This is a genomic window from Modestobacter sp. VKM Ac-2982, assembly GCF_026967935.1.
Taxonomy (GTDB): Bacteria; Actinomycetota; Actinomycetes; order Mycobacteriales; family Geodermatophilaceae; genus Modestobacter.
In genome coordinates this window covers 454,799-510,899 of record NZ_JAPVBL010000004.1, presented here as the reverse complement: position 1 = coordinate 510,899, position 56,101 = coordinate 454,799, and the positions used below count along the sequence as shown (strand labels likewise).

The 56,101-nt window shown below is 74.5% G+C and carries 58 protein-coding genes and 1 pseudogene (2 of these 59 cut by a window edge); 36 read left to right on the top strand and 23 right to left on the bottom strand.

The features are described 5' to 3' along the window. On the top strand, positions 1–282 hold the 3' portion of the coding sequence (locus O2W20_RS16990; protein ID WP_269173901.1) for a DivIVA domain-containing protein. The gene continues 120 nt to the left of window position 1, outside the view; 282 of the gene's 402 nt are visible here — the last part of the coding sequence; its start codon lies off the left edge, out of view; its stop codon occupies positions 280–282. Next, the gene (locus O2W20_RS16985) at positions 275–739 is read left to right on the top strand and encodes an SRPBCC family protein (RefSeq protein ID WP_269173900.1); all 465 of its coding nucleotides are present in this window, start codon (positions 275–277) and stop codon (positions 737–739) included. Before O2W20_RS16990 ends, O2W20_RS16985 begins: the two co-directional genes overlap by 8 nt. A 114-nt stretch (positions 740–853) precedes the next feature. On the opposite strand, the gene O2W20_RS16980 is transcribed toward O2W20_RS16985, so the two are convergent. Together O2W20_RS16980 and O2W20_RS16975 are read right to left on the bottom strand one after the other, a co-directional pair. Continuing rightward, positions 854–1,600 carry a cytochrome c oxidase assembly protein gene (locus O2W20_RS16980; protein WP_269173899.1) on the bottom strand — a complete coding sequence of 249 codons (747 nt, stop codon included), beginning with the start codon at positions 1,598–1,600 and terminating at the stop codon, positions 854–856. Next, positions 1,597–2,058 (bottom strand): DUF2243 domain-containing protein, encoded by a 462-nt coding sequence (locus O2W20_RS16975; RefSeq protein ID WP_269173898.1) that lies wholly within the window; start codon positions 2,056–2,058, stop codon positions 1,597–1,599. The genes O2W20_RS16980 and O2W20_RS16975 overlap by 4 nt, the downstream gene beginning before the upstream one ends. 159 nt (positions 2,059–2,217) lie before the next feature. Here O2W20_RS16975 and O2W20_RS16970 point away from each other — a divergent pair, with 159 nt between their 5' ends. From O2W20_RS16970 to O2W20_RS16925, 10 genes are all read left to right on the top strand, one after another. Further along, positions 2,218–2,919, top strand: coding sequence for an ABC transporter ATP-binding protein (locus O2W20_RS16970; protein ID WP_269173897.1), 702 nt, complete (start codon positions 2,218–2,220; stop codon positions 2,917–2,919). Beyond that, entirely contained in the window at positions 2,916–4,253 is a 1,338-nt protein-coding gene (locus tag O2W20_RS16965) for a hypothetical protein (protein ID WP_269173896.1), read from the top strand. Before O2W20_RS16970 ends, O2W20_RS16965 begins: the two co-directional genes overlap by 4 nt. Positions 4,254–4,348: 95 nt before the next feature. Then, entirely contained in the window at positions 4,349–5,257 is a 909-nt protein-coding gene (locus O2W20_RS16960; RefSeq protein WP_269173895.1) for a DMT family transporter, read from the top strand. Further along, a complete protein-coding gene (locus O2W20_RS16955; protein WP_269173894.1) occupies positions 5,254–5,847 on the top strand; it encodes a DNA-3-methyladenine glycosylase I in 594 nt (197 codons plus the stop codon). The genes O2W20_RS16960 and O2W20_RS16955 overlap by 4 nt, the downstream gene beginning before the upstream one ends. Positions 5,848–5,963: 116 nt before the next feature. After that, positions 5,964–6,131 carry a DUF3117 domain-containing protein gene (locus tag O2W20_RS16950; protein WP_064972432.1) on the top strand — a complete coding sequence of 56 codons (168 nt, stop codon included), beginning with the start codon at positions 5,964–5,966 and terminating at the stop codon, positions 6,129–6,131. 149 nt (positions 6,132–6,280) lie between these two features. Continuing rightward, positions 6,281–7,753, top strand: a complete 1,473-nt coding sequence (locus tag O2W20_RS16945) for a leucyl aminopeptidase family protein (protein WP_269173893.1) — start codon at positions 6,281–6,283, stop codon at positions 7,751–7,753. A gap of 85 nt (positions 7,754–7,838) precedes the next feature. Continuing rightward, complete coding sequence (locus tag O2W20_RS16940; protein ID WP_269173977.1) at positions 7,839–8,006, top strand: antitoxin; 168 nt, start codon at positions 7,839–7,841, stop codon at positions 8,004–8,006. Between the two features lie 72 nt (positions 8,007–8,078). Continuing rightward, the gene (locus O2W20_RS16935; protein WP_269173892.1) at positions 8,079–9,527 is read left to right on the top strand and encodes a hypothetical protein; all 1,449 of its coding nucleotides are present in this window, start codon (positions 8,079–8,081) and stop codon (positions 9,525–9,527) included. A gap of 190 nt (positions 9,528–9,717) precedes the next feature. Next, entirely contained in the window at positions 9,718–10,644 is a 927-nt protein-coding gene (locus O2W20_RS16930) for an ABC transporter ATP-binding protein (RefSeq protein WP_269173891.1), read from the top strand. Next, entirely contained in the window at positions 10,641–11,519 is an 879-nt protein-coding gene (locus O2W20_RS16925) for an ABC transporter permease (protein ID WP_269173890.1), read from the top strand. The genes O2W20_RS16930 and O2W20_RS16925 overlap by 4 nt, the downstream gene beginning before the upstream one ends. 66 nt (positions 11,520–11,585) lie before the next feature. Here the strand turns inward: O2W20_RS16925 and O2W20_RS16920 are convergent, their stop codons facing one another. After that, entirely contained in the window at positions 11,586–12,188 is a 603-nt protein-coding gene (locus tag O2W20_RS16920) for a TetR/AcrR family transcriptional regulator (RefSeq protein WP_269173889.1), read from the bottom strand. A gap of 2 nt (positions 12,189–12,190) precedes the next feature. Beyond that, positions 12,191–14,332: a beta-glucosidase family protein gene (locus O2W20_RS16915; RefSeq protein ID WP_269173888.1), complete on the bottom strand. Its 2,142-nt coding sequence runs from the start codon at positions 14,330–14,332 to the stop codon at positions 12,191–12,193. Positions 14,333–14,471: 139 nt separating this feature from the next. Between O2W20_RS16915 and O2W20_RS16910 the strand changes: the two genes are divergently transcribed. After that, a complete protein-coding gene (locus O2W20_RS16910) occupies positions 14,472–15,224 on the top strand; it encodes a CPBP family intramembrane glutamic endopeptidase (RefSeq protein ID WP_269173887.1) in 753 nt (250 codons plus the stop codon). A gap of 7 nt (positions 15,225–15,231) precedes the next feature. Here the strand turns inward: O2W20_RS16910 and O2W20_RS16905 are convergent, their stop codons facing one another. From O2W20_RS16905 to O2W20_RS16875, 7 genes are all read right to left on the bottom strand, one after another. Beyond that, a complete protein-coding gene (locus O2W20_RS16905; protein ID WP_269173886.1) occupies positions 15,232–16,725 on the bottom strand; it encodes a phytoene desaturase family protein in 1,494 nt (497 codons plus the stop codon). A 77-nt stretch (positions 16,726–16,802) separates the two neighbouring features. Then, positions 16,803–17,687 (bottom strand): polysaccharide deacetylase family protein, encoded by an 885-nt coding sequence (locus O2W20_RS16900; RefSeq protein ID WP_269173885.1) that lies wholly within the window; start codon positions 17,685–17,687, stop codon positions 16,803–16,805. 174 nt (positions 17,688–17,861) lie between these two features. Further along, positions 17,862–19,388 carry a DUF2252 domain-containing protein gene (locus O2W20_RS16895; RefSeq protein ID WP_269171016.1) on the bottom strand — a complete coding sequence of 509 codons (1,527 nt, stop codon included), beginning with the start codon at positions 19,386–19,388 and terminating at the stop codon, positions 17,862–17,864. Between the two features lie 55 nt (positions 19,389–19,443). Next, positions 19,444–20,463 (bottom strand): ABC transporter permease subunit, encoded by a 1,020-nt coding sequence (locus O2W20_RS16890; protein WP_269171017.1) that lies wholly within the window; start codon positions 20,461–20,463, stop codon positions 19,444–19,446. Beyond that, a complete protein-coding gene (locus O2W20_RS16885) occupies positions 20,460–21,374 on the bottom strand; it encodes an ABC transporter ATP-binding protein (RefSeq protein WP_269171018.1) in 915 nt (304 codons plus the stop codon). Before O2W20_RS16885 ends, O2W20_RS16890 begins: the two co-directional genes overlap by 4 nt. A gap of 107 nt (positions 21,375–21,481) precedes the next feature. Beyond that, on the bottom strand, positions 21,482–22,477 hold the full coding sequence (locus O2W20_RS16880; RefSeq protein WP_269171019.1) for an MsnO8 family LLM class oxidoreductase: 996 nt from the start codon (positions 22,475–22,477) through the stop codon (positions 21,482–21,484). Then, positions 22,477–23,589 (bottom strand): spore photoproduct lyase family protein, encoded by a 1,113-nt coding sequence (locus O2W20_RS16875; RefSeq protein WP_269171020.1) that lies wholly within the window; start codon positions 23,587–23,589, stop codon positions 22,477–22,479. The genes O2W20_RS16880 and O2W20_RS16875 overlap by 1 nt, the downstream gene beginning before the upstream one ends. A gap of 100 nt (positions 23,590–23,689) precedes the next feature. Here O2W20_RS16875 and O2W20_RS16870 point away from each other — a divergent pair, with 100 nt between their 5' ends. Next, on the top strand, positions 23,690–24,109 hold the full coding sequence (locus O2W20_RS16870) for a DUF350 domain-containing protein (RefSeq protein ID WP_269171021.1): 420 nt from the start codon (positions 23,690–23,692) through the stop codon (positions 24,107–24,109). A 41-nt stretch (positions 24,110–24,150) separates the two neighbouring features. Here the strand turns inward: O2W20_RS16870 and O2W20_RS16865 are convergent. Further along, positions 24,151–24,999, bottom strand: a pseudogene (locus O2W20_RS16865) (EamA family transporter); the annotation flags it as partial. A gap of 71 nt (positions 25,000–25,070) precedes the next feature. Between O2W20_RS16865 and O2W20_RS16860 the strand changes: the two are divergent. Both O2W20_RS16860 and O2W20_RS16855 read left to right on the top strand, forming a co-directional pair. After that, the gene (locus tag O2W20_RS16860) at positions 25,071–25,985 is read left to right on the top strand and encodes a LysR family transcriptional regulator (RefSeq protein WP_269171022.1); all 915 of its coding nucleotides are present in this window, start codon (positions 25,071–25,073) and stop codon (positions 25,983–25,985) included. Positions 25,986–26,158: 173 nt separating this feature from the next. Further along, positions 26,159–27,103, top strand: a complete 945-nt coding sequence (locus O2W20_RS16855; protein ID WP_269171023.1) for a GGDEF domain-containing protein — start codon at positions 26,159–26,161, stop codon at positions 27,101–27,103. Positions 27,104–27,113: 10 nt separating this feature from the next. Here O2W20_RS16855 and glgA read toward each other — a convergent pair whose 3' ends face one another. Beyond that, the gene (glgA, locus tag O2W20_RS16850) at positions 27,114–28,286 is read right to left on the bottom strand and encodes a glycogen synthase (protein ID WP_269171024.1); all 1,173 of its coding nucleotides are present in this window, start codon (positions 28,284–28,286) and stop codon (positions 27,114–27,116) included. Positions 28,287–28,357: 71 nt separating this feature from the next. On the opposite strand from glgA, the gene glgC reads away from it, so the two are divergent. Together glgC and O2W20_RS16840 are read left to right on the top strand one after the other, a co-directional pair. Next, positions 28,358–29,578 carry a glucose-1-phosphate adenylyltransferase gene (gene glgC / locus O2W20_RS16845; protein ID WP_269171025.1) on the top strand — a complete coding sequence of 407 codons (1,221 nt, stop codon included), beginning with the start codon at positions 28,358–28,360 and terminating at the stop codon, positions 29,576–29,578. A gap of 22 nt (positions 29,579–29,600) precedes the next feature. Beyond that, positions 29,601–30,116 carry a 2'-5' RNA ligase family protein gene (locus O2W20_RS16840; protein WP_269171026.1) on the top strand — a complete coding sequence of 172 codons (516 nt, stop codon included), beginning with the start codon at positions 29,601–29,603 and terminating at the stop codon, positions 30,114–30,116. On the opposite strand, the gene O2W20_RS16835 is transcribed toward O2W20_RS16840, so the two are convergent. Beyond that, a complete protein-coding gene (locus O2W20_RS16835) occupies positions 30,113–30,790 on the bottom strand; it encodes an O-methyltransferase (RefSeq protein WP_269171027.1) in 678 nt (225 codons plus the stop codon). The genes O2W20_RS16840 and O2W20_RS16835 overlap by 4 nt on opposite strands. 232 nt (positions 30,791–31,022) lie before the next feature. Between O2W20_RS16835 and sigE the strand changes: the two genes are divergently transcribed. The 4 genes from sigE to O2W20_RS16815 all read left to right on the top strand — a co-directional run bounded on the left by sigE (position 31,023) and on the right by O2W20_RS16815 (position 34,304). Next, positions 31,023–31,628 (top strand): RNA polymerase sigma factor SigE, encoded by a 606-nt coding sequence (gene sigE, locus O2W20_RS16830; protein WP_269171028.1) that lies wholly within the window; start codon positions 31,023–31,025, stop codon positions 31,626–31,628. Then, on the top strand, positions 31,625–32,203 hold the full coding sequence (locus O2W20_RS16825; RefSeq protein ID WP_269171029.1) for an anti-sigma factor family protein: 579 nt from the start codon (positions 31,625–31,627) through the stop codon (positions 32,201–32,203). The genes sigE and O2W20_RS16825 overlap by 4 nt, the downstream gene beginning before the upstream one ends. 245 nt (positions 32,204–32,448) lie before the next feature. After that, positions 32,449–33,810: a S1C family serine protease gene (locus O2W20_RS16820; protein WP_269171030.1), complete on the top strand. Its 1,362-nt coding sequence runs from the start codon at positions 32,449–32,451 to the stop codon at positions 33,808–33,810. A 98-nt stretch (positions 33,811–33,908) separates the two neighbouring features. Continuing rightward, positions 33,909–34,304, top strand: a complete 396-nt coding sequence (locus tag O2W20_RS16815; protein WP_269171031.1) for a twin-arginine translocase TatA/TatE family subunit — start codon at positions 33,909–33,911, stop codon at positions 34,302–34,304. A 117-nt stretch (positions 34,305–34,421) separates the two neighbouring features. Here the strand turns inward: O2W20_RS16815 and O2W20_RS16810 are convergent, their stop codons facing one another. Beyond that, positions 34,422–35,582 (bottom strand): Mrp/NBP35 family ATP-binding protein, encoded by a 1,161-nt coding sequence (locus O2W20_RS16810; protein ID WP_269171032.1) that lies wholly within the window; start codon positions 35,580–35,582, stop codon positions 34,422–34,424. Positions 35,583–35,875: 293 nt separating this feature from the next. Here O2W20_RS16810 and O2W20_RS16805 point away from each other — a divergent pair, with 293 nt between their 5' ends. Genes O2W20_RS16805 through O2W20_RS16795 form a run of 3 tightly spaced genes read left to right on the top strand, consistent with a single transcriptional unit; the run spans position 35,876 to position 38,462 of the window. Next, complete coding sequence (locus O2W20_RS16805) at positions 35,876–37,405, top strand: esterase (protein ID WP_269171033.1); 1,530 nt, start codon at positions 35,876–35,878, stop codon at positions 37,403–37,405. A gap of 50 nt (positions 37,406–37,455) precedes the next feature. Then, positions 37,456–38,148, top strand: a complete 693-nt coding sequence (locus O2W20_RS16800; RefSeq protein WP_269171034.1) for an AzlC family ABC transporter permease — start codon at positions 37,456–37,458, stop codon at positions 38,146–38,148. After that, positions 38,145–38,462, top strand: a complete 318-nt coding sequence (locus O2W20_RS16795) for an AzlD domain-containing protein (RefSeq protein ID WP_269171035.1) — start codon at positions 38,145–38,147, stop codon at positions 38,460–38,462. Before O2W20_RS16800 ends, O2W20_RS16795 begins: the two co-directional genes overlap by 4 nt. 48 nt (positions 38,463–38,510) lie before the next feature. On the opposite strand, the gene O2W20_RS16790 is transcribed toward O2W20_RS16795, so the two are convergent. Together O2W20_RS16790 and O2W20_RS16785 are read right to left on the bottom strand one after the other, a co-directional pair. After that, positions 38,511–40,088 (bottom strand): MDR family MFS transporter, encoded by a 1,578-nt coding sequence (locus tag O2W20_RS16790; protein ID WP_269171037.1) that lies wholly within the window; start codon positions 40,086–40,088, stop codon positions 38,511–38,513. 41 nt (positions 40,089–40,129) lie between these two features. Beyond that, positions 40,130–40,732 carry an acyl-CoA-like ligand-binding transcription factor gene (locus tag O2W20_RS16785; protein WP_269171038.1) on the bottom strand — a complete coding sequence of 201 codons (603 nt, stop codon included), beginning with the start codon at positions 40,730–40,732 and terminating at the stop codon, positions 40,130–40,132. A gap of 47 nt (positions 40,733–40,779) precedes the next feature. Here O2W20_RS16785 and O2W20_RS16780 point away from each other — a divergent pair, with 47 nt between their 5' ends. Next, entirely contained in the window at positions 40,780–41,457 is a 678-nt protein-coding gene (locus O2W20_RS16780) for a DUF6518 family protein (RefSeq protein ID WP_269171914.1), read from the top strand. 4 nt (positions 41,458–41,461) lie between these two features. Next, positions 41,462–41,959: an AAA family ATPase gene (locus tag O2W20_RS16775; RefSeq protein ID WP_269171040.1), complete on the top strand. Its 498-nt coding sequence runs from the start codon at positions 41,462–41,464 to the stop codon at positions 41,957–41,959. A gap of 5 nt (positions 41,960–41,964) precedes the next feature. On the opposite strand, the gene O2W20_RS16770 is transcribed toward O2W20_RS16775, so the two are convergent. Both O2W20_RS16770 and O2W20_RS16765 read right to left on the bottom strand, forming a co-directional pair. Further along, entirely contained in the window at positions 41,965–42,510 is a 546-nt protein-coding gene (locus O2W20_RS16770) for a DUF1003 domain-containing protein (protein ID WP_269171041.1), read from the bottom strand. Continuing rightward, positions 42,503–43,741 carry a magnesium transporter MgtE N-terminal domain-containing protein gene (locus O2W20_RS16765; RefSeq protein WP_269171042.1) on the bottom strand — a complete coding sequence of 413 codons (1,239 nt, stop codon included), beginning with the start codon at positions 43,739–43,741 and terminating at the stop codon, positions 42,503–42,505. Before O2W20_RS16765 ends, O2W20_RS16770 begins: the two co-directional genes overlap by 8 nt. 94 nt (positions 43,742–43,835) lie before the next feature. On the opposite strand from O2W20_RS16765, the gene O2W20_RS16760 reads away from it, so the two are divergent. The 3 genes from O2W20_RS16760 to O2W20_RS16750 all read left to right on the top strand — a co-directional run bounded on the left by O2W20_RS16760 (position 43,836) and on the right by O2W20_RS16750 (position 46,713). Beyond that, on the top strand, positions 43,836–44,717 hold the full coding sequence (locus tag O2W20_RS16760; protein ID WP_269171044.1) for a PhzF family phenazine biosynthesis protein: 882 nt from the start codon (positions 43,836–43,838) through the stop codon (positions 44,715–44,717). After that, the gene (locus O2W20_RS16755; RefSeq protein ID WP_269171045.1) at positions 44,714–45,682 is read left to right on the top strand and encodes a DMT family transporter; all 969 of its coding nucleotides are present in this window, start codon (positions 44,714–44,716) and stop codon (positions 45,680–45,682) included. The genes O2W20_RS16760 and O2W20_RS16755 overlap by 4 nt, the downstream gene beginning before the upstream one ends. 80 nt (positions 45,683–45,762) lie before the next feature. Beyond that, complete coding sequence (locus O2W20_RS16750; RefSeq protein WP_269171046.1) at positions 45,763–46,713, top strand: HpcH/HpaI aldolase/citrate lyase family protein; 951 nt, start codon at positions 45,763–45,765, stop codon at positions 46,711–46,713. A 57-nt stretch (positions 46,714–46,770) separates the two neighbouring features. Here the strand turns inward: O2W20_RS16750 and O2W20_RS16745 are convergent, their stop codons facing one another. Then, positions 46,771–47,214, bottom strand: coding sequence for a DUF4190 domain-containing protein (locus O2W20_RS16745; RefSeq protein WP_269171047.1), 444 nt, complete (start codon positions 47,212–47,214; stop codon positions 46,771–46,773). A 16-nt stretch (positions 47,215–47,230) separates the two neighbouring features. After that, positions 47,231–47,929: a hypothetical protein gene (locus O2W20_RS16740; RefSeq protein ID WP_269171048.1), complete on the bottom strand. Its 699-nt coding sequence runs from the start codon at positions 47,927–47,929 to the stop codon at positions 47,231–47,233. Between the two features lie 110 nt (positions 47,930–48,039). On the opposite strand from O2W20_RS16740, the gene O2W20_RS16735 reads away from it, so the two are divergent. The 3 genes from O2W20_RS16735 (at position 48,040) to O2W20_RS16725 (ending at position 50,561) form a co-directional block, all read left to right on the top strand. After that, positions 48,040–49,236 carry an acyl-CoA dehydrogenase family protein gene (locus O2W20_RS16735; protein ID WP_269171050.1) on the top strand — a complete coding sequence of 399 codons (1,197 nt, stop codon included), beginning with the start codon at positions 48,040–48,042 and terminating at the stop codon, positions 49,234–49,236. Positions 49,237–49,315: 79 nt separating this feature from the next. Further along, the gene (locus O2W20_RS16730) at positions 49,316–50,254 is read left to right on the top strand and encodes a quinone oxidoreductase family protein (protein ID WP_269171051.1); all 939 of its coding nucleotides are present in this window, start codon (positions 49,316–49,318) and stop codon (positions 50,252–50,254) included. Between the two features lie 73 nt (positions 50,255–50,327). Further along, entirely contained in the window at positions 50,328–50,561 is a 234-nt protein-coding gene (locus O2W20_RS16725; protein ID WP_269171052.1) for a hypothetical protein, read from the top strand. On the opposite strand, the gene O2W20_RS16720 is transcribed toward O2W20_RS16725, so the two are convergent. Continuing rightward, positions 50,550–51,224 (bottom strand): DNA alkylation repair protein, encoded by a 675-nt coding sequence (locus O2W20_RS16720; protein WP_269171053.1) that lies wholly within the window; start codon positions 51,222–51,224, stop codon positions 50,550–50,552. The two genes, O2W20_RS16725 and O2W20_RS16720, sit on opposite strands and share 12 nt — an antisense overlap. Before the next feature lie 97 nt (positions 51,225–51,321). Here O2W20_RS16720 and O2W20_RS16715 point away from each other — a divergent pair, with 97 nt between their 5' ends. Further along, the gene (locus O2W20_RS16715; protein ID WP_269171054.1) at positions 51,322–52,860 is read left to right on the top strand and encodes an acetolactate synthase large subunit; all 1,539 of its coding nucleotides are present in this window, start codon (positions 51,322–51,324) and stop codon (positions 52,858–52,860) included. Here O2W20_RS16715 and O2W20_RS16710 read toward each other — a convergent pair whose 3' ends face one another. Further along, the gene (locus tag O2W20_RS16710; RefSeq protein WP_269185514.1) at positions 52,861–54,300 is read right to left on the bottom strand and encodes a sodium/glutamate symporter; all 1,440 of its coding nucleotides are present in this window, start codon (positions 54,298–54,300) and stop codon (positions 52,861–52,863) included. It abuts the gene before it with no gap. A gap of 542 nt (positions 54,301–54,842) precedes the next feature. On the opposite strand from O2W20_RS16710, the gene O2W20_RS16705 reads away from it, so the two are divergent. Together O2W20_RS16705 and O2W20_RS16700 are read left to right on the top strand one after the other, a co-directional pair. Then, positions 54,843–55,577 (top strand): CpaF family protein, encoded by a 735-nt coding sequence (locus O2W20_RS16705; RefSeq protein ID WP_269171056.1) that lies wholly within the window; start codon positions 54,843–54,845, stop codon positions 55,575–55,577. Further along, on the top strand, positions 55,578–56,101 hold the 5' portion of the coding sequence (locus O2W20_RS16700) for a recombinase family protein (protein WP_269171057.1). Its footprint extends 853 nt past the window's final position; only the first 524 of its 1,377 coding nucleotides appear in the window; its start codon is at positions 55,578–55,580; the stop codon falls past the right edge of the window.

Sequence of the window (56,101 nt, the reverse complement as noted above, 5' to 3'; positions counted from 1 at the left end):
GTGCAGCTGCCCGAGGGCCGGGCGGTGGTGGCCGACGACGTCCGGGCACTGCGGATCTCGGTGACCGTCCGCGGCTACCGGATGACCGAGGTCGACTGGCTGCTGGACCAGCTGGCCTCGGTGCTGGACGACCGGGACGCCGAGATCGCGGCCCTGCGCGCGCAGCTGCCGGCGGCGCACCCGGAGGACGACCAGCGCGACACTGACCCCGGGGGCGTGCCCGTCCCCGGGGACGGCCTCCGTGCCGGACCTGACGACGACGAGAGGCGGACCGGTGCCTGAACTGGTGGAGCAGATCGAGGTGGACGCACCACCCGAGCAGGTCTGGGCGGCGCTGGTCGACTGGGACCGGCAGGGTGAGTGGATGCTGCTCACCGACGTGCGGGCCGGCGCCCGGAACGGGCAGGGGGTGGGTGGCGAGCTGGCGGCCACCACCGGCGTCCGGCTGCCGGGGGTCGGACGCAGGGTGGGCGTGCTGGACACCATGCTGATCACCGGCTGGGAGCCGCCGCGCCGGGTCGACGTGCGGCACACCGGCCGGGTGGTGCGCGGCACCGGCACCTTCGAGGTGCGGCCCCGGGACGGCGGCGGGTCGACGTTCGTGTGGACCGAGGGGCTGGACCTGCCGCTGGGGGCGCTCGGCCGGGCCGGGTGGCCGCTGGTGCGCCCGGTGATGGCCGCCGGGGTGCGGCTGTCACTGCGCCGGTTCGCCGCCTACGCGCAGGCCCACCCCGCCTGACGAGGCTGCTCCGGCAGCCGCTCTGCACGCTCTTCGTCCGCTCTGCACGTGCTGCAGCACGTGCAGAGCGGACAGAACGCGTGCACGGGGAGGGGACGGGGGGCGGCGGCGCCGTCAGGCCGGCGCGAGCAGCGCGGCGCGGTCGGCGTCCCGGACCGCTGCCCGCGAGCGGTACCACTGCCGCCACAGAAGGGCGGCCACCAGCACGTGCACGACGGTGCCGCCGTGGTACATCAGCTGGGCGCCGGCCTCCGCCTCGGTGACCCCGGCCGGCGGGGCCGCGTACAGCGCCTTGGCCAGCACGTCGTGGGCGGCCGCTCCGGCGGCCAGCGCCACGGCGCGGGCGACCACGCCGCGGCGGTGCCCGATCGGGTCGAGGGCCAGGACGGCGGCCGTGGCCAGCCAGCCGGTGAGCAGCACGTGCGCCGAGACCAGCAGGTGCAGCCCGGGCGAGTGCAGCATCGCCGTCAGCAGGCCGGTGCCGTAGAGGGTCCAGAGCCCGGCGGCGTTCAGCCCGGTCGCGACGAACGGGTCGGCGAGCACCCGCACCGGCGCCGTGCGCAACACCCGGCTGACCCGTCGGGCGGCGTGCACCGGCAGGGCGCGCAGCAGCAGGGTCGAGGGGCGGGCGATCACCAGCAGCACCGGGGCGACCATCCCCACCAGCAGGTGCGCGGCCATGTGCGCGCGCAGGTCGCCGTGCGCCGCGGCGAGCGGCCCGGTGAGCGCGACGGCCAGGCAGCCCAGCCCCGCCAGCCAGGCCACCGTCCGGCCCGGTGACCACGGCGAGCGCGCCCGGGCGACGCCGGCCAGGTACAGCGCGGCCGGCACGAGCACCGCAGCCCCCACGGCCTGGTTCACGGTGTGCTGCCGGTCCGTGCGCGCCCGAGCAGCAGCGCCCCGGCGAGCAGCACGAGCACCCCGGCGCCGATCCAGGCCAGGTCGTAGCCGGTGAGGTCGACCCCGTAGCGGACCTGGTGCAGCCGCAACAGCTTGTGGTGGACGACGCCGTCCCAGACCTGGAACGCCCCGGCGCCCACCAGCACCGCGCCCCACCAGGTGCGCGGGGTGAACGCGCGCCGCCGACGGACGTCGGCGAGCAGCGCCAGACCGGCCACGGTCGCCGACCAGGTGGCGGCGTGCAGCAGCCCGTCGGAGACCAGCGCCGCGGCCCCACCGGCCCGGTCGTAGAAGTGGTGCCAGTGCAGCAGCTGGTGGAAGACGATCTCGTCGATCGCGCCGGCGGCGCCGAGGCCGAACAGCAGACCGGAGACCAGCAGCCGGCGGCGGTCGGACCGCGGGGGATCGGCTGCGGTCACGGGGCCTCCGTCGTCCGGCTGCGGGTGGTGCCGCATCGCTGCCCGGCAGCCGACCAGGGGAAACCCCTGCCCGGCGTACGACCCAGGGCGGACCCCTGCCGCGCGGGTTCCGTCCCCGGGGCGACGCGGTGCGCACGGTCGGCGGCCGACGATCAGTCCATGACCGCGATCCTCTCCGCCCGGGAACTCCGGATGACCTACGGCGACGGCCCGGCCGCCGCCCACGCCCTGGCCGGGGTCGACCTCGACCTCGGCTCCGAGTCGCTCGCGGTGATGGGGCCCTCCGGCTCCGGCAAGACCACGCTGCTGCACTGCCTGGCCGGGATCGCCCGGCCGACGTCGGGATCGGTCACCTGGCTGGGACAGGATCTCGCCCGGCTGTCCGACGCGCGGCGCACGGTGCTGCGCCGGTCGGACTTCGGGTTCGTCTTCCAGTCCGGCCAGTTGCTGCCCGAACTGCCCGCGGTGGAGAACGCGGCACTGCCGCTGATGCTGGCCGGCGTCGACCGCCGGACGGCGACCGAGCGCGCGGCCCGCTGGCTGGACCACCTGGGTCTGGCCGGGCTGGAGCAGCGCCGCCCCGGTGAGCTCTCCGGTGGGCAGGGTCAGCGCGTGGCGATCGCCCGGGCCCTGGTCACCGCGCCGGGGATCGTCTTCGCCGACGAGCCGACCGGTGCCCTCGACGCAGCCACCGGGCAGGAGGTGATGAGCCTGCTGGTCCGCTCGACCTCGGCGGCCGGGGCGGCCCTCGTCGTCGTCACCCACGACGAGGGGGTCGCCGCCTGGTGCGGACGGGTGGTCACCATGGGCGACGGCCTGCTGGTGGACGACCGCCGGACGCCGGCCGGTGACTTCCGATGAGGGCCGCGCTGCGGTTGTGGTGGGCGCTCGCGCGGCGGCAGGGGCCGGACCGGCTGACCACCGGGCTGGCCGTGCTCGCCTTCACCGCGGTGACCTGGGCGCTGCTGACCACCCTGGGCGGGCTGCGCGCCTTCGTCGGCCGTGCCGCCGTCGAGCGGGCCGAGCCGGAGCCCTCGGGCATGGCCGAGGTGTACGTCGTCCTGGCCGTCGTCGCGGCTGCTCTCATCCTGGTGCCGCTGGTCACGCTCGGCGGCGCGGCGGCCCGGCTGGCCGTCGCACGGCGCAACGCTCGGATGGCGGCGCTGCGGCTGGCCGGGGCGACCACCGGGCAGGTCGCGGGGATGGCGGTCGCGGACGCGCTGGCCCAGGCGGTCGCCGGCGCGCTGGCCGGGGCGGTGCTCTACGCGGCGACCCTGCCGCTGGTGGCGCTGCTGCACTTCCAGGGCCGGGCCTTCGCGGTGGGGGAGCTGTGGGTCGGCTCCTGGGGTGCGCTCGCCCTGCCGGCGGTGCCGCTGGTGGCCCTGGTCTCGGCGCTGGCGGCGCTGCGCCGGGTGGCGGTCACACCGCTGGGGGTGGCCGCGCGCACCGCGGTCAAGCCGCTGTCCTGGACCCGGCTGCTGCCGCTGTTCGTGCTGGTCGGGGTGTTCCTGCTCGCCGCCAACGGGCTGCTCCGGCTCGACGCGATCGTGGTGCTGGCGATCCTCGTCGGGACGCTGGCGGGCGCGATGTGGGTGTTCAACCTGGTCGGCCCGTGGCTGATCTCGGTGCTGGGCCGGGTGGTCGCCCGGCGGGCGCGCAGCGCGCCGACCCTGCTGGCCGGCCGGCGGATCGTCGACGACCCGAAGGCGGCCTGGCGCAGCGTGGGCGGGGTGGCGCTGGTCGCCTTCGTCGCCGGCGTGCTGAGCGTCAGCCCCGGCCTGGCGGCGACCGGTGCAGAGGAGGACCACCTCGGGGTGGACATCGCGACCGGGACGGCGATCACGCTGGTGATCGCGTCGCTGCTGGCCGCGGTCTCCACCGGGGTCACCCAGGCCGGCCGGGTGCTCGACCAGGCCAGGGAGTACCGCGCCCTGCACCTGGCCGGCACCGAGGTGGCCACCCTGCACGCCGCTCGGATGCGGGAGACGTGGATCCCGCTGGTGGTCTGCGTGGGGGGCGCGAGCGTCACGGCGCTGGCGCTGATCACCCCGTTCGTCGACGTGCTGGCCGACGAGCCGATCGGGGTGGTGCTCTTCCTCGGCTCCGTGGTGGCCGGCTGCGCGCTGGTGCTCGGCGGCACGGCGGCCAGCCGGCGGATGGTCGACCGGGCCGCTGGGGCGGCGGTCCCGGCCTGACCGGGCGCGGCCTGCGGCCGTGGGTCCGCCGCCGTCGGGACCGTCGTACCCGGGAGCCATGATGACCCGGTGACGGCGGCGGCTGGGGGACGAGGATGAGTCGGCGGGGCTGGGTGCTCTTCGTGGCGATGTCGCTGATCTGGGGCCTGCCGTACCTGCTGATCAAGGTGGCGGTCGAGGACTTCTCCCCGGTCGTCGTGGTCTTCCTGCGCTGTGCGATCGGCGCGGCGCTGCTCCTGCCGTGGACCCTGGCCCGGGGGCACCTGGGCACCGCGCTGCGCCGGCACTGGCGGGCCCTGCTGCTGTTCACCGTGCTGGAGATGACCGGCCCCTGGCTGCTGCTGCCGTACGCCGAGCAGTCGCTGTCCAGTTCGCTGACCGGGCTGCTCGTCGCGGCGGTGCCGTTCGTGGCCGCGGTGGCGGCCCTGGTCGCCGGGGACGAGGACCGGCTCTCCCCGCTGCGGGTGGTCGGGATGCTGATCGGGGTGGTGGGCATCGCCGCCCTGCTGGGGCTGGACGTCGGCGGGGCCCAGCTCAGCGCGATCGGGGCGGTCGCGCTGGTCGTGGTCGGCTACGCCGTCGCCCCGATCGTGATCAGCCACAAGCTGCCCGACGTGCCGGGCGTGACGGCGGCGTCCTTCGCGCTGCTGTTCACCGCGTTGGTCTACGCCCCGTTCGCGGTGCCCCGGCTCGGCGACGCCGTCGAGGCACCGACCCGGGCCTGGCTCGCGCTCCTCGCGCTGGGCACGGTCTGCACCGCGCTGGCCCTCGCGCTGTTCTTCGCGCTGATCCGGGAGGCCGGGCCGCAGCGGGCGCTGGTGATCACCTTCGTCAACCCGGCGGTCGCCGTGCTGCTGGGCGTCCTCGTGCTCGACGAGCCGTTCACCCTCGGGCTGGCGCTCGGGCTCCCGCTGGTGCTGGCCGGCTGCGTGCTGGCCACCCGGCGCAGCCCCGTCCGCACCGCGCGGTCGGAGTTCGACGACCTCGACACGGCCGTCCCGTGACCGCACAGACGCCGGCCCCGGTCGAGCGCTCCGTGGTCGGCAGGTGTGGCTGGGCCACGAGCGCGCCCGAGTACGTCCGGTACCACGACGAGGAGTGGGGGGTGCCGCTGCACGGCGACGACGCGTTGTTCGAGCGGCTCACCCTGGAGGCCTTCCAGTCGGGCCTGTCCTGGATCACGATCCTGCGCAAGCGCCCCGCCTTCCGGGCCGCGTTCGCCGGCTTCTCGATCCCGGTGGTGGCCGCCTTCACCGACGACGACGTCGAGCGGTTGATGGCCGATGCGGCGATCGTCCGCAACCGCGCCAAGGTGACCGCCGCGCTGCGAAACGCCCGGGCGGCACTCGACCTGCCGGAGGGTCTGTCGGCGCTGCTGTGGTCCTTCGCACCGCCGCCGGGGCGTCCCCGGCCGGAGACCCTCGCCGACGTCCCGGCCACCAGCCCGGAGTCGGTTGCGCTGGCCAAGGAGCTGAAGCGGCGGGGGTTCTCCTTCGTCGGACCGACCACCTCCTACGCCCTGATGCAGGCCACCGGGATGGTCGACGACCACGTCGCGACGTGCTTCCGGGCGGGGGTCAGGTACCCGGACTGAGGGGTCCGGGTTGGTCGATGGCCGGAGATACGGGATCATGGACCGCACAGCTCTGCAGGAACAGTTGCCACACCACGGTCCAGCCGGGCTGTGGGTGGCCGGTGAAGGAGGCACGCATGGCGGCCATGAAGCCGCGTACGGGTGAAGGTCCCCTCGAGGTCACCAAGGAGGGCCGCGGCCTGGTCATGCGCGTCCCGCTGGAGGGTGGTGGCCGGCTGGTCGTCGAGCTGTCCCCCGACGAGGCGAGCGCCCTCTCCGAGGCCCTGAAGGGCGCGATCAGCTGAACACCGACGCGAGTCTGCCCCCGGGCAGCCCCGCGACCGACGACGCGGCCCCGGCCGCCGGCACCACGCCGGCGACCGGGGCCGCGCCGTTCCCGCGGGTCGAGGTCGTCCCGGCGCTGCCGGATCTGGGTCCGGACGACGTCCTGGCCGTGCCGGTGGGTGCTCAGGGCTCCCTGCCGGACTGGCTCACCGCGGCTGACCGGCCGCCGGTCGACCCGGGGTTCCTCGCCGGGGCCCTGGCCGACACCGGCAACGGCGGCAAGCCCGGCGGGATCACCAACGTGCCGCTGGCCGGCCGGCACCCGCGCAGCGTGGTCGCCGTCGGGGTGGGCGACGCGACCCTGCCGCACCTGCGCTCCTACGTGTCGGTCGCCGTCCGGCGGGCGCAGACGCTCGCCGAGTCCGGCGCCCGCCGGCTCGTGCTGCCGCTGGACACCGGCGTCGCCCCGGCCGGTGCCGACGAGGTGCGCACCGCCGTCGAGACGGCGCTGCTGGCCGGCTACCGCTTCCGGGACACCTCGACCCCGCACCCGCCCCGGCTCGCCGAGGTGCTGGTGGTGGCCGCCGGTGCGGACGACCCGGCGGTGGCCGCCGGTGAGCTCGCCGGCCGGGTCGCCGCGGAGTCGGTGGCCTGGGCCCGCGACCTGGTCAACACGCCCAGCAGCACCAAGAACCCGCCCTGGCTGGCCGAACAGGCCCAGCGGCGGCTGGGTGCCCTCCCCGGGGTGACCGTGACCGTGCTCGGGCCCGACGAACTGCGGGCGGGGGGCTTCGGTGGCGTGCTGGCCGTCGGCGGGGGATCGGCCTCCCCGCCGCAGGTGGTGGTCGCCACCTACCGCCCGCACGGGGCCGGTCCGGCCCACCCGGTGCTGGTCGGCAAGGGCATCACCTTCGACACCGGCGGCATCTCGATCAAGACCAACCCGGGCATGCGGGAGATGAAGACCGACATGGCCGGCGCCGCGGCGGTCCTCGGAGCCGTCGACGCCGCGGCCCGGCTGGAGCTGCCCGGGGCCGTCACCGCCGTCGTCGCGCTCTGCGAGAACGCCGTCTCCGGGGCCGCCTACCGGCCGGCCGACGTCGTGCGGCACGTGGACGGGCGCACCACCGAGGTGCGCAACACCGACGCCGAGGGCCGGCTGGTGCTCGCCGACGCGCTGGCGCACGCCCGGCTGGTGCTGGGGGCCACGGTGCTGGTCGACGTCGCCACCCTGACCGGGGCGATGAAGACGGCGCTGGGTGCCCGCACCGCCGGGCTGTACGCGACCGCCGACGGGCTGGCCGACGCGCTGCTCACCGCGGGCGGCCATGCCGGCGAGGCGTTCTGGCGGATGCCGCTGACCGAGGAGCACGTCGGGCACCTGCGGGCGCAACTGGACTCCGAGGTGGCCGATGCGAACAACGCCCCGGGCAACCCGGGCTCGACCACGGCGGCGCTGTTCCTGCAGCCCTTCGCCGGGGGCCTGCCGTGGGCGCACCTGGACATCGCCGGCCCGGCGCGCGCCGGCAGCGACGACGCCGAGGTCGTCAAGGGCGGCTCGGGGTTCGCCGTCCGCACGCTGCTGCGCTGGCTGGAGGCGGGTGCGCCGGCCGACCTGCCGGAACCGGTGGTGCGCGACTGAGCGGTTGGCGGCACCGGTCGGCGGGCATCGCCGGGGGCGAGTCGCGCCGCCGGCGTGACCGGATCCCAGGGGGAACACCGTGAGCATGATGGACAAGGCCAAGGGCGCCCTGAACAGCGACAAGGGTGAGAAGGCCAGCGACTCGGCGCTGGACAAGGGCGAGCAGTTCGCCGACAAGAAGACCGGTGGCACCCACGACGCGCAGATCGACAAGGGTCGGGACGCCGCCGACGGCAAGATCGGCAACCAGTAGTCGAGGTGGTCGGCGGCTGGGGCCCGGCAGCCTCGGCCGCCGTCCCCGGGTCGGGTCGGGCAGGATCGGCCCGTGACCGAGGATCAGCGCGGAGTCGTCTTCCCGGCCGGGCCCGACGGCCGGCGCAGCACCGCCACGCTCGGCCGGTCGGTCGTCGCCGACGCCCTGCGGCCGGTCGACCCGACGGGGGCGCGGGCCGCTGAGCAGGAGACCAACTGGCGGGCCGGCTACCTGACGCACCTGCGCCGCACGGTGGAGGCGGGGCTGAGCTCCCGGGCCGCAGCGCTGCAGATCGCCGGTGCCGGACTGGACTCGCTGCACGCCCGGATGCGGGTGGCCGGGCCGGACGGCGAGACCGACCTCGGCGTGCTGCAGACCGCACCGCCGGCCCGTCCGCTGCGCACCGTGGAGCTGGCCGGGGAGGCCGAGCCCGAGCGGGAGCTGTCGCTGCCGTACCGCGGCACCCGGCTGCGCGGGGACGACCTGCACCGCCGGCTGGTCGCCTGGGTCGACGCCGGGGTGATCGAGCCGAGCTGCGCCGACGCGGTGCGCACCGTCGCCGACCACCCCGAGTGGCTGGCCCTGCCCGACCACACGGTCGCGGTGCTGGGGGCCGGCGCGGAGATGGGGCCGCTGACGGCGCTGCTGCGCTGGGGCGCCCGGGTCGCCGCCGTCGACCTGCCGCGGCCGCAGTTGTGGGAGCGGGTCCACGAGACCGCCCGGCGCGGCGCGGGCACGCTGCTCACGCCGGTCGGGGTGGACGACGCAGCCGGCGCCGACCTGATCACCGAGGTGCCCGCGGTCGCCGACTGGCTCGCCGCCCTCCCGGGGTCCCCGGTGCTGGGCAACTACGTCTACGCCGACGGCGCGACCAACGTCCGCGTCTCGACGGCCGTCGACACGCTCACCCGGCGGCTGACCGGCGCCCGCCCCGACCTGGCGCTCGCCTTTCTCGCCACCCCGACCGACGTCTTCGCGGTGCCCGGCGAGGCCGTCGACTTCTCCGTCGCCGCCTACGCCTCCCGGCCACGGACGGCGAAGCTGGTGGGCCGGCCGCTGCGCACGCTGTCAGCCGGACGGTTGCTGCGCCGGGCGTACGTGCCGGGCACCGACCCGGGCATCGCCGACAGCCTCGTGCCGCAGCAGGGGCCGAACTACGCCCTGGCCAAGCGGCTGCAGCGCTGGCGTGCCGCGGTGGCCCGGGAGGCGGGCAGCACCGTGTCGATGAACGTCGCCCCGCCCACCCGCACCCGCTCGGTCGTCAAGAACCGGGCCCTGGCCGCCGCCTACGCCGGTGCCCACCGCTTCGGGGTGGAGGTGTTCGAGCCGGCGACGGCGAACGTGCTGATGGCGGCGCTGCTGGTGCACGACCTGCACACCGGCGGTGGCCCCGCGCAGCAGCACCCCTGGCAGGACGAGGCGCACGCCGCCGCACACGGCGGCCTGTGGCGGACCCCGTACGCCCCGCGCAGCGCGCTGGGGCTGGCGGCGGTGCTGGGCCTGGGCGCCGCGCGCAGCTGACCCTCCTGGCGGGGTGGACTCGGCCCCTGGGGCCGGCGTCCGCAGCGGTTCCGCTCAGGGGCTGCTCAGGGACGCAGGTCAGGGGCGCTTCAGGGTCGGTTCAGGGCGCTCCCCGATGTTCCTGGGACGGCTCCGCCGACAGGCTCGTCGGCATGGACACCACCACTTGCGCCCACCTCGGGGGGACGCTGTGATCGTCGCCCGGGGACTCACCAAGACCTACGGCCCCAAGACCGCCGTCGACCACCTGAGCTTCACCGTCGAGCCCGGCCGGGTGACCGGCTTCCTCGGCCCCAACGGGGCCGGCAAGTCCACCACGATGCGGATGATCCTGGGCCTGGACCGGCCCACGTCCGGCAGCGTCACCGTGAACGGCCGGTCCTACGCCGCCTCACCGGCGCCGCTGCGCGAGGTCGGTGCGCTGCTGGAGGCCCGGGCCCTGCACCCGGGCCGCAGCGCCCGTGACCACCTGCGCTGGCTGGCCGCCAGCAACGGCATCCCGCGCACCCGGATCGACGAGGTGCTCGACCTGGTCGGCCTGGACGCCGTCGCCGACCAGCGGGTGGGCCGCTTCTCCCTCGGCATGGGGCAGCGGCTGGGCATCGCGGTAGCGCTCCTCGGCGACCCGCCGGTCGTCGTCCTGGACGAGCCGGTCAACGGACTGGACCCGGAGGGCATCCGCTGGGTCCGCACCCTCGCCCGGGAGCTCGCCGGGCAGGGGCGCACCGTGCTGGTCTCCAGCCACCTGATGTCGGAGATGGCGCTCACCGCCGACCACCTGATCGTCGTCGGCCGCGGACGGATGCTCGCCGACTGCTCGATGGCCGACTTCATCACCGACCACGCGACCTCCTACGTCCGGGTCCGCAGCCCGCGGATGGGCGACGCCGAGGCGCTGCTGCGCAACAACGGCCTGGACGTCGACCGGGTCGACGACGAGCTGCGGGTGCGCGGCCGCAACGCCGCCGAGATCGGTGAGCTGGTCGGCGGGGCCGGCCTGCACATCCACGAGCTGTCCCTCGTCCAGTCCTCGCTGGAGGACGCCTTCATGACCCTGACCGCCGACAGCGTCGAGTACGCCACCCACCCCACCGAGACCGCAGGAGCCGTCCGATGAGCACCACGACCGCGAACGCCGCCCCGGCCCGGCCGGGGGCCGGCGCCTCACCGGCCCCCGACGTCGTCTCCCTCGACCCGAACCGGCACGTGCCCGGTGTCCGGCCCCCCGGGTTCGCCCAGGTGCTGCACGCGGAGTGGGTCAAGTTCTGGACCGTCCGCTCCACCCGCTGGTCGCTGGGCCTGCTGTTCGCACTCGGCGCCGGCCTGACGACGCTGGTCTGCTGGGCGGCAGCCGCCGACCTGGCCGCGGGCGACACGGGGGAGGTGCCCGCGGCCTTCCTCACCTGGGGCCTGCTCTTCTCCCAGCTCACCGCGCTGGCGCTGGGCACGTTGGTGGTCACCAGCGAGTACGGCACCGGCATGATCCGGGCCACCGTCACCGCGGTGCCCCGACGCGGCCGGGTGGTGGCGGCCAAGGCCGTGGTGCTCGCCGGCGTGCTCTTCGTCGCCGGCGTGGTCACCGCGGTGGCCGGCTACTTCGGCGGCAACTGGTTCCTGGAGCGGGAGGGCGTCGGCATGGCCCTCTCGGACGACGGCGTGCTGCGCGCCCTGCTGGGCAACGGGCTCTACCTCGCCGGGCTCGGGTTGTTCGCCCTGGCCACCGGGCTGCTGATCCGGCACACCGCCGCGGCCGTGACCGTCGGCATGGCGCTGGTGCTGGTGGTCGGCAACGTGGCCTACGCCCTGCCGGGAACCTGGGGGGAGTGGGTGGCCAAGCTGCTGCCGGGCAACGCCGGTGGGTCGGTCGCCCAGGTCGCTCCCTTCAACGGCGGGGCGGTGCTGGCGCCGTGGACCGGCTTCGGGGTCTTCGTCGCCGAGGTGGCCGCGCTGATGCTGGTGGCGGTCCTGGTCTTCCGCCGGCGCGACGCCTGAGGGAGGACGCCCGTGCAAGGGCCGGCACCGGTGCCCGTACCTCGTCGAGGTACGGGCACCGGTGCGTCAGGGCAGCAGCCGGGCCGCGGCGTGGTCCCACTCGCGCACCAGGTCGACCTCGTCCGGGGCGCGCAGCCACTGCTCCTCCAGGCCGCCCATGACCGCGAGCAGCTGGCGGGCGGTCGAACCGGGCAGCTCGACGTGCCCGGTCAGCAGCCGGGTGAAGGTGCTGAGCACCCGGGCGTCCCGATCGCGGAAGTACTCGTGCGCGGGGTGCCCTGCGAACAGCGACTCGGTCCGCAACATCGAGTACAGCCGGACGATCTCCGGCTGGGTGGTGTTGCGGACGACGATCGCCCGCAGCACCGTCCGGGTCTCGGCCAGCGAGGAGCCGTCCAGGTCCTCCAGCCCGGCGCCCAGCTCCCCGGCCACGGCGGCTGCGTCCCGGCGGTCGCGGTCCTCCAGCAGGGCCACCAGCAGCCCGTCCTTGGAGCCGACGTGGTGCAGCAGCCCGGCGACGGTCAGCCCGCACGCATCGGCGACGGCGGCCACGCTGAACCCGTAGTAGCCGCGCTGCCCGACGATCCGGGTGGCCTCGTCGAGGATCTGCCGGCGGCGCTGCTCCGGCGTCCACCGGCTGCCGGGGCCGCGGGCCCTGGCCTCCCGCACCGTCAGCCCAGGTGCAGCGTGATCGCGTGGGGGTCGGTGGCGTGCGCGCCCACCTGCAGCGCGACGTCGGCGACCTCGGGCAGCACCCGCTCGCGCCGGTCGTCGTCCCAGCGGGCCAGCGCGAGCAGGCTCACCGGCACGGTCACCTGCACCGACCCACCGGCGGGGACGGCGACGCTGCGGAAGCCGACCAGCATCCGCTCGCCCGGGTAGCCGCCGGTGCCGGTGCGGCCGTAGACCTGCACCACGTGCCGGCCGTCGCGACCGCCGGTGTTGGTCACCGTCGCGGTGACCGCCGACCCGTCCGCCGTCACGTCGCCGATGGTGAACGTCGTGTAGGAGAGCCCGAACCCGTGCGGGTACGCGGCCTCGACGCCGAGCCGGTCCAGCAGCCGCTGGCCGTGCCACCGGTCGTAGGTGATCGCGGTGGCGTCCCGGTCGAAGGCGGGGAGGTGCTCCTCGCTGGTCGGCACGCTGAACGGGAGCCGGCCGGCCGGCTCTGCCGCGCCGGTCAGCACGTCGCCGAGCGCACGGCCGCCCTCCATCCCGGCGTACCACTGCAGCAGGACCGCGGGCACCTCGTGCCGCCACGCCTCGGTGAGCACCGGGCCGGCGGCGACGACCGAGACGACGGTGCGCGGGTTGGCTGCCGCCGTGGCCCGGATGACCTCCTCGTGCTCGGGCCGGAGCCGCAGCGAGTCGCGGTCCCCGCCGAACCCCTCCCCGGCGGTCATCACCACCTCGTCGCCGGTGGCCCGGACGCCGTCCGGCCGCGGCGGGTACAGGGCCAGGAGATCCGGGTCGTTCATGGTGTCCGAGCCGACGTACTCGCCCTCGTCCTCGGCGGTGAACCCGGTGACGACGACCGCCACGTCGGCCTGCCGGGCGGCCTCGGCGGCGGCCACCGGGTCGTCGTCGGCGACGTGGACGACCCGGGCGCCGGGGAAGGCCGCGGTGATGCCCTCCAGCGGGGTGGTGCTGCTGGGTGGGCGGACGTCGGAGGAGCCGTGGTCGCCCTGGTTGACCTCGGTCGCCAGCCGGCCGATGACCGCGATCGAGGTGACCGCCGCGGGATCCAGCGGCAGCACCGGCGCGCCGTCGACCGGCTCGTTGCGCAGCAGCACCATGGCGCGGGCGGCGACCTCGCGGGCCAGGGCGCGGGCGTCGTCGTCGGCCATCAGCTCGGGGCCGAAGGGACCGTCCTCGCGGGCCGCGTAGGAGCGCAGCATCGCTGCGATCATCCGGACGCCCGATCGCTCGACGAGCTCCCCGTCCACGCTCTCGGCGGTCAGCGCCTGGGCGCGCTGCTGGCGGAAGGGCTCTTCCAGGTCGAGCCCGGCCTCCAGCGAGGCGCCGGCGTCGCGCAGGCCCCAGATGAAGTCGCTGACGGTGATCCCGTCCCAGCCCCACTGGTCGCGCAGCACCTCGGTGAGCAGGTGTCGGTTCTGCCCGGCCCATTCGCCGTTGACCGAGTTGTAGGCGCTCATGATCGCGGCCACGCCCTCGTCCACGGTCCGCTTGAAGTGCGGCAGGTAGACGTCCTGCAGGGTCGCCTCGTCGATCGTCACGTCGACGGTGAACCGGGCGTTCTCCATCGAGTTCAGTGCGTAGTGCTTGGCGCAGGCCATCACGTACCGCTGCGTGCCGCGCACCAGCGCAGCGCCCATCTCGCCCAGGTGGAACGGGTCGTCGCCGTAGGTCTCCTGCGCCCGGCCCCAGGCCGGGTGGCGCAGCAGGTTGATGCAGACGCCGCCGAAGAAGTTGCCGCCGACGGCCCGCACCTCACGGCCGATCACCGCACCGACCCGCTCCTCGAGCTCGGGGTCCCAGGTGGCGCCGCGGGCCATCGAGACGGGGAACGCGGTGCCGTTGCCGGAGACGCAGCCGCGCGGGCCGTCGACGAACTGGGTGCCGGGGATGCCCAGGCGGGGGACGGCGCCGTGCGGGATCGGCACGGTGTTGTAGCCGCCGGTCAGCATCGCCAGGAAGCCGTCCCAGAACTCCCAGTCGCCGTCGAGCAGGCCGAGCCGCTCGTCGGGGGTCAGCTGGTCGAACAGGCCGGCGGCCTCCTGCCGGACGTCGGCCCCGCGGCGGACGGCGGCCACGGCGGCGTCGAAGGGAGTGTGCTGAGCGTCCGTGCCCACGGGGTCCTCGCTTACCTAGTGACTTGTAGGTAGCGCCGACCCTAGCCGTCGGCCGGGACGGTCGCGCGGGCGCTGCGACGCTGCGCTCCGGACCGCGGGGCCTGGACGGCGGTCCTCCGGCCGCGGGATGCTGCCGGCCGTGCGCCTGCGTGTGCTCGACCTCGCCCGCCGGCGACCGCTGACCCTCGCCGCCGCGGTCACGGTGCTCTGGCACCTGGTGCTGTTCGCCGTCGAGGACCTGCTGCCGCCGTTGCAGCCGGGGTGGTTCCCCGCCCTGGGCGCGGCGGTGGTGAACGTCGTGCTCGCCGCGCTCACGCTCGCGCTGATCGGCTGGCTGGGCTGGTGGCGCGAGACCGGGCTGGTCTGGCGGTGGCCGGACCGGTCGTGGTGGCTGCTCCTGCCGCTGCTGGCCGAGGGGCTGCTGCACCTCGTCGACGGGCTGACCGGTTCGGCGACGGTGCTGGCCAGCGCGGCGGTGACCATGCTGGCGGTCGGACTGGCCGAGGAGTCGCTCAGCAGGGGGCTGGTGCAGCGGCTGCTGAGCCCGTTGGGCCTGGCCCGGACGGCGGTGCTGGTGGGCGTGCTGTTCGGCCTCGGGCACGCGATGAGCGGGCTGTGGTTCGGGCGGCCGGTCGACGAGATCGCCTTCCAGGTGGTGAACACCGCCGCCTTCGGGTTCTGCCTGGCTGCGCTGCGCTGGCACGTGCGCACCATCTGGCCGCTGGTCGGGCTGCACGCACTGGTGGACTTCACCAGCATCAACAGCCCCGGTGCGCTGCCCGACGTCGTCCAGGTCTCGATCATCGTGCTGCTGATCGCCTACGGGTGGTGGTTGCTGCGGCTGCTCGACCGGCGACCGGAACGGGCGCGGTCGCCGGTCTCCACCGGCTGACCGGCGCTCAGGCTGGGCCGATGAGCCCAGCGACGATCTCCGCCGAGAGGGTGACCAGCGGGAGCCCACCGCCGGGGTGCGCCGAGCCGCCGACCAGGAACAGGCCGGGCACCCCGGCCGCGTTGGCCGGCCGCAGGAAGGCCGCCCGGGCCCCGTTGCTGGACGTGCCGTAGATCGAGCCGCCGGGGCTGCCGGTCTCCCGCTCCAGGTCGGCCGGGGTGCGCACGACCCGCCAGCGGACCCGGTCGCGCACGTCCAGGCCGCGGGCGGCCATCGTCGCCAGCACCTGGTCGGCGTAGCGGTCGGCCAGCCCGGGGGCGGCCCAGTCGACGCCGGTGCCCGGCTCGTGGCGGGGGGCGTTGACCAGCACGAACCACGACTCGCTGTCCGGGTCCGGGCGGGTGGCCGGGTCGTCGGGGGCGCTGACGTAGACCGTCGGGTCGGTCACCGGCCGGCTGGGCCCGCCTCGTCCGAACAGGGCGTCGAACTCGGCGTCGTAGTCGGTGGGGAACAGCACGGTGTGGTGGGCCAGCCCGGGCGTACGGCCCCGCAGCGCCAGCAGCAGCACGAACCCCGACGACGACGGGGTGACCCGCTGGAGCGCGGCCCGGGCCCGCCGGACCGGCGCCTCTCGTGGGAGCAGCCGACCGTAGAGGCTGGCCGCGTCGGCGTTGCAGACGACGACGTCGGCCGGCAGCACCTCGCCGTCAGCGAGCCGCACCCCGGCCACCCGGTCACCGGTCACCAACACCTCGGTCACCGCGGTGCCGGTGCGCAGGACCGCGCCTCGTTCCTCGGCGCGTGCGGCCACCGCCTCGGGCAGCCGGCGCAGCCCACCGGGCACGTACCAGGAGCCGAACGCCTGCTCGGCGTAGGGCACGGTGAGCAGCGCCGCAGGTGCCCGCCGGGGGTCCGAGCCGGAGTAGGTCGCGTACCGGTCCAGCAGCATCCGCAGCCGCGGGTCGGTCAGGTAGCGGCGGCCCAGGCCGCGCAGCGTCCGCCCGGGGGCCACCGTGCGCAGGTCGGCGGTGTTCCGGGCGAGCCGGGCCAGGGTGGCCGCACCGGCCAGCGGGGTGCGCAGGAACGGCTGCTCGGTGGCCCGCCACATCGCCTCTGCCCGGGTCAGCAGCGCGGCCCACTGCGCGCCGCTGCCGGGGCCGAGGTCGGCGTCGAGCCGGGCCGGGACGTCGTCGCGGTGGCCGGGCACCGCCGTCGTCGTCCCGTCGGCGAACCGGTAGGCGACCGCCGGGTCCAGGCGCTGCAACGGCAGCACCTGCGACAGCGGGGCACCCGTGGCGGCGAAGAGGTCCTCGAGCACCTGCGGCAGGGTGACCAGGCTCGGGCCGGTGTCGAAGCCGTGGCCGTCGCGGGCGTACCAGCCGAGCTTGCCCCCGACCTGCGGCGCCTGCTCCAGCACGGTGACCGCATGCCCGGCCGCGGCCAGCCGGGCGGCGGCGGCGAGACCCCCCAGCCCAGCGCCGACGACGACGACCCGGGCCACGCCGCTCACGGTACGGGTCGCCGTTGGTCACGCAGTGCTGTGTCGGCCGCCCCGAGGCCGCGCTCAGGGACCAACGGTCAGAAGTCGGACTCCAGGCGGGCCAGCAGGGCGGCGGCGTCCCAGGTGGGCGGCGGCATGATCCGGCGGATGGTGAGCAACGGCTGCGCCGGGTCGGTGGCGTCGGCGAGCTGGAACGCGGCCCGGTAGCCCGCGGCGGCGACGTGCGGCAGCGTCTCCTGGTCCCACATCCCGTGCGGATAGGCGAGCAGGTCGACCGGGTGACCGAGGACGTCGGCCAGGGTCTGGCGGGGCTGGTCCACCTGTTCGGCCCACTGGTCGCCGGAGATGCGGTCCATCCGCTGGTGGTCCCAGCTGTGCGCGCCGATCGTCATGCCCGCCGCGTCCAGCTCCCGCAGCTGGTCACTGCTGAGCCAGTCCGGCTTGTCCAGCACCACGGTCATCGGGAAGAACGCCGCCGGGAAGCCGAACTGCTGGAGCACCGGCAGGGCCGCCGTGGCGTGCGTGGCCGACCCGTCGTCGAAGGTGAGCAGCACCGGCCGGTCGGGGAGTGCCGTGCCGAACTGCAGGTGGTCGACGAGCGCCGGGGCGGTGACCGGGGTGTACCCGCCGTCGCGCAACGCCTGGAACTGGGTGGTGAGTGCGGCTGGAGGCGTGGTGATCGTGCGGGCGTAGGCGCTGTCGTCGGCGCGGAACTCGCGGATCTGGTGGAAGCAGAGCACCGGGACCGTCGACCGGGCGAGGATCTCGGCCGGGGTCCCCGGGGTGGGTGCCGGTTCCTCGGTCGGGCTCGGGGCTGCGCTGGAGGTCTCGGCTGCGGAGGTCTCGGCTGCGGACGTCGAGGGTGCGGACGTCGTGGGTGCTGCCACCCGGTCGCTGCCGGACCGGCTGCACCCGGCGAGGAGGAGGGCGCCGCCGGCGGCCAGGAAGTCACGTCTGCGCACGGGGTCACCGTGGTCCACCGGGGGGCGGGGGCGCAAACCCCGGGCGTGGCGCCGCCGGGCGCGCCGCAGCCGGGTGGAGCCGCCCCACCGACCGTGGAGCCGGGCCGCGGCCCGGCTCCACGGTCGGTGGGGCGGCTCAGGCTCGGCCGAGTCGAGGGCCGACGCCCGGCGCCGTCAGCGGTAGACCACGTCCACGCTGCGGAAGGCACCCAGGGCGTGGTCGGCGACGAAGTGCTCGTGGTCCCGGCGGATCCGCTCGGTGGCCTCCTCGGCGAAGCGCAGGACGTCGTCGACGAACAGGTCCCGCCCGCCGATCGCCTCCAGGATCGCCGGCTCGACGTCGTAGTCGACGTTGCCGGTCTCGTCCGACATCGCGTGCGTGTGCGCCAGCACCCGGCCGCAGATGTCCGCGTACTCCTTCCACTCGTCGGTCGACAGGGAGCCGAGGCTGATGTCGTCGCGGAAGGGTGCCCGCTCGCGCACCATGAAGCTCTGGCCGTCGATGTCGACGCTGCCGTAGAAGACGTCGCCGCTGACCAGGTGGACCCGCTGCGCGTGCCGGATCCGGTCACCCTGCTTGTCGACCTCGTAGCCCGAGGGCGGCACCAGCCCGGCCAGCGCCGAGCGGCGGGCGCGCTTGAACTCCAGGAGCAGGTCGTCGGTGCCGTCGTCGCGCACGCCGGCGATGAGCACGTAGTACCGGGCCAGCCCGAGGGAGGCGGTGCCGGCGCCGCGCCGCTCGGCGACGTCCTTCACCCGCATCCGCCCGGCGCGCTCGGGTACCGGGACCTCGTTCTCGGCGACGTAGCGGTCGACCATCTGCTGGAACTCCTCCCGGCGGCTGCTGACCGGCACCAGCTCCTCGTCGGTGCGGAAGCCGCTGCGGGTCTCGTCCAGCAGCTCGGCCAACCAGTCGGCGCGGCTGGTCTCCAGCGTGCTGGCGATCAGCTCGGCGATCAGCGGCGGCGCGTTGTCCATCCGGAGCTGCTCGTTCTGCTCCTGCCCGTCGGCGGCGTAGGAGGCGATCCCGGCCACGTAGCCGCGCACGAAGCGGCGCGCGATGGCCCGCTGCTTCTTCGGGCCGTGCCCGGACTTCTCGGCCGCACCCAGCATGAACCCGACCGCACCGCGCTTGAGGTCCCAGGTGAAGGGCGCGTAGTAGGCGTCGTCGAAGTCGTTGACGCCGAAGATCGGCACGTTGTCCGAGCTCGGCATCACGCCGAAGTTGCCGGGGTGGACGTCGCCGAGCGCGAGCACCGTGGGCAGCCGGGCGTCCTCGCCGACCAGGTCGCGGTAGAAGAGCAGGTTCGTGCCGCGGAAGAAGTGGAAGACCGAGCCGGCGAGCTTGTCGAACTTCGCCCGCGCCTCCAGGTCGCCGGTCGCGATGCGGGTCTCGTGGTCCTCGCGCACGGTCTCCCGGACGTGCACCCGGCGGTCGTTGCCGGTGAGCATGCGGGGGATGAGCACCATCTCGCCGCGGGCCCGGGCCTCGGCCAGCAGCCGGAAGGCATCGACCCGGGAGTGCACCGGGCGGGAGCCGTCGCCGCGCATGCCGTCAGGGGAGGCGGCGTCGCCGTGGTCGTCCGACGTCAGTGCGTCCAGCAGTTCTTCCTTGCTCATCGAGGAGCGTCCGGGCACCTCCTGCTCACGCGCGCGGCGCAGCAGTTCGGTGCGGGTGGCGGACTCGAGGTCTGTGTCCATGCCCTCCGCCTACCCCGGTCGCCCCCGGTCCTGAAACCCCGGTCGGCTGCACGGGTCAGTGCAGGTCGCGCCGGGTGAACAGGACGACGCCCACGGTCAGGACGACGGCGGTGACGAGCGAGAGGAAGACGGCGGCCTGGAGGTTGCCCAGCAGGTACTCCGTGGAGACCCCGGTGACCGGGTCGAAGCCGGTGTACAGGGTGAGGCCGTCCGGCAGCACCAGGGCCGCGGCGTTGTCGGTGAGCAGCCAGGGCTGCCACGCCGGACGCACGGCCCGCACCGCCGTCTCCAGCACCGCGAAGTAGACGAACCCCACCCCGAGCGCCGCGCCGGTGTTGCGCACCAGGTTGGTCAGCCCGAACCCGAGCAGCCCGATCAGGGTGGTGAGCAGCACGCCGCGGCCCCCGGTGGCCAGCAGCTCGGACCAGAAGCCCTCGGGCAACGCAGCGCCGTCGCCGGCGACCGCCTGCCACAGGCCGGCCGTCGCCAGCCACGCGCCTTGCGCCACCACCCCGAGGACGGCGGAGGCGACGGCGACGACGGCGGTCTTCGCCCCGAGCACCCGGGGCCGCCGGGTCTCCCAGAACAGCAGCGCCACGATCGACCGGGACGACCACTCGGCGCCGACGAACGTGGCGCCGATGAGGAAGGCGAGCACCGCACCCGCCGCGCCGAACGCCACCGCGCCGGCCGTGCCGCCGGACACGAGGGAGAAGGGCGCCGGGTCCAGGTACCAGTCGAGGTCCAGGTCGGCGGCGGTGACCGGCGGGCCGCAGAACTCGTCGGGGGAGGCGTCCGCCGGGACGTCGGTCGAGGCCAGGCACTCCTCCCGGAACTCGTTCGACCGTTCCACCTCCGCCTGCAGCTCCTGCTGGGCCGCGGCGAGCCGCGCGGGGGTTGCGGACGCGAACTGGGTGAGGCCGATGACGGTGGCGGTGACCCAGCCCAGCGCCGCGAGCAGCAGGAGCACCTGGATGAACCGGCGGGCCACGAACCGGTGCGCCTCGGCCCTCAGCAGCCCGCCGAACCGGCCGGCGGGCGCCGTCGAGGGCGTGTCGGTGCGGACGGCGGTCACGCCGGCTCCGCCGTCAGCGCCAGGAACGCGCTCTCCAGGTCTGCCGCCACCGGGGTGAGCTCCTCCAGGTAGTGACCGTGCTGGGCGAGCACCCGGGTGATCTCCCCGGGCGCCGGGACGCCGGAGACGACGAGCACGTCGGCGGTCGGGGTGACGGTGAAGCCGGCTGCGGTGAGGACGGCGGCCGCGGCGGTCTGGTCGGGCACCCGGACCCGCACGTCCCCGGAGGAGCGGCCGGACAGCACCTCGTGCACCGGGCCGGAGGCGATGCAGCGGCCCCGGGCCATGATCGAGACCTGGTCGGCGACCTGCTCGATCTCGGCCAGCAGGTGCGAGCTGAGCAGCACGGTGGTCGAGCCGTCGTTGCCCAGCCGGCGGATGAGCTCACGCACGTCCCGGATGCCGGCCGGGTCGAGGCCGTTGCTGGGCTCGTCCAGGATCAGCAGCCGGGGCGACTTGAGCAGCGCCGCGGCGATGCCCAGCCGCTGCTTCATCCCCAGCGAGTAGCCCTTGAACCGGTCGTCGGCCCGGTCCTGCAGCTCGACCGTCTCCAGCACCTCCTCGACCCGGGTCCGCGGCACCCCGGCGGTCTCGGCGAGCAGCCGCAGGTTGCGGCGGCCGGAGAAGCCGGGGAAGAACAGTGGGGTCTCGACCAGGGCACCGACGCTGCCGATCACCTGGGGGAGCCCGTCGGGCACCGGCCGGTCCAGCAGTCGGACGTCGCCGGCGTCGGGGCGGATCAGGCCCAGGAGGACCCGGATCGTCGTCGTCTTGCCCGAGCCGTTCGGGCCGAGGAACCCGTGCACCCCGCCGGACTCGACCACCAGCTCCAGGGAGTCCAGGGCCTGCTGCGGCCGGCGACCCCGCCGGGCGTAGCTCTTGGACACCGCGTGCATCTCCACGGCCGGCACGAGCGCCTCCTGACGCGACGGGGCTGGGCGGGAGCACCGTGGCACAGCCGGGCGCCCGGGCGACACCACCTGGCGCACGTGTCCGGAACCGGTCCGGCCGCTGCGGGTCAGCGATCCGTGTGCGAGTGCCCGAGGACCCCGGCCAGTGCGGCGTCGGAGGCGGCCAGCGCCGCGCGGTCGTGGGTGCTGCTGGAGGCGACGAGCTCCGCGGCGCCGGTCCGCTCGATCAGCTCGGTCAACCGGCTCGCCACCTGGGCGGGGGTGCCGGCGATCGCGGCCGCGGCGGTCTGGTCGACGTAGGACTGCTGGCGCGCGCTCAGCGTGCGGGCCCGGATCCCCGCCACCGGTTCCAGCGGCGGGAAGGCGCCGGTGGTGCGGGCCTGCGCCATCGCCCAGGCCTCCGGCAGCAGCAGGTCGCTGGCCTCGGCGGCGCTGTCGGCGACCAGCACGTCCAGGCTGATCGCCACCCGCGGCTGCGGCGCCTGCTCGTTCGGCCGGTAGTCGCGCCGGTACCCGGCCAGCGCGGCGAGCCCGGGCTCCGGGTCGCCGGCCACGCCGAGCAGCGGCCCGCCCACGATCACCGGGAGCCCCAGCTCGGCGGCGACCTGCAGGCCCTGGCCGGTGGCCAGCACGTACATCGGGACGGCGGTGGTCGGCCGGGGGTACGCGGTGATCTCCGCCGATCCGGTGAGGAACGCCCGCAGCTCGGCCAGGTCGCCGGCGAAGTCGTGCTCGTCGGTGGAGCGCAGCGCCCGGCGCACCGGCGCGGTGAAGCCGGGGGAGCGGCCCAGCCCCAGGTCGACCCGGCCGGGGGCGAGGGCGCTCAGGGTGGCGAACTGCTCGGCGACGACGAGCGGCTGGTGGTGCGGCAGCATCACGCCCGCCGAGCCCAGCCGGACGGTCGTCGTCCGGCCGGCGATCGCGGCCAGCAGCACCGCGGGCGCCGACCCGGCGACGCCGGGCACCCCGTGGTGCTCGGCCACCCAGAACCGGTCGTAGCCCAGCTGCTCGGCGAGGGCGGCCCGCGCCACGGTGCCGGTCAGCGCGGCGGCGTCCGGCTCGCCCGCCCGGGTGCGGGCGCGGTCCAGCAGGGAGAGCTGCATCAGAACGCGTACCTGACCCGCAGCCACGGGGCGTGCTGCCGGATCAGCTCCTGCAGCCGCAGGACCCCGGCCCGCTTCACGTCGTTGCGGTAGCGGACGTTGACCTGGCCGTTCTGGCTGACCTTGGGCTGCTGCAGCTCCGGGCGCCAGAGCAGCCCCTCGGCCTGCGGGTGCCAGCCGAGGTTGACCTCGTGCAGGCCCTCGTTGTGGGTCAGCATGATCACCTCGGCGGCGGCCTGGGCCTTCGTGGCGTCGGCGAGCTCGTCGTCCAGCTGCCGCAGCAACGTCGTCCAGTCGGCCTCCCACCCGTCCCGCAGCACGACGGGGGAGAGGTTGAGGTGCACCTCGTAGCCGGCCGCGACGAAGTCGTCGATCGCACCGACCCGCTCGTCGACCCGGCTGGTGCGCAGGTCGAGCACCCGGGCGTCGGCGTCGGGCATGAGCGAGAAGCGGACGCGGGTGCGGCCCTGCGGGTCCAGGTCGAGCAGCTGCCGGTTCACGTACTTGGTGGCGAAGGAGGCCTTCGCGGTGGGCAGCGCGCGGAAGGTGGCGACCAGGTCGGCGACGTTGTCGCTGACCAGCGCGTCGACCGAGCAGTCGCTGTTCTCGCCGATGTCGTAGACCCAGCTCTCCGGGTCGCACTGGTCGGGCTCGGTCTTCGTCCCCTGCCGGGCGACGTGCCGGCGCAGGTGGCCGGCGATCTGGTCGATGTTGGTGAAGACCGTGATCGGGTTGGCGTAGCCCTTCTGCCGCGGCACGTAGCAGTAGGCGCAGGCCATCGCGCAGCCGTTCGCCGTCGATGGCGCGATCCAGTTGGCCGACCGGCCGTTGGGCCGGCACGACAGCGACTTCTTGACCCCGAGCACCAGCGTCTCGGTCTTCACCCGCACCCAGCGGTCGACGTTGCCCTCGTTGCCGTGCAGCTCGGGGATCTGCCAGTGCGAGGGCACCTCCACCACCTCGGCACCGGGGAACCGGGCGAGCACCTGCCGCCCGCGGGGGGAGGTGGCGGCCGCGGGCTCGGCGTAGACGGTGCGCACCTGCAGCAGTCGGCTCCGCACCGGCTCCTCGGGCGGGAGGACGTCGTCGAACAGGGTCAGCGCGTCCGTCACGACCGGTGCAGCGTCGCCGGATCGACGCCTGTTCCACGGGGCGATGTGGTGATGGCCCTAGGCTCAGCGCTCCGCCGTCCCCCCATCTCGGAGGTCCTCTGTGCTGGCCAGCATCGGTTACGCCGTCGCCTACACCGGCGTCGGCATCATGCTGCTCGTGGTGGGCGCCCTCGCTCTCGACCTGCTCACCCCCGGCCACCTGGCCAAGCACATCTACGAGGAGCGCTCGGTCAACGCGGGCATCGCGCTGGCGGCCGGGTTCCTCGGCCAGGGCGCGATCGCGTTCACCACCATCTGGACCAACGCGACCAGCGGGTTCGGGCGGGCGCTGCTCTACACCGTGGTGTTCGGGCTGCTCGGCGTGCTGCTCCAGGCGCTGGCGTTCCTGCTGCTGGACCTGCTCACCCCCGGGCGGCTGGGCCAGCACCTCACCGAGGTGGCCTTCCACCCCGCCAGCCTGGTCTCCGCCGGCGCGACGCTGGCGGTCTCGGCGATCATCGTCGCCTCCATCTGGCCCTGACGGACCCCCGGACGGGTCCGTCGGGTCGTCGTCGCCAGCAGCACCCCGGCGACGACGAGGGCGCCGCAGCCGAGCTCCACCGCTGACGTGCTGTCGCCCAGCACCAGCCACGAGGTGCCGATGCCGACCACCGGCACGAGCATCGAGAAGGGGGCGACGGTGCTCGACGGGTGCCGGGCCATCAGCGCCGTCCAGAGCCCGGACCCGAGCAGGGTGGCCACCACGACGGTGTAGAGCAGCCCCGCCAGCGCCAGCAGGCCCTGCTGGCTGCCCAGCGTGGTGAACGAGCGGGCGATCGCCTCCGGGCCCTCGGCGACCAGGGCGACCCCGAGCATCGGCAGCGGGGGCACCACGCTCATCCAGAGGGTGAGCCGGAGCGGCTCGGAGGCCCGTGCCTGCCGGGCGCAGAGGTTGCCCAGCGCCCAGCCCAGCCCGCCGCAGAGGGTGAGCAACACGGGCAGCGCCAGCGCGGCGCCCCCGAGGTCGGCCCGGTAGAGGGCGATGCCGCCCAGCCCGGCGACGGCTGTGCCGATACCGGTGAGCTGGCGGGCGGTCAGCCGCTCGTGCAGCAGCAGCCCGGCCAGCAGCACGGTGAACGGCGCCGAGGACTGCAGCACCAGCGAGGCCAGCCCGGTCGGCATGCCGGTGGCCATCGCCAGGTAGAGGAAGAAGAACTGCAGGACGCCGAACCCGGTGCCGTAGCCGATCAGCCAGCGCAGCGGGACGTCGGGGCGCGGCACGAACAACAGCGTCGGGACGGCGAGGAGGGCGAACCGCAGCGCCACCAGGGCGAAGGGCGGGAACTGCTGCAGCGACAGGTGGATGGCGGTGAAGTTCAGCCCCCAGAGCACGGCGACGAGGCAGGCGAGCAGACGGTCACGACGGGGCACGGGGTGAGCTTGCCGCCCGATGCCGTTCAACTCAACTGACGAGAACTTGACTGTCCTTGCAGACTGGCTACATGGACCTGCGCACGCTGGAGACGTTGCGCGCCGTCCGCAGCCAGGGCGGGGTCACCGCGGCGGCCGCCGTGCTGCACCTGACGCCGTCGGCTGTCTCCCAGCAACTGGCCGGGCTCACCGCGGAGATGGGCGTGCCGCTCACCGAGCGGGTGGGGCGCGGGCTGCGGCTCACGCCGGCGGGAACGGCGCTGGCCGATGCCGCCGTCGACGTCGCCGTCGCCGTGGAGCGGGCCCGCGCGGCCTGCCAGGGCCATCGGGACTCACCCGTCGGCACGGTGCGCGTCTCGGCGTTCCAGAGCGCGGCGCAGCTGGTCTTCCCCCGGCTGCTCGACGCGGTGGCCGGGTGGGACGGCGTGACGCTGGAGTGTGCCGACGAGGACGTCGCGCTCGCCGACTTCCCCGACCTCACCGATCGCTTCGACGTGGTGGTCGCCCACCGGCCGGACGGCGCCGCGGACTGGCCTCCCGGCGTGCGCGTGGTGCCGCTGTTCCGGGAGCCGCTGGACGTCGCGGTCAGCCCGGGGCACCGGCTCGCCGGCCGGGCGGAGATCAGCCCCGAGGAGCTCGCCGACGAGGCGTGGATCACCGTGCGGGAGGGCTTCCCCGTCGCGCCGGTGCTGGCCGCGGTGGCGGCGCGGTCCGGAGCCGCACCGCGCATCGCCCACCGGATCAACGACTTCACGGTCGCCACGGCGATGGTCGCGGCCGGGCACGGGATCTCGCTGCTGCCCCGGCACACCACGCCCGCCTTCCCCGGGGTGCGGTTGCTTCGGCTGACCGGGGTGCCGGCCGGGCGTCGGGTCGAGGCGCTGCTGCGCCCGGACCGTGCGGAGCGGCGGGTGGTGGCGCGGGTGGTCGGCGTGCTGACGGAGCTGGCTGCCGAGATCGACCACCGGGCCGGCCGAGGCGTCTGACCGATCCGGGTGAGGTCGTGCCGGGAACCGGTCCGGACACCTCGAGTGAGCGACTAGGTTGCCCACAACGGAACCCGCCGGTCTCGTACCTGTCCTCGCACACCCGGCCGACTCCCGAGACCCTGGCACCCTGACCCGGAAGGCGGCACGAACGGATGCGCAGCGGACCTGAGGTGACGAGCGCTCGCGTCACGGGTCCGGTCATCGGGGCGCTGTACGTGGCCGGAGGGCTCGCGGTCCTCGCCATCGTCCTGCTGGGCGGGAGTGGGGACGACGGCGTCTCACCCGTGCTGACGGCGATCGGTCCGCTTGCCCTGCTGGCCGGTGGCGCAGTGGTCCGCTGGGGTCACCACCTGCCGCGGTCGGTGTTCCACCTGATGGTGCTGCTGGGGACCGCGCTGATCAGCGCGGTCGTCTACGCGGCGCCCGACCGGACCTCGGCCGTGGCGTTGGCCGGCATGTACCTGTTCATCGCCGTGGCGGCGTTCTTCCTCTTCGCGCTCCCGGTGGCGTCGGCGTACCTGGGCACCGCGATCGGGGCGTGCACCGTCGTGCTGACCCTGTGCGGGGTCGCGGCCGGCCCGGTGGTCGCGCTGGCCATCGTGATGGCCGCCATGGGGCTGGTGGTCGCGACCCTCGCCCGGCGTGCCTCCGCGGCCAGCCTGGACGGGCTCACCGGCCTGGCCAACCGGCGCGGCTTCGACGACGCGCTCGAGGAGACCGTGCGGTTCGCCGTGCGCACCGGCACCGACCTGTCCGTGGCGTTGGTCGACATCGACCACTTCAAGTCCACCAACGACCAGCACGGGCACGCCGCAGGCGACGAGCTGCTCCGAACCGTGGCCGACGAGTGGCTGCCGCGGGTGCCCCGCGGATCGGTGCTGGCCCGGCACGGCGGGGACGAGTTCGCGCTGCTGCTGCCCGCCCACGCCGGCCCGGCTGCCCTGGCGGTGGTCGAGCAGCTGCGGGTCGCCTGCGCGGGCGTGCCGCTGTCGATCGGCGTCGCCCAGCACGAGCCGGGGGAGCCGACCTCGCGGTTCATGCGCCGCGCCGACAGTGCGCTGTACCGGGCGAAGGCGGCCGGACGAGCGCGCAGCCTCCTGCACGAGGACGGCTGAGCGGTTCCGCTCAGCGGCGGGCGGCGAGCACCGACTCGTAGACCTCGACGGTCTGCTGGGCGATCGCCGGCCAGCCGAACTCGGCCAGGACCCGCTCCCGGCCGGCCGCGCCCATCGCGGCGGCGCGGTCGGGGTCGGCGAGCAGCTCGGCCATCCGCGCCGCCAGCCCCGCGGCGAAGGCGGCCGGGTCCTCGGCGTCGTAGGGCACCAGCAGCCCGGTCCGGCCGTCGTCCACGACCTCCGGGATGCCGCCCACGGCGCTGGCCACGACCGCCGTCCCGCAGGCAGCGGCCTCCAGGTTCACGATGCCCAGCGGCTCGTACACCGACGGGACGACGAAGACCGTCGCCCCGGTGATCAGCGGCACCAGCTGCTCGCGGGGCAGCATCTGCTCGATCCAGACCACGCCGCTGCGGCGGGTCTGCAGCTCGGCCACGGCGTCGGCGACCTGCGCCCGCTCGGCCGGGGTGTCGGGTGCGCCCGCGCAGAGGACCAGGCCGGCCTCGGGCGGCAGCTGCTCGGCTGCGGCCAGCAGGTGCACCAGCCCCTTCTGCCGGGTGATCCGGCCGACGAACAGCGCGTACGGCCGGTCGGGGTCGACCCCCACCGAGCGGACGACGTCGGGCGCGTCGATCGGCCGGTAGGCCTGGGCGTCGACCCCGTTGCCGACCACGACCACCTTCGCCGGGTCCAGGTCGGGGTAGACCTCGAGCACGTCGGCCCGCATGCCCCGGCTGACCGCGATCACCGCGTCGGCGGAGGCATAGGCGGTCCGTTCCACCCAGGAGGAGAGCCGGTAGCCCCCGCCCAGCTGGTCGGCCTTCCACGGTCGGCGGGGCTCCAGGGAGTGCGCGGTCACCACGTGCGCCGAGCCGTGCACCAGCGAGGCCAGGTGCCCGGCGTGGTTGGCGTACCAGGTGTGCGAGTGGACCAGTTCGGCATCGGCCAGCGCGGCGGCGATCTCCACGTCGATGCCGACGGCCTGCAGTGCACCGTTGGCGGCCTGCAGCCCCGTGGGCACCCCGTGGCCGGTCGCGTCCGCACGCGGACCACCGAAACAGTGGACGTCCAGCTCCGGCCCCTGCTCCAGGCCACGCAGGGCCGCGACGAGGTGCTCGACGTGCACCCCGGCCCCTCCGTAGACGTCCGGCGGCCATTCCCTGGTGATCACTCCGACGCGCACGAGGTCACCCTAGGTGGTGGAGGTGCGCAGCAGATGGGGCGAAGGCCCGGCGGAACCGTTACGGTCCGTCCATGCGTGCTGGTCCTCGGGTGCTCGGAATCGTCCTTGCTGGTGGTGAGGGGAAGCGGCTCGCCCCGCTGACCCAGGACCGGGCGAAGCCCGCCGTCCCGTTCGGGGGCAACTACCGGCTCATCGACTTCGTGCTCTCCAGCCTGGTCAACGCCGACATCCGGCGGATCGCGGTGCTCACCCAGTACAAGAGCCACTCGCTGGACCGGCACATCACCACGGTGTGGCGGATGTCCACGCTGCTGGGCAGCTACATCACCCCGGTCCCGGCGCAGCAGCGGCTCGGGCCGCGCTGGTACACCGGCAGCGCCGACGCGATCTACCAGAGCCTCAACCTGATCTACGACGACCGGCCCGAGATCGTCGTCGTCTTCGGTGCCGACCACGTGTACCGGATGGACCCGTCGCAGATGATCGACCAGCACCTGGCCACCGGCGCCGGCGTGACCGTCGCGGGCCTGCGGGTGCCGCGCCAGGAGGCGACCGCCTTCGGGGTCATCGACGCCGACGAGAACGGCAAGGTGCGCCAGTTCCTGGAGAAGCCGGCCGACCCGCCGGGGATGCCGGGCAGCCCGGAGGAGACCTTCGCCTCGATGGGCAACTACGTCTTCACCACCGACGCGCTGCTGGAGGCCCTACGGGTCGACGCCGCCGACGAGAACTCGGTGCACGACATGGGCGGGTCGATCATGCCGATGATGGCCGAGGCCGGCGACGCCTATGTCTATGACTTCAGCAGCAACGCCGTGCCGGGGGAGACCGAGCGCGACCACGGCTACTGGCGCGACGTCGGGACTCTGGACGCCTACTACGACTCGCACATGGACCTCGTGTCGGTCAGCCCGATCTTCAACCTCTACAACGACCGCTGGCCGATCTACACGCTGCCGCCGATGCTGCCGCCGGCCAAGTTCGTGCTGGGTGGCCGGGCCGAGGAGTCGATGGTCAGCGCCGGGGTGATCATCGACGGAGGCTCGGTGCACGGCTCGGTGGTCGCACCGAACGTGCGCGTGGAGCGCGGTTCCCGGGTCGAGGCCAGCGTGCTGATGGACGGCGTGCACATCGGTGAGGGCGCCGTCGTGCGGCGCGCCATCCTGGACAAGAACGTCGTCGTCCCACCCGGTGCGCAGATCGGTGTCGACCCCGAGCGGGACCGGGAGCGATACCACGTGACCGCGAGCGGGATCACCGTCCTCGGCAAGGGCTCCCGCGCCATCCACTAGACCCGCCGTCCACCGGACCACCGTGCCGCCGCCGCTGATCGTGTCGCTGCTGCTGGACGAGGCTGCGCAGCAGCGGTTCGACCGGCTGCGGGCGGCGCACTTCCCGCCGGAGCGCAACCACCTGCGGGCACACGTGACGCTGTTCCACGCGCTGCCCGGTGAGCACCGGGCGGCCGTCGGCCGGGAGCTGGCGGCGGTGGCTGCGCGGTCGGGGTTCGAGGTGGCCGTCACCGGCGTCCGCTTCCTCGGGCGCGGCGTCGCCCTGGACCTGTCGGCGCCCGAACTGACGACGCTGCGCGCAGGCCTGGCGGACGCCTTCGACCCGTGGCTGACCCGGCAGGACCGGCAGTGGTCCCGCCCGCACGTGACCGTGCAGAACAAGGTCGCCCCGGAGGCCGCGCGGGCGCTGCACGCCGAACTGGCCGCGTCCTTCGTGCCGCAGACGGTGACCGCCCGCGGCCTGGGGCTGTGGCGGTACCTGGGCGGGCCGTGGGCCGCGGAGGCGGAGTTCCCGTTCGGGCCCGGGCAGGACGCCTAGGTGCGCTTGGTGGCGACCAGCAGGCCGGTGCCGATCGGCAGCACCGCGCAGGTCAGCGTCTCGTCCTCGCGCAGGGTCCGGGCGATCTCCCGCCAGGCGACGGTCTGCGCGTCCTGGGCCGAGGGGTCGGCGATCCGGTCCTCGGCGAGCAGGCCGTGGCAGATCAGCGACCCGCTGTGCCGGATCAACCCCAGCAGGCCGGTCAGGTTGCCGGCGTACTCCAGCGGCGGGCCGGCGCAGCTGACCAGGTCGTAGGCGCCCGGGGACAGGCGCGGCAGCACCTCGCCGGGCGTGCCGAAGATCAGCCGGGTGCGCCCGCTGGGGACACCGGCCTCGGTGAAGGCCTGCCGGGCGGCACGCAGCTCGGCCGGGTCGGCGTCCAGGGCGGTGAGGACGCCGTCGGGGCGCATCCCCTGCAGCAGCCAGAGCCCGGCCACCCCGCCGCCGCTGCCGATGGACACCACCGAGCGGGCGTCGCAGGCCGCGGCGAGCACGGAGAGCGTCGCGCCCACGGCCGGTTCGACCGGGACCTGGGTCCCGAACGCATCGGCCGAGGTCACGGCGCGCTGGCGGGCGGCCACCTGGGCGGGGGTCTCGGCGGCGAAGCCGTCGGCATAGGCCGCCGCGTCGGTCGGGGTGCCGCCGGTGGGGGGCGGTCCGGCAACGCTGGTCACCGGGCGAGGGTAGTGGCGGGGGCGGGGTCCGCGCCCGGCCGGGTGGGGGAGGCCGGCGCGACCCGGCCGGCTGCCTGGCAACCGGCTGTGTGTCCGCGCTGCCTGGGAACACCGGCCGCGCCCGGTCGTTGCACTGGACGTGCGTCTCTCGCGTACCACCAGCCAGCGCTCCACCGAGCGGTCCACCCCTGCAGGGGAGGTGTCGAGCGCGGCCGTCTGCGATCCTGGGTCCGTGATCGAGCCCTCCGCGACCGGGTCGGCGGCCACCGCCGACCTCGAGCCCGCGGCCGCCGCGGCCGAGGGCTGGGTGGCGCCCACCTGGGAGCAGGTCGTCCGGGACCACTCCGCACGCGTCTACCGGCTGGCGTACCGGCTCTCGGGCAACCAGCAGGACGCCGAGGACCTCACCCAGGAGACCTTCGTCCGGGTGTTCCGCTCGCTCGCCGACTTCTCCCCGGGCACCTTCGAGGGCTGGCTGCACCGGATCACGACCAACCTGTTCCTGGACATGGTGCGTCGGCGGCAGCGCATCCGCTTCGACGCCCTGCCCGAGGACACCGAGCGGCTGCCCGGCTCCGCGCCGTCCCCGGAGCAGGTCTACGCGGACACCCACCTCGACCCGCAGATCCAGGCCGCCCTCGACGCGCTGTCCCCGGAGTTCCGGGTCGCGGTCGTGCTGTGCGACATCGAGGGCCTCACCTACGAGGAGATCTCGGCGACCCTCGGCATCAAGCTGGGCACCGTCCGCAGCCGCATCCACCGTGGTCGCGTGCAGCTGCGCGAGGCGCTGGCCCACCTCGCCCCGGGTCGGCCCGTCCCCGCCGTGGAGGTGTCGTGAGCATCCCGGAGAGCCACCTCGCCCAAGAGGCGATCGCCGCCCTCGTCGACGGAGAGCTCTCCGGCGGCGCGGCGAACCGGGCGGCCCGGCACCTGACCGGCTGCGCGCAGTGCCGGATGGCGGTCGCCGCCCAGCGCGAGGCCAAGGACGCGCTCCGGCACGGCGTGGACGTTGCCGTCCCCGGTGACCTCCTGTCCCGGCTGCAGGCCATCCCGTTCACCACCGCCGGCCCCGGCGGCGGCCTGGGTCAGCTGAGCGCCGGCGCCGACGGGCTCACCGCCACCGGCGCGGGTGGTTCCTGGGCGATCCCGCTGGCCCCCACCGAGACGGCACCCCGTTCCGACGGCGGCGCCCGCTGGCTGCGTCGGGGGATGACCGGGGCGCTGGCCGGACTCGGTCTGGGCGTCGCGGTGCTCGCCGTCAACCTGCCCACCGCCGATCTGCCGAACCGGGAACCGGTCGCCGGCCCCGTCCGCTACACGGCGCCGACCGAGCGCACCGACATCGTCCCGCCGGTGGTGCGGGCGTTCACCGTCGGTTCCCGCACCGGCCTGGCGGATGGTGGGACGCCCTGAGCGCGACGCCCGACACCGAGCCGTCCGACGCGGGCTCACCGCTCCCGGACACCGACCACGCCCCCGGCCCGCCCGAGGAGCAGTCGGCGGCCTACGCCCGGCCCGCAGGGACGACGGGCGCCTTCGCACCGACCGACTCCCGGCTGCAGCCCCACACCCCGCCCGCACCGGCTCCCCAGCCCGAACAGCGGGCCGCCTTCGGCCGGCCGGCCGCGGTCGAGGGGTCCTTCGGCACCGACCGTCCCGTGCCCGCGCCCCGGCCGCTGCCCCCGCCGCCGCCGGAGGCCGTGCTGCGGGCGTTCGCGCCGCGGGACGGGGCCACCGGTCTGGGCGAGCCCCCGGGTGGCCGTCCCGCGCGGCGGCGCACCGCGGCCGCCCCGTTCTGGAAGCCCGACGCCGCGGCGGACCCGTGGCGCGACCCGCACGCCCCCGCCGCGCTCGGTGCGCCCGCGCAGTACCCCGAGGAGCCGCAGCAGCCCGGCCCGGTGGTGCTGGACCCGCAGGGCCGCCGCAAGGTCCGGGTCCGTGACCTCTCCGTCCGGCTGACCGTGCTGGCGCTGCTGAGCCTGCTGCTGGTCGGCATGGTCGGCGGCACGACCGCCTGGTACCTGGGCCGGACGGCCGACGAGGCACCGCTGCTGGCCGAGGGCACCCAGCTCTCCGAGGTGGCCCCGGGCACCAGTCGGGAGCCCGGTTCGATCTCCGACATCGCCGGCCGGATCATGCCCGCCGTGGTCTCCGTCGAGGTCCGGCTGGCCAGCGCAGGCGCCACCGGGTCCGGGGTCGTGGTGGACGCGGACGGCGGCTACATCGTCACCAACAACCACGTGATCTCCGGTGCGGCCGACGTCGAGGGCGCGGAGATCCGCGCGGTCTTCAGCGACGGCAGCGGTTCGACCGCCCGCATCGTCGGCCGCGACCCGGCCAGCGACCTCGCCGTCCTCAAGGTGGACAAGCCGGGCCTGGTCGCGGCGTCGCTCGGCAGCGTCGACGACCTGGTCGTCGGCGACCCGGTGGTGGCCATCGGCTCACCACTGGGCCTGGCCGGCACGGTCACCAGCGGCATCGTCAGCGCGCTGGACCGCCCGGTGCGGCTGTCCGGCGAGGGCAGCGACACCAACGCCGTGATCAGCGCGGTGCAGACCGACGCGCCGATCAACCCGGGCAACTCCGGAGGTGCCCTCGTCGACGCCACCGGCGCGGTCATCGGGATCAACACCGCGATCGCGTCGGTCGGGGGCAACGGCACCACCGGCGGCTCGATCGGCCTCGGCTTCGCCATCCCGATCGACACCGTCCGCGACATCACCGAGGAGCTGATCAGCACCGGGACGGCGGTGCACGCCTCGCTCGGCGTGAACGCCCGCTCGGTGACCGACGGGACCCGCGACGGCGCGCTCGTGCTCAACGTCGAGCCGGAAAGCGGTGCCGCCGAGGCCGGCGTGCAGGAGCAGGACGTGGTGATCGCGGTCGACGGCGAGCCGGTGCGCAGCTCGGAGGAGCTGGCCGTCGAGGTCGACGCGCACGAGCCGGGCGACACGGTCACGCTGGAGCTGGTGCGGGGCGGCAGCTCCCGCGAGGTCGACGTCACCCTCGGCGTGGCCTGAGCCCCGACACGTCCTGTTGGGCCGCGGGTCGCCTGGCGGCAAGCCGGTCCACCTACGCTGGACACGACCGCGGTGCGCGGTGGGCGCGAGGAGGAGCGGTGTTCGACTCGATCGGCTGGGGCGAGATCGTCGTCCTGGCGTTGGCGGCGCTGTTCATCTTCGGCCCCGACCGGCTGCCCACGCTGGCCAAGGACGCGGCCAGCGGGTTGAAGAAGGCGCGTGAGGCGGTCACCGGGGTGCGTGGGCAGCTGCACGAGACCCTGGGCGACGACTTCGACCACCTGCGCGACATCGACCTGCGGCAGTACCACCCGAAGACCTTCATCCGGTCCCAGCTGATGGGGGACGACGACGCCCCGGCCCGCACCGGGAGCACCGCCGCCGGGGCGACCGCCGCCGGGGCGACCGCCGCAGGGGCCCGTGCCACGGCAGGGCAGATGACCGGCAGCCGGGACGCGAGCACCCCGCCGCCCTTCGACGTCGACGCCACCTGAGCAGGGACCCCGTCCTCCCCACTCTTCGCAGGCTCAGGGCGGGCCCCTGGACGGGGTCGGAACAGCAGAGGCCGGTCACCCCGCGGGGGTGACCGGCCTCTGTGCTGCCGAGGGTGACTAGCGCTTGACCGGGGTCAGCCCCAGCGACATGCCGGACAGCCCGCGCTGGCGGACGGCGAGGGCGTCGGCGATCGCGGACAGCGACTGCGCGGCGGGGGCGTCGGGCTGGGCGAGCACGATCGGTGCCCCGGCGTCACCGGCCTCGCGGAGCCGGGTGTCCAGCGGGATCTGGCCCAGCAGCGGCACCCGCGCACCGAGGGTCTTGGTGAGCGCGTCGGAGACGGCCTGGCCGCCGCCGGAGCCGAAGACCTCCATCCGGGAGCCGTCGGGCAGCTCCAGCCAGGACATGTTCTCCACGACGCCGACGACCTGCTGGTGGGTCTGGGTGGCGATCGCGCCGGCCCGCTCGGCCACCTCGGCGGCGGCGAGCTGCGGCGTCGTCACGACCAGGATCTCGGCGTTGGGCACCAGCTGGGCCACCGAGATCGCCACGTCACCGGTGCCGGGCGGGAGGTCCAACAGCAGGACGTCCAGGTCGCCCCACCACACGTCGGCGAGGAACTGCTGCAGCGCGCGGTGCAGCATCGGGCCACGCCAGACCACGGGGGTGTTGCCCGGGGTGAACATGCCGATCGAGATGACCTTCACGCCGTAGGACTGCGGCGGCATGATCATGTTGTCGACCTGGGTCGGCTTGTCGTCCACGCCGAGCATCCGGGGCACCGAGTGGCCGTAGATGTCGGCGTCCACGACGCCGACCGCCAGGCCCTTCTTGGCCAGCGCAGCGGCGAGGTTGACGGTGACGCTGGACTTGCCGACCCCGCCCTTGCCCGAGGCGACCGCGTAGACCCGGGTCAGCGAGCCGGGCTGGGCGAAGGGGATCACCGGCTCGGCGGTGTCGCTGCCGCGGACCGTCTTGCGCAGCTCCGTGCGCTGCTCGTCGCTCATGACGTCCAGGCCGACCGACACGGAGGTGACGCCGGGGACCGCGGAGACGGCCTGGGTGACGCGGTTGGTGATGGTCTCGCGCATCGGGCAGCCGGCGACGGTCAGGTAGACCTCGATGCGCACCGCGCCCGGGTCGCCGCCGACGCCGATCTGCACGTCCTTGACCATGCCCAGCTCGGGCAGCGGACGGTTGATCTCGGGGTCCTGGACGGTCGCCAGCGCCGCGTTCACGGCGTCCAGCTCCGGGGATCCGGTCAGCGTGTCGGACATGCGCGTTGTGTCTCCTTCGACGGGGAGCCTGCGGATTCCGGGCCCCTGAGGGGGCCCGCGCGCGGGCGAGCCCCACTGTACGGCGGCTGATCGACCCGCCCCGGGCCAGCGGGTGTGAACCGGCCGACCCCGGACCTGCGGGGGGCGACGACCGGTGGCGGCTGATGGCCGCCCGGCGCGCCCGGCGCGACCCGCCGCTGCCCGAGGGTCACCGGATGACAGCGCTGCGGTGCCTGGTCATGATGAGGCGCCCAGTGGCGCAGCTCACAGTCGAGCAGTCGGGAGACGTCCTCATGACCCAGTTCCAGCACCGCTCCACCCGGCTCTGCGCGGTCACCGCCGCTGCGACGCTGTTGGTCGGCGGGTGGGCCGGCACCGCCGGTGCGACGGACGACCGACGCGGACCAGAGGGCCCGGTCGCCCCGGGGTTCCAGGAGGCCCAGCAGTCGCCGTCGCTGCCGGCGGTGCCCGCCCGGGACATCGAGTGGACGGTCGCCGACCCGGCCTTCGACTACGACCCGGCCACCGGGCAGCCGGGCGAGGCCTTCACCGCGCTGCTGGACGCGGAGGGCCAGCCACGGACCCGGGTCCTGACCGGCGTGGAGAAGGGCGCCGGCTACCGGATCGAGGTGCCCACCGAGGGCTGGAACGGCGACGTGGTGTTCTGGGAGCACGGCTACCGCGGCACCGGGGCCGTGCTCTGGGTGGACAGCCCGTCCTTCGAGCTGCGCCAGGCCTACATCGACGCCGGCTACGCCTGGGCGGCGTCGTCCTACTCCGCCAACCGGTACGACATCCGGGCCGGGGTCACCTCGACGGAACGGCTGGCCCGGCTCTTCGACCGGCTCGTCGCCCCGGCCGACGACCGCTACTTGCAGGGGGTGTCCATGGGCGGCCACATCATCGGCGCCCTGGTGGAGCGGCAGCGGGTGGACTGGGCCGGTGCCGCGCCGATGTGCGGGGTCATGGGCGACCTCGCCCAGTTCGACATCCGACTGGACTACAACCTGGTGGCGCAGACGCTGGCCGAGGTCGACGCGTACCCGGTGACGTCGACCGAGGACTACCAGGCCGCGATCGCCGAGATCAAGACGACCCTGGGGCTGCCCACCTCGCCCACGGGGCCCAACCCCGAGCTGACCGAGCGGGGGGAGACCTTCCGGGACGTCGTGATCGACCTGACCGGCGGCCCCAGGCCGGGTGACGAGGCCGCCTTCACCTACTGGGAGGGGCTGACCTTCAACCTGGGCCGGTTCGCCGACGACCCGACCGGGACGCTGGGTGGGCTCACCGCCGGCTCGGTGGCCGAGAACGCCGACCGGCTGTACCCGACCACCTTCACCTTCCCGGACGGCTCGACGCTGAACTCCCGGATCGAGCGGGTCGAGGCGGCGCCGGGCACCCGCAAGGAGACCGGGAAGGCGCCGATCATCCAGCTGGACGCCGACTTCTCCGTCCCGGTGCTGTCGGTGCACACCATCGGTGACATGTTCGTGCCGTTCGAGCACCAGCGGATCTACGCCGCCGAGGCCGCGGTCCAGGGCACCGGCGGGCTGCTGGTGCAGCGGACGGTCCGGTCGGTCGGGCACTGCGAGTTCAGCCCGGAGGAGGCGGCACAGACCTTCACCGACCTGGTGACCTGGGTCGAGTCCCTCGAGGCGGGCGGCCCGGTGGTGCGGCCGGCAGGGGAGGACGTGCTGAACAGGAACGCGGTGGCCGAGGCGGACCTCGGGTGTGCGTTCACGGTGCCGCAGACCGGCGGCACCCGGGACCTCTTCCCGGCCTGCCCGGTGGCCGAGGAGCCGGTGGACGCCGGCTCCTGACCGCCGCGCCCGCGGCGCTGGCCGACCCGGGGTCCGCCTAGGGTCGGCCCGTGCCGTCCTCCGCCCGCACCGCCACGCTCCGGGACGCCGTCGGGCTGGGCGTGGCGGTGGGGTTGTACGGGGTCGCCTTCGGTGCGGCGGCCGCCGGGGCCGGGCTGGACACCTGGCAGGCGGTGGCGACGTCGGCGCTGATGTTCACCGGCGCCTCCCAGTTCGCGATGATCGGCGTGCTCGGTGCCGGCGGGGGAGCGTTCTCGGCCGTGGGCAGCGCCCTGCTGCTGGGCACCCGCAACACCGTCTACGGCGTCCGGCTGGCCCCGATGCTCGCGCCGCGGGGCTGGCTGCGCCGGGCCGGGGCGGCGCACTGGGTGATCGACGAGACGACGGCGATGGCGGTCGCCGCTCCGGACCGGGAGCTGGGCCGGCTGGCGTTCTGGGTCACCGGCGCGACCATCTACCTGGGCTGGAACGTCACGACGCTGATCGGGTCGCTGGGGGCCGCGGCGCTGGGGGAGACGGCGCAGGCCGCGCTGGACGCCGTCGTGCCGGCGGCCTTCCTGGCGTTGCTGTGGCCCCGGTTGCAGCGCTCGGCGCGGGAGCCGGGCGTGCAGCGGCGGGTGGCCCTCGGTGGCGCGGTGATCGCGCTGGCGCTCACCCCGTTCGTGCCGGCCGGGGTGCAGGTGGTGCTGGCCGTGGTCGCGGTGGCGCTGGCCGGTCGGCCGCGGCGGACGGCGACCGCGTGAGCACCGGGATGCTGTGGGCGGTGGTGCTGGCCGGCTCGCTCGGTTGCTACCTGCTGAAGCTGGCCGGGCTCTCGGTGCCCGCGGCCTGGGTCGAGCGGCCGTGGGTGACCCGGGTGGTGGAGTTCGTCCCGGCGGCGCTGCTGGCCGCGCTGGTCGCCGTCCAGGCCGCGACGTCGGGGCCCGACCTGGTCGTCGACGGCCGGCTGGTCGGGCTGGCGGTGGCGGCGGTGGCGCTGGCGCTGCGGGCGCCGTTCATCGTCGTCCTGGTGCTGGCCGGTGCGGCCGGCGCGCTCGTGCACGTCCTCACCGGCTGACCTGACGGGCTGCCGTGCCCCTGATCGGCGGCACGGCAGCCCGAGCGGTCAGTGCGCCAGCGGCAGCTGGGCCTGCTCCTCGGCCAGCCGCTCCGCGCCGCTGGTGGTCTTCAGCGGCTTCTCCTTGATGAAGAGCACCACCAGCAGGGCCAGCGCGGCCAGCGGGGTGGCGATCAGGAACAGCTCGGCGGTGGCGTTGCCGTAGGCGTCCTGCACCACCCGGGCGACCTCCGGCGGCAGGGTCGAGACGTCGGGGACGGTGGTCTCGCCGCCGTCCGCACCGCCGCCCAGCACGGCCAGGTCCCCGGCCACCCGGCTGGCGAGCACCGCGCCGAGCACGCTGACCCCGATCGTGCCGCCGAGGCTGCGGAAGAACGACAGCACCGAGGTGGCCGAGCCGAGCTCCCGGGCGGGCACGTCGTTCTGCGCGGCCAGGACCAGGTTCTGCATCAGCAGGCCGACGCCGACGCCGAGCACGACCATGAAGGCGCCGAGCAGCCAGATCGAGGTCTGCGCGTCGATGGTGGCCAGCAGGCCGAAGCCGACGGTCATCAGCACGCCGCCGGCGACCAGGAACCGCTTCCAGGTGCCGGTCTTGGTGATCAGCGCGCCGGCGACGGTGGAGGAGACCAGCAGGCCACCGATCATCGGCAGCGAGAGCAGCCCGGCCTCGGTGGGGGAGTAGCCCAGCGAGATCTGGAAGTACTGGGACAGGAAGACGGTGCCGCCGAACATCGCGATGCCGACCAGCGCGCTGGCGACCACGGTGAGCGCCACGGTGCGGTTGCGGAAGATGCCGAGCGGGATGACCGGCTCGGCCACCCGCGACTCGACGAACAGCGCCAGGGCCAGCAGCACCGCGGCGCCACCGACCATCAGTGCGGTCGTGCCGGAGAGCCAGTCGAAGTCGTTGCCGGCCAGGGTCACCCAGATCAGCAGGGTGCTCACCCCGGCGGTGATCAGCAGCGCGCCCAGCCAGTCGATCCGGACGTCGTCGCGCGTGACCTGCTTCAGCTTCAGCGTCTTCTGCAGCAGCACGATCGCGGCCAGGGCGAACGGCACGCCCATGAAGAAGCACCAGCGCCAGCCGAGCCACGAGGTGTCCACGATGACGCCGCCGATCAGCGGCCCGGCGACGGTGGCGACGGCGAACACGGCGCCGAAGATGCCGGCGTACCGGCCCAGCTCACGCGGCGGGATCATCGCCGCCATCACGATCTGCACCAGCGCGGTGAGGCCGCCGGCGCCGATGCCCTGGACCACCCGGGCCACGATCAGCATCGTGGTGTCCTGGGAGAACCCGGCCAGCAGCGACCCGGCGACGAAGAGGGTCAGCGAGAGCTGCACCAGCAGCTTCTGGCTCACCAGGTCGGCGAGCTTGCCCCACAGCGGCACCGAGGCCGTCATGGCGAGCAGCTCGGCGGTGACCACCCAGGTGTAGATCGACTGGCTGCCCTCGAGGTCGGCGATGATCACCGGCAGGGCGTTGGAGACGACGGTCGCCGCCAGGATGGACACGAAGATGCCCACCATCAGGCCGGACAGCGCCTGGAGGACCTCCCGTCGGCTCATCCTGGCCTCGGTGCTGGCCGCGCCGGCCGCGTCGGTCTCCGTGGTGGCGGACATGGTGCTCCTGTCGATGGTGCGGGTCGGTGGGTGTCTTCGGGTCAGTGCGTGGGCTCGGGCAGGCCGGCGGCCAGTGCGTCCAGCGCCTCGTCGAGCAGGGCGGTGAGCGGGACGGCACCGCGCTGGACGTGCCAGCGGGAGAAGGTCACCCGGACGGCGGCGGACAGCACCGCGGCGAGCAGGCCGGGGTAGAGGTCGGTCTCCGCGTTCTGGCCGGTCCGCTCGGCGATCGCCACCGCGACCTCCCGCTCGTCGGCCGCACCGATCTCCACCAGCCGGGGGAGCAGCGAGGGGTTGCCGGCGACGACGGTGATCCGGTCGCGCAGCGCCGCGGCGTCGGACTCGAGCTCGGTGAGGTCTGCGTGCAGGGCGGCGCGGGCGGCGGCGAGCACGCCGGTGCCTGCCGGCTGGGCGCGCAGCCGGGCGGAGAGCCGCGGCTGGTCGGTGCCGGCGGGGAACAGCAGCGCCTCCTCCTTGGCGGAGAAGTGGTTGAAGAACGTCCGGTAGGAGACGTCGGCCGCCGCCGCGACGGCCTCCACGGTGACGTTCTCCCAGCCGAGCTCGATCGCCAGCCGGAGGGTGGCCGCGGCCAGCGCGGCCCGGGTGTCGGCCTTCTTCCGCTCACGCAGCCCTCGCTCGGTCATGCGCTCAGGATGCGCCGCTCGCTGCACACCGTGCAAGCTTGCTCGCTGTGCAGCTGATCACCACGGTGCGGCGCGGCGGACGGAGGTGGGCGGACGGCGGCGGCACGATCGGTGCCGTGACGGCGACGATCGAGGCACCGGCCCGCCGGCGGGCGCCCCCGGTGCTGGCCCTGCTCGCCGGGCTGCTGACCGGCGCCGCGGCGAAGGCGGGCGACGAGTCGGGCTGGCGGTGGGCCGCCGACCTGGGCAGCTACCCCGCCGCCTGGGTGCTGGTGGTCGCGCTGATCGGCTGGTCGGCGCCCTCGCCGGCGGCGGCCGCCCTCCGCTCGGGGGTGTTCTTCGCGGCGATGACCGTCGCCTACTACGCGTGGGCCGCGCTGGTCCTGGACTTCGGCTGGTCCGTCCGGCTGCTGGTCGCCTGGCTGGTCCTCTCCGCCACCGCGGTGCCGGCCACCGCCGTGGCGGCGCACGTGGCGACCCGGGGCTCGGGGTGGTTGCCGGGAGCCCTGCTGGCGATGGCCGCCGGCATCACCCTGGGCGGTGGTGCGCTGGCCGACGCCGGTGACCACCCGGTGCAGGCGGTGGTCGACGTCGTCGTCGCACTGGTGCTCGTCGTCGTCCTGGCCCGTGACCTGCGCACCCGGCTCTGGGCCGCGGCGCTGACGCTCCCGCTCACCGGGGTGGCCGCGGTGCTCCTCGGTCTGCTGCGCGACCTGCTGGGCTGAGCGGGTGCTCATCGTGCTGGGCGGCCTGCCCGGGGTCGGGAAGACGACGGTCGCCCGATCGGTGGCCGGCGCGCTGGGCGCGGCCCACCTGCGGGTCGACGCCTTCGAGGTCGCCCTGCTCCGGCAGGGCCTGGTGCCCACCCCGGCCGAGGTCGGCGCGCACGGCTACGAGCTGGCGCTGGCCGCCGCCGACACCTGCCTGACCGCCGGCACCGACGTGCTGGTCGACGCGGTCTTCGACGTCGCCGCCGCCCGCCGGCCGTTCCGGGACCTGGCGATCCGGCACGGGATCCCGGTGCACTGGGTGCGGCTGATCTGCACCGACCGGGCCGAGCACCGGCGCCGGGTCGAGGAGCGTCCCGCCGACCTCCCCGGCCACGTCCTCCCGACCTGGGAGCAGGTACGGGCCCGGCGGGTCGACCAGTGGCACGACCGGCACACCGTCGTCGACACCGCCGGCGGCGACCCGGTCGTCGCCACGCTCGCCGCGGTCCGCGGCTGAGGCCCTCAGCCGACGGGGTCGGCGGTCGCCTCGCGGCGCTTCTTGTTCTTCTTCTTGCGCTCGGCGGCCTCGTCGTCCGGGTCCTCGGGCACCAGTCGGTTGAGCTCGCCGCGGATGAAGTCGCGGGTGGCCAGCTCGCCGACCGACACCCGCAGCGACGCCAGCTCGCGGGCCAGGTACTCGGTGTCGGCGCGGGTCTGCGCCGCGCGGTTGCGGTCCTCCTCGGCCTGGATCCGGTCGCGGTCGGCCTGCCGGTTCTGCGCGAGCAGGATCAGCGGTGCGGCGTAGGCGGCCTGGGTGGAGAAGGCCAGGTTCAGCAGGATGAACGGGTAGGGGTCCCAGCGCAGGTCGACCGCGACGACGTTCAGCACGATCCAGACGATCACGAGGATCGTCTGCACCGCCAGGAACCGGCCGGTGCCCAGGAACCGGGCGATCCCCTCGGCGAACCGGCCGACCGCGTCGGGGTCCAGCCGCAGGAAGCTGCCGATGCCCCGGGCGGTGCGGGGCTGGTCCAGCCTCAGGTCGGCGCGCCGCTCGGCCTCAGCCACGCCGGGACCTCTCGCGCCAGTCCTCGGGCAGCAGGTGGTCCAGCACGTCGTCCACGCTGACCGCGCCCACCAGCCGGCCCTGCGGGTCGACCACCGGCGCGGCCACCAGGTTGTAGGTGGCGAAGTAGCGGGTGACCTCGGTCAGCGGCGTCTCCGGGCGGAGCGGCTCCAGGTCGTCCAGCACCCCGCTGACCAGGCCGGACGGCGGTTCGCGCAGCAGCCGCTGGATGTGCGCCAGCCCCAGGTACCGCCCGGTCGGCGTGGCCGAGGGCGGCCGGCAGACGTAGACCTGGCTGGCCAGCGCCGGGGAGAGCTCGGGGGTGCGGACCCGGGCCAGCGCCTCGGCGATCGTCGCGTCGGGGGCGAGGATCACCGGCTCGCTGGTCATCATCCCGCCGGCGGTGTCCTCGGAGTACTTCAGCAGCTGGCGCACCGGCTCGGCCTCGTCCGGCTCCATCAGCTCGAGCAGCCGGTCCCGGTCGAGGGTGGAGAGCTCGGCCAGCAGGTCGGCGGCGTCGTCGGGGTCCATCTCCTCCAGGACGTCGGCGGCCCGCCGTTCCTTCAGGGTGCCCAGGATGGTGATCTGGTCGGCCTCCGGCAGCTCGCCGAGCACGTCGGCGAGCCGGGGGTCGTCCATGGCCTCGGCGACCTCGTGCCGCCGCTTGATCGGCAGCTCCTGCAGCGCGTGCGCCGCGTCGGCGGCGTTGAGCTCGCGGTAGGTGGCGATCAGCGTCTCGGCGCTCTGCCCGCTCTCGGGCAGGGCGAGCCCGCTGACCTCGTCCCACGCCAGCTGGTGCAGCTGCCCGCGGCGGCCCAGCCGCCCCGGCTCCTGGACGGCGAGGCGGGAGACGACCCAGTCACCGGTCCGGGTCTGCTCGATCGCGGCGTCGACGACGGCGGCCGGCCGGTCGGACTCCTGGATGGTCACCCGCCGGTCCAGCAGCTCGCCCAGCACCAGGGTCTCCCCGGCCCGCTGTTCGAAGCGCTTGAGGTTCACCGTGCCTGAGGACAGCCGCACCGAGGCGGAGTCCACGCCGGTGACCCGGCCCATCGGGCAGAAGATCCGGCGCCGCGGCACCACCTCGACGATGAGACCCAGCACGCGCGGCGCGGCGGTGCCGACCCGCAGCGCGATCAGCACGTCGCGGACCTTGCCCACCCGGTCGCCGTTGGGGTCGAAGACGGTCAACCCGGCCACCCGGGACACGTACGCCCTCGTCACCGTCGTCACTGGCCCCTCCTCGATGCTGCGTCGGTCCGGGGACCAGTGGCCGGCGGTGACCTCGGGAACTCGGCCACCGGAGCGGAAGGCTACCGTCGCCGTCGTGGCGGCTCCGGGACCCGATCGACTCAGCTACGAGGTCGTGGACGTGTTCGCGCCCCGGCCCTACGCAGGCAACCCGCTGGCGGTGGTGTTCGACGCCGACGAGCTGACCACCGAGCAGTGCCAGGCGCTGGCCTTCGAGTTCCACCTCTCGGAGACCTCGTTCCTCTGCGCGGCCACCACCTCCGACGCCGACTACCGGGTGCGGATCTTCACGCCGTTCGCCGAGCTGCCCTTCGCCGGGCACCCGAGCGTCGGGGCCGCGCACACGCTGGTGCGCACCGGTCGGCTGCCCGCCGGGCGGGTGCGCCAGGAGTGCGGCGTCGGCGTCCTCGACCTGACCGTGGACGACGCGGGGGCGACCCTCGGCGGTGGCCGGCCGACCCTCGAGCCGGGTCCGGACCCCGCCGTCCTGGCGGCCGCGTTGGGGCTGTCGGCCGCGGACCTGGCCGACTCCCCGGTGCACGTGGCCGGCTGTGGCCTGCCCTTCGCGTACCTGGCCGTGCAGCCGGGTGCGGTGGACCGGGCGCGCCCGGACCAGGGCGCGCTGGACCTGCTCGGCGTGGGGGAGGGCGTCTCGGTGCTCAGCTGGGACGCCGCCACGGCCACCGCGCACGCCCGGGTGTTCGCCGGCGACCTGCGCTGGGGCGAGGACCCGGCCACCGGTTCGGCGGCGCTGGGCACGGGCGTCTGGCTGGCCGCGACCGGCCTGGTGCCGGCGGACGGGACGACGGAGTACACGATCCGGCAGGGCGAGCGGCTCGGCCGGCCCTCCGTGCTGTCCTGCACGGTCACCGCCGCCGGCGGCCGGGCCACCGCGGCCACCGTTGCGGGCACCGTGCTGCCGATCGCCAGCGGCACGATCCGGGTCCCGGCGCGGTGACCGATCCCGCCGCCCCGCCCCGGTCGCCGGCGCGCGGGGTGGGCGCCGCCGCGCCGTCGGTGTCGCCCTGGGCGGTGCACCGGCCGGGCGGCCGGGAGGTGGGGCTGATGGCGGTCGCCGTCATCGGGGTGTCGTTCTCCGGCCCGCTCACCGCGATGGTGGCCACCTCGTTCCTGGCGATCGCGTTCTGGCGCAACGCCGCCGGTGCGGTGCTGCTGCTGCCGGTGCTGCTGCTGCGCGAGCGCGCGACCCTGACCGGCCTGCGCGCCCGGCAGCTGGTCAGCTCCGTCGTCGCCGGCCTCTTCCTCGCTGCCCACTTCGCCGCCTGGCTGCCCAGCCTGTCGATGACGACGGTCGCCGCCTCGACCGCGCTGGTGACCACGACACCGATCTGGACGGCGCTGGCCGCCCGCTTCACCGGCGTCCACCTGCCCCGACAGGTGTGGTGGGGGCTGGCGCTGGCGGTGTTCGGCGCCGCGCTGATCGCCGGGGTCGACGTCACCGTGTCCTGGACGGCGCTGGCCGGTGACGGGCTCGCGCTGCTGGGGGCGATCTGCGCCGGTGGCTACATGCTCGCCGGGGCCCGGGCGCGGGAGCGGCTGACCACCTCGGCCTACGCCGTCGTCTGCTACTCGACGTGTGCGGTGGTCCTCGCCCTCGCCGCACTGGTCGTCGGGGTGCCGCTGGCCGGGTTCAGCGCGCGGGACTGGTGGCTGATCGCGGCGATCACCGTGTGCGCGCAGCTGTTCGGGCACACGCTGTTGAACCTGGTGCTCTCCTCGGTGGGCCCGACGGTGGTGGGGCTGGCGGTGCTGCTGGAGGTGCCGGGCGCGCTGCTGGTCGCGCTGGTGCTGCTGCAGCAGGTCCCGCCGCTGCTGGCGCTGCCCGGGATGATCGCCGTGGTGATCGGGGTGGCCCTGGTGATCCGGGGCGGGCGGCCGACCCCGGAGGCCGATCCGGTCTGATCCGGGACGTCGCTACTCTCCGGTAACCAACGTCGACCAGCAGGGTTGTCCACCGACCCCACCACCCCAGCGGAGGCACCGTGGCCGAGCTCCGATCCCGTCGTTCCAACCTCGCCGTCCCGGGCAGCAACCCCCGGTTCCTGGAGAAGGCCAAGAGCCTCCCGGCCGACCAGGTCTTCCTGGACCTCGAGGATGCCTGCGCCCCGCTGGCCAAGCCCGGGGCGCGGAAGAACATCGTCGCCGCGCTCAACGAGGGCGGCTGGGGGAGCAAGATCCGCACCGTCCGGGTCAACGACTGGACGACGGAGTGGACCTACCGCGACGTCGTCGAGGTCGTCGAGGGCGCCGGCGCCGAGCTCGACTGCCTCATGCTGCCGAAGGTCGCCGACGCCGCCCAGGTGAAGGCGCTGGACCTGCTGCTCACCCAGATCGAGAAGAGCAACGGCCTCGAGGTCGGCCGGATCGGCATCGAGGCGCAGATCGAGACCGCGCAGGGCCTGATCAACGTCAACGACATCGCCTTCGCCAGCGACCGGATCGAGACGATCATCTTCGGCCCGGCCGACTTCATGGCCAGCATCAACATGAAGTCGCTGGTGGTCGGCGCCCTGCACCCCGACTACCCGGGCGACCCGTTCCACCACATCCTGATGACGATCCTGATGGCCGCCCGCGCCCGCGGCGTGCAGGCCATCGACGGCCCGTTCCTGCAGGTCCGCGACGTGCCGGCGTTCGAGGAGGTGGCCAAGCGCTCGGCCGTGCTCGGCTTCGACGGCAAGTGGGTGCTGCACCCCGGCCAGATCGACGCGGCCAACGAGATCTACGCGCCGTCGCAGGAGGACTTCGACCACGCCGAGCTGATCCTCGACGCCTACGAGTGGGCCACCTCGGAGGCCGGCGGCAAGAAGGGGTCGGCGATGTTGGGCGACGAGATGATCGACGAGGCCAGCCGGAAGATGGCGCTGGTGATCGCCGGCAAGGGGCGCGCGGCCGGGATGTCCCGCACCTCGACTTTCACCCCGCCGGAGTAGCAGGACCCCGTCCGGCGCACCCCTCGCACGCTGAGGGGACGCCGGGACGGGCCGTGCTCAGGGGGCGAACGCGCCGTCGCTGATCGAGGCGAGCAGGCCGATCCAGGCGAGCAGCCCGGTCGCCATGAGGGTCGTGCCGAGGCCGCCGACGATCGCGGCGGCCAGCGCCAGGCCGTCGCCCTGCTCGCCGCTCCGCCGGATCTGGCCGCGGGCCAGCAGGCCGAGCACCAGGCCGACCGGGGCGAAGACGAACGCGGCGACCAGGGCGACGATCGCCAGCTGGTTGGTCGGCCGCCGCCATCCCGGCCAGTACCCGGCCGGCCCGTAGGACGACGGTCCGTACCCGGGTGGCCCCATGGGCGGTGGCCCGTACCCCGGTGGCCCGTACGCCGGCGGCCCGTAGGACGGCGGCTCGTACCCGGGCGGCCCGTGGGTCGGGGCGCCGTGCGGCGGCGCGGCGTAGCCGGGCGGGTCCCCGCGGTAGAAGTCGTCCTGGCTCACCGCGTCAGTGTGCCGGTCAGGCGCCGATCGCCTCGGCAGGCAACGCGGCGATGCGGGTGGCGATCGACCGGCCGGCGGCGGCGGTCGTCTCGGGGTCGTCGCCGATCAGCACCGAGAGCACCTGGCCCCGCGCCTGGGCGAGGACGACCTGGGTGGTGCCGTCGCCGAGGCGGTACTGGAAGACCACGCTGTTGGCGGCCAGGCCCTCCGCGCTCGGGCCCGGCTCGAAGGTGTACTCCTCGACCGGGCAGCGGGCGAACGCCTCGACCAGCTCCTGGACGGCGGCCGTCGCGGCGGCCGGGGTGGCGTAGGCGATCGCCTCCGACGACAGCTGCGCGGTGCCCTCGGCGTCCAGCCCCACCACCGGCTGCTTCGCCGTCCGCTGCGACTCGGAGGCGAAGGCGTACCCGCAGATGCCGTCGAGGCTGGGGTTCCCCGCCAGGTCGGCGTCCGAGGGGACCGGGTTGGCCTGCACCGACCAGCCCGCGGGGAGGTCGCCTGCCCGCAGGGCGGTGGCCACGATCGCCTCGGCCGGGTCCTGTGCGGCGGCGGGGTCGGCTGTCGCCGCCGCCTCGGCGGCCGCGTCGGCCGGGGCGGGCTCGGCGGTGCCCGGGCTGGCCGCCGCACCGTCGGCGGGCTCCTCGGCTGCCCCGCACCCGGCCAGCGCCAGGAGGGCCGCGGCGACGGGGACGAGCAGGCGGTGGCGGTGCGTCACCACAGCGACGGTAACCGCATCAGCTGGGCGGCCGGGACGCCGGATTGCCGCCCCGGACGTGCCCCATACTCGCCGGTAACCGAGACACCGTCGTCCCGAGGAGTGTGCGCATGACCCGCCTGGCCCAGACCGCGGACCTGACCGACGTCCAGATCGAGATCCTGTCGACGGTCCGCAGCTTCGTGGACAAGGAGATCATCCCCAGGGCCCAGGAGCTGGAGCACGGGGACGTCTACCCGACGGAGATCGTCGAGGGGCTGGCGGAGATGGGCATCTTCGGGCTCACCATCCCCGAGGAGTTCGGTGGGCTGGGGGAGTCGCTGCTGACCTACGCGCTGGTCGCCGAGGAGATCGCCCGCGGCTGGATGAGCGTCTCCGGCGTCATCAACACGCACTTCATCGTGGCGCACCTGATCACCCAGCACGGCACCCCGGAACAGCAGGCCGAGTACCTGCCGCGGATGGCCACCGGCGACCTGCGGGGCGCGTTCTCGATGTCCGAGCCGGAGCTGGGCAGCGACGTCGCGGCGATCCGGACGAGGGCCACCCGCGACGGCGACGAGTACGTGGTCAACGGCTCGAAGATGTGGCTGACCAACGGGGAGAACGCCACCCTGGTCGCCTTCCTGGTCAAGACCGACGAGGGCAGCGACTCCCCGTACAAGAACATGACCACGTTCCTGGTGGAGAAGACCCCGGGCCTGGGCGAGCGGCTGCCCGGCTTCTCCATCCCCGGGCGTATCGACAAGATGGGCTACAAGGGGATCGACACCACCGACGCCAGCTTCGACGGCTTCCGGATCGGCGCGGACAAGGTCCTCGGCGGGCAGCCCGGGCGCGGCTTCTACCAGATGATGGACGGCGTCGAGGTCGGCCGGGTGAACGTCGCCGCCCGGGGCTGCGGGGTGGCGATCCGGGCCTTCGAGTTGGCCATCGAGTACGCCCAGCAGCGGGAGACCTTCGGCAAGCCGATCGCCCAGCACCAGGCCATCGCCTTCAAGCTCGCCGAGATGGCCACCAAGGTCGAGGCGGCCCACACGATGATGGTGCGCGCGGCCCGGCTGAAGGACTCCGGCGCCCGCTTCGACGTCGAGGCCGGCATGGCCAAGCTGCTGGCCAGCGAGTTCGCCAGCGAGGTCACCCAGGACTCGTTCCGCATCCACGGCGGCTACGGCTACTCCAAGGAGTACGAGATCGAGCGGCTGATGCGCGAGGCGCCGTTCCTGCTGATCGGCGAGGGCACCAGCGAGATCCAGAAGACGATCATCAGCCGCGGCCTGCTCAAGGAGTACGCCAGCAAGCGCTGACCCCCCGAGGGGCCAAAATCGCGACTTTGGCCCCTCGAGCGGGTGGAACACCGGTGGGGGCGGGGGACTTGCACCTCGCATGAGAGCTGCAGGAGTGACGGAGTTCGGTGGTCCGGAGGCCCTGCGCCTGATCGACGTGCCGCAGGAGCCGCTGGGCCCGGGGCAGGTGCGGGTGCGGGTGACGGCCGCGGCGGTCAACCCGACCGACACCTACGCGCGCAACGGCACCTACGCCCAGCGCGACCCGGTCAAGGAGTTCCCCTACGTGCCCGGCATGGACGTCGCCGGGGTGCTGGACGAGATCGGGGACGGCGCCGGCACCGACATCCACGTCGGTGAGCACGTGATGGGCATCGTCGTCCCGACCGGTGCCCATGGCGGCTACCGCGAGGACGTCGTGCTGCCCGCCGGCTCGATCGCCCGCGCCCCCGACGGCGTCGGCGACGCCGCGGCGGCGACGCTGCCGATGAACGGCCTGACCGCCCGGCTCGCGCTGGACCGGATGGCGCTGCAGCCGGGCCAGGTGCTCGCGGTCACCGGCGCGGCCGGGGCGTTCGGCGGCTACGTCGTCCAGCTCGCCAAGAACGAGGGGCTGACCGTCGTGGCCGACGCCAAGCCCGAGGACGAACAGCTGGTGCGCGACCTGGGTGCCGACGTCGTGGTCCGGCGGGGGGACGACGTCGCGGCGCGGATCCGCGAGGAGTTCCCCGACGGCGTCGACGGGCTGGCCGACGGCTCGGTGCAGGACGCCGCCGTGCTGCCCTCGGTGAAGGACGGCGGGGCCGTCGCGACGGTCCGCGGCTACCGCGGCGACGGGCAGCGCGACCTGCGGGTGTTCCCGGTGATGGTGCGCGACTACGCCGAGGAGCAGGCCGAGCTCGACCGGTTGCGCGAGCTGGTGGAGAAGGGCGTGATCACCCTCCGGGTGGCGCAGACCTTCCCGGCGGCGAAGGCCGCGGAGGCGCACCGGCGGCTCGAGGCCGGTGGCGTGCGGGGACGTCTGGTCCTCACCTTCTGACAGCGGTAGACAGGCCGGCATGAGACGGCGGCGGCGCAGGGGTTCGTGGGGCTCGCTGTGGTCGAGGGGCTCGGTGCTGTCGATCGGCTCGACCGGGTCGGTGCTGTCCATCGGCAGCGTCGGCTCGGTGCTGTCGATCGGCAGCGTCGGCTCGTCCTGCTCGTTGTTCAGCATCGGGTCGAGCACGTCGATCGGGTCGGTCGCGTCCTGGCTGTCGATCGGCTCGATGCTGTCGGCGCAGTCCCGGGGGTCGCTGATGTCGTGGCGGTCGGCGGGGGAGTGTGACTGCTGCGGGTCAGCCGGCTGAGCTGTCCAGGTGCTTGGCCGCCTGCCGGCGGGAGAGCGGGCTGAGCTCGTGCTCGGCGAGGAACCGGCGCACCCAGTCGGGATCGGTCTTGGTGTGCTCGCGCAGCGCCCAGCCGATCCCCTTGCGGACGAAGAACTCCGGGTCGGCGGCGTTGACCTCGATCACCTCGGCGAGCAGCGCGGTGTCGGTGCGCTCCTTCGCCCCGAGCTGGGCGATGACGGCGCTGCGCCGCAGCCAGCGGTCCGGGCTCCGCGCCCAGCCCTGGAGCACCGGCCGCAGCCGCGCCGGGTGGGCGAGCAGGAGGTCGCGGACCCGGGGCTGGACCCCGTCGACCAGGTCCCACCACGCGCCGGTGGTGACCATCTCCTCGTACAGCGGCAGCAACAGCAGGTCTCGGCGGGCCACCGGCAGGCCGGTGAGCGCGATGGCGGCGTGCCGCTCGTCCCGGGCGGACGCCTCCCGCCACAGCTGCCCGGCTGCCCGTCCGACGTCGGCCGGGTGCATCGCCGCGGCGGCCCGGACGATCCGGCGGACCTCCGGCAGCCGCACCCCGAGGCAGGGCTCCGCCGTCTTCAGGTAGGCCTGCATGCCGCGGCCCCGCTCGGGGTCCGAGGCCGCCCGCAACGCGGTTCGCACCTCCTGGACCAGGTCGGCTGCGGCCATGCCGGGGATCCTGCCGAGTCGGATCGCCCGCCGCGAGTCCTCGTGCGAGGCTGCCGGGAGGTCGCCCGCCGGTGCGCGGCCCTGGTCGGGAGGTCCCGTGAACGGCGCGCAGGCAGTCATCCGCACCCTGGTCGAGGGCGGGGTGGACGTCTGCTTCGCCAACCCCGGCACCTCGGAGATGCACTTCGTCGCGGCGCTGGACGACGTCCCGGAGATGCGGGCGGTGCTCACCCTGTTCGAGGGGGTCGCGACCGGCGCCGCTGACGGGTACGCCCGGATGACCGGCTCGCCGGCGGCCACCCTGCTGCACCTGGGGCCGGGGCTGGGCAACGGGATCGCCAACCTGCACAACGCCCGCCGGGCCCGGACACCGCTGGTCAACGTCGTCGGCGACCACGCGCTGACACACAAGCGGCTGGACGCGCCCTTGGAGTCCGACATCGACGCGCTGGCCGGCACGGTGTCGGGGTGGGTGCGCCGGTCGCTGGCGACCAGCGAGGTGGGTGCGGACACCGCCGACGCGATCGCCGCCGCCGCCCGCGGTCAGGTGGCCAGCCTGGTGCTGCCGGCCGACGTCTCCTGGAGCGAGGGCGCACGGGTGGCCGCCGTCCCGGCGCGGCGTCCGCTCCCACAGGTGCCGGCCTCCCTGGTCGAGGAGGTGGCCGGCGTGCTCGGCGGTTCGACGATGCTCTTCCTCGGCGGCGACGCGGTGCTCGAGCCCGGCCTGCGGGCCGCTGCTCAGGTCGCCGCGGGCACCGGTACCCGGCTGCTGTCCCAGCGGTCGCCCGCGCGGATGCAGCGCGGGGCCGGGCTGCCCGACGTCCTCAAACTGCCCTACGCGCCGGACAGCGCCCGGAAGCAGCTGGACGGCGTGCAGCACCTGGTGCTGGTCGGCGCGGCCGAGCCGGTCGCGTTCTTCGGCTACCCCGGCATGGACGGCCGGCTGGTGCCCGAGGGCTGCACCGTGCACGTGCTCGCCGAGCCCGGGGAGGACGGTGTCGCGGCGCTCCAGGCGCTGGCCGAGCTGGCCGCACCGGACGCCGTCCCGGAGTTGGCCGAGGCCCGCCGTCCGGACCTGCCCACCGGCGAGCTGGACACCAAGGCCTTCGCCGCGGTGGTGGGCGCGTTGCTGCCGGAGCGGGCGATCGTCGTCGACGAGGCGCTGACCAGCGGCCACTTCCTGCCCGCGGCGACCGTCGGGGCGCCGGCGCACGACTGGCTGACCCTCACCGGTGGGGCGATCGGGCAGGGCATGCCGGTGGCCGTCGGTGCCGCGGTGGCCTGCCCGGACCGGCCGGTGGTGTCGCTGCAGGCCGATGGCAGTGCGATGTACACGATCCAGGCGCTGTGGACCCAGGCGCGCGAGGGCCTCGACGTCACCACCGTCATCTGTGACAACAGCGCCTACGCGATCCTGGCCGGCGAGCTGGAGAGCGTGGGGGCGGCCGGCGGGGGAGAGCGCGCCGGTAAGCTGCTGGACCTCGGCGGGCCGGCGCTGGACTTCGTCGCACTGGCCACCGGGATGGGCGTGCCGGCCACCCGGGCGAGGACGGCAGAGGAGCTGGCCGAGCAGTTCCGTGCTGCGCTGGCCGAGCCCGGGCCGCACCTGATCGACGCCGTCCTGCCGCGCGGCTGATCAGCTGTCGGCGACCCGGGCCTCCTCCTCGGCCGGCGAGCGACGGCCGAAGTAGAAGATGCCGATCCCCAGTGACACGGCCAGCAGCACGGCCATGAAGACCAGCAGCGGGACCGCGCCGAACTGGGCGATCAGCGGCAGTGACGCCGCGGTGACCAGGCCGCCGCCGAAGAAGGGCTCGAACGCCAGCTGTTTGTAGCCGAAGGCCTCCATCGCCGGGGTCGCTGCGTTGGGGTCGGCGACCCGGATGAGGATCAACCCGGTGGCGGTGACGCCGAGGGACTGCCCGAGGTCGCCGATGCCGCGTTCGAACCAGAACCGGGGGATCATCCGCCGGGCCAGGAAGACGAAGACCCCGACGTTCCAGGCGAGTCCGGCGATGGCCAGCAGCAGGAACGTCACCCAGTTGTTCGCGATCGCCTGGATGGACAGCGTGGCCAGGGCGCTGATGATCAGCAGGTCGAGTGCGATGCCCTGGATCCGCAGCATCATCTGCCGGTCGACGATGCCGGTGTAGTCGAAGCGGTCGACCAGCTTCTGCACCGCGACGCCGCCGATCATCGCCAGCGGGAACAGCGGCACGTACTCGAAGAGCTCGACGGTGTCGGCCCACAGCAGCCGCTCCAGCGCCTGCAGCGCTTCCAGGAGGGCGAGCCCGAGCAGGATCGCCACGGCGACGATGGCGAAGTGGATGGCCAGTGGCTCGACCGAGGCGGTGCGCACCGTGAGCATCGCGGCCGGCTTCTGCTCCTCCCGCTCGTAGAGCCCGCGCTGCTCGGCCAGTGAGGTCTTCGCGTCGCTCTCCAGCACCTCGGCGCGGCCGGTGTGCACTCCCCAGTTGATCAGCGCGATGCCGACGACCACGCCGGCGACGACGCCCACGGTCGCCAGACCGAGCGCCAGGTCCTGTCCCTGCGGGAAGCCGAGCTCGGCGAAGGTGTCGCCCAGCCCCGCCGCGGTGCCGTGCCCGCCCTCGAAGCCGACCTCGATCAGCGCGCCGACCATGGGGTCCTGGTCGAGGAAGGGCACCAGCAGCAGGACGGCGAGGAGCAGCCCGATCACGTACTGGCCGGACGCCATGGTGACGCCGAGGGCCAGCTGCGGGCCGGCCAGTTCGGCGGCCTCCTTCACCTTGGGGATGCGCTCGCCGAGGAACAGCGTCGCGAAGACCACCGAGATGAGCAGTCCGGGCAGCGACGCCCAGACGTCGAGGAACTCCTCCGGCCACAGGCCGCCGGTCAGCGGGGCGTCCGGCCCGCCGATCGCCTCGGCGATCGAGCCGACCACCTCCGGGCCGATCAGCAGGGCCAGGAAGCCACCGATGATCGAGCTGGGGAGGAAGAGCTTCTGGGCGATCCGTGACCGGATCCTGATGAGCTTGGCGACCAGGAGCAGGACGCCCAGCACCAGCAGGCTGAGCCCGATGACGTCGGCGGACACGGTGCCTCCCACGGGTGGGTCCGTGTCGGGGACCGGTCACGCGGGGTGGTCCCTGACGGGTGGGGAACACCCTGGCGGCTCACGTGCCCGCCGACAACCCCCGATCGGCGCGGCGGGGCCCCGATGAGTCCGCCCGTGTCCGCTCGGTGCACCCTCGGGATCGTTACAGCGACAGTAAGTGCTGTGGCTGGCCCGATCGGCGAGGCTGTGGGCCCCCATGTGCGTCGGTCCGCTGGGATGCTGGGTCGTCTACTCGACGGAGGGGGAGTCCGGTGGGCACCTGGCTGGTCCTGGTCCTGATCCTCGCCGCACTGGTGGTGCTGGCGTTCCTCACGTTCGCGGTCGCCACCCGCCGCAAGGTGGCCAGGAGGCGCAGGCACTAGCCGGCGCGGCCGAGCTGGCCGAAGCCGTCGCCTGAACGGGTGAACCCTGCGGCAGAGCGGTGACTCTTCGTCCACAGGGCTCCCCGCGAGACGTGATCGCCCCCTTACAGTCGCTGGACTCATCTGACCAAGTGGCTGCTCAACGGGGGTGTCGTGCCGGTGGCGAGCTCTGCCGTCGATGTCGTCGACGGCGAGGTCCGGGAACTGATCCGGCGCCGAGGGCTCGACCCGTTCGGCGATCCCGGGCCGGTGCGGATGCTCGTGCGGGACGTGGTCGCGGACTACTCCGAGCGCTCGCTGTCCTCCACGCTGCCGCCGGCGGGTGACCCGGAGGGCCTCGTCCGCGACGTGCTGGACCGGGTGGCCGGCTACGGGCCGTTGCAGCGGTGGCTGGACGACCCGGAGGTCGAGGAGATCTGGGTCAACGAGCCGGGTCGGGTGTTCGTCGCCCGCCGCGGCCGCAGTGAGCTGACGACGACGATCCTGGGCGCCGGGCAGCTGGCGGACCTGGTCGAGCGGATGCTGCGCAGCTCGGGTCGACGGATCGACATGTCCACCCCCTTCGTCGACGCGATGCTGCCCGACGGGTCTCGCTTGCACGTCGTGATCCCGGACGTGACGCGGCGGCACATGGCGGTGAACATCCGGAAGTTCGTGCTGCAGGCGCACTCCCTCGACGAGCTGGTCGCGCTGGGCACGCTCACCTCGCAGGTGGCCCGCTTCCTGGAGGCCTCGGTCGCCGCCGGGCTGAACATCCTCGTCTCCGGCGGGACGCAGGCCGGCAAGACCACGATGCTCAACTGCCTCTGTGCGGCGGTGCCGGCCCGCGAGCGGGTGGTCACCTGCGAAGAGGTCTTCGAGTTACAGAAGGCGGCGCGAGACCACAATAGGTAGGTGACCACCCGAGCAGTCATCTACCTGCGCCAGTCCCTCGACCGGGACGGCACCGGGCAGGCCGTCGAACGGCAGCGCGAGGCGTGCCGGAAGCTCGCCGAGGCGCGCGGCTGGACCGTGGTCACCGAGTACGTCGACAACTCCGTCAGCGCCACGACCGGTGTCCGTCCGCAGTGGACGCGGATGCTCGCCGACGCCGAGGCGGGGCACTTCGACGTCATCCTCGCGTGGGCGCTCGACCGCCTGACCCGCTCGACGCGCGACCTCGAACGGCTCGTCGACCTGGGGGAGCGGACCGGCGTCCGGTGCGCCACCGCATCGGGTGACATCGACCTCTCGACCGACGCCGGTCGGCTCGTCGGGCGCATCCTCGCCGCCGTCGCCCGCGCCGAGATCGAGCGGCGCACCGAGCGCCAGCGCCTCGCCAACGCACAGCGGGCAGCGCAGGGGCGACCGCCCACCGGCCCCCGGGCGCTCGGCTGGCTGGTCGACGGGGTCACCCCGCACCCGGACGAGGCTCCGGC

Excerpts from the sequence above, each read along its gene's own strand:
- O2W20_RS16965 (WP_269173896.1), top strand. The coding sequence starts at position 2,916 with ATGAGGGCCGCGCTGCGGTTGTGGTGGGCGCTCGCGCGGCGGCAGGGG.
- O2W20_RS16940 (WP_269173977.1), top strand. The coding sequence starts at position 7,839 with ATGATGGACAAGGCCAAGGGCGCCCTGAACAGCGACAAGGGTGAGAAG.
- O2W20_RS16810 (WP_269171032.1), bottom strand. The coding sequence starts at position 35,582 with ATGTCCGACACGCTGACCGGATCCCCGGAGCTGGACGCCGTGAACGCG.
- glgC (WP_269171025.1), top strand. The coding sequence starts at position 28,358 with ATGCGTGCTGGTCCTCGGGTGCTCGGAATCGTCCTTGCTGGTGGTGAG.
- O2W20_RS16925 (WP_269173890.1), top strand. The coding sequence starts at position 10,641 with ATGAGCACCACGACCGCGAACGCCGCCCCGGCCCGGCCGGGGGCCGGC.
- O2W20_RS16730 (WP_269171051.1), top strand. The coding sequence starts at position 49,316 with ATGAGAGCTGCAGGAGTGACGGAGTTCGGTGGTCCGGAGGCCCTGCGC.
- O2W20_RS16785 (WP_269171038.1), bottom strand. The coding sequence starts at position 40,732 with ATGACCGAGCGAGGGCTGCGTGAGCGGAAGAAGGCCGACACCCGGGCC.
- O2W20_RS16970 (WP_269173897.1), top strand. The coding sequence starts at position 2,218 with ATGACCGCGATCCTCTCCGCCCGGGAACTCCGGATGACCTACGGCGAC.
- O2W20_RS16735 (WP_269171050.1), top strand. The coding sequence starts at position 48,040 with ATGACCCGCCTGGCCCAGACCGCGGACCTGACCGACGTCCAGATCGAG.
- O2W20_RS16860 (WP_269171022.1), top strand. The coding sequence starts at position 25,071 with ATGGACCTGCGCACGCTGGAGACGTTGCGCGCCGTCCGCAGCCAGGGC.
- O2W20_RS16720 (WP_269171053.1), bottom strand. The coding sequence starts at position 51,224 with ATGGCCGCAGCCGACCTGGTCCAGGAGGTGCGAACCGCGTTGCGGGCG.
- O2W20_RS16950 (WP_064972432.1), top strand. The coding sequence starts at position 5,964 with ATGGCGGCCATGAAGCCGCGTACGGGTGAAGGTCCCCTCGAGGTCACC.
- O2W20_RS16960 (WP_269173895.1), top strand. The coding sequence starts at position 4,349 with ATGAGTCGGCGGGGCTGGGTGCTCTTCGTGGCGATGTCGCTGATCTGG.
- O2W20_RS16805 (WP_269171033.1), top strand. The coding sequence starts at position 35,876 with ATGACCCAGTTCCAGCACCGCTCCACCCGGCTCTGCGCGGTCACCGCC.
- O2W20_RS16790 (WP_269171037.1), bottom strand. The coding sequence starts at position 40,088 with ATGTCCGCCACCACGGAGACCGACGCGGCCGGCGCGGCCAGCACCGAG.
- O2W20_RS16895 (WP_269171016.1), bottom strand. The coding sequence starts at position 19,388 with ATGGACACAGACCTCGAGTCCGCCACCCGCACCGAACTGCTGCGCCGC.
- O2W20_RS16880 (WP_269171019.1), bottom strand. The coding sequence starts at position 22,477 with ATGCAGCTCTCCCTGCTGGACCGCGCCCGCACCCGGGCGGGCGAGCCG.